The 57,671-nt window shown below is 44.9% G+C and carries 36 protein-coding genes and 1 tRNA gene (1 of these 37 running past the window's edge); 23 read left to right on the top strand and 14 right to left on the bottom strand.

Features of this window, described 5'->3' with window-relative positions; translation table 11 throughout:
* From IR173_RS08235 to IR173_RS08225, 3 genes are all read right to left on the bottom strand, one after another.
* Window positions 1-2,022 carry the 5' portion of a TonB-dependent receptor gene (locus IR173_RS08235; protein ID WP_237039175.1) on the bottom strand. The gene continues 1,209 nt to the left of window position 1, outside the view, so the window shows 2,022 of its 3,231 coding nt (coding positions 1-2,022); it begins with the start codon at window positions 2,020-2,022; the stop codon falls past the left edge of the window.
* Between the two features lie 235 nt (window positions 2,023-2,257).
* On the bottom strand, window positions 2,258-3,265 hold the full coding sequence (locus IR173_RS08230) for a FecR family protein (RefSeq protein ID WP_394800653.1): 1,008 nt from the start codon (window positions 3,263-3,265) through the stop codon (window positions 2,258-2,260).
* Window positions 3,266-3,340: 75 nt separating this feature from the next.
* Complete coding sequence (locus tag IR173_RS08225) at window positions 3,341-3,934, bottom strand: RNA polymerase sigma-70 factor (RefSeq protein WP_394800651.1); 594 nt, start codon at window positions 3,932-3,934, stop codon at window positions 3,341-3,343.
* A 1,072-nt stretch (window positions 3,935-5,006) separates the two neighbouring features.
* On the opposite strand from IR173_RS08225, the gene IR173_RS08220 reads away from it, so the two are divergent.
* Entirely contained in the window at window positions 5,007-6,224 is a 1,218-nt protein-coding gene (locus IR173_RS08220) for an S-adenosylmethionine:tRNA ribosyltransferase-isomerase (protein ID WP_237039172.1), read from the top strand.
* Between the two features lie 335 nt (window positions 6,225-6,559).
* Here the strand turns inward: IR173_RS08220 and IR173_RS08215 are convergent, their stop codons facing one another.
* Both IR173_RS08215 and IR173_RS08210 read right to left on the bottom strand, forming a co-directional pair.
* The gene (locus tag IR173_RS08215) at window positions 6,560-8,515 is read right to left on the bottom strand and encodes a RagB/SusD family nutrient uptake outer membrane protein (RefSeq protein WP_237039171.1); all 1,956 of its coding nucleotides are present in this window, start codon (window positions 8,513-8,515) and stop codon (window positions 6,560-6,562) included.
* 30 nt (window positions 8,516-8,545) lie between these two features.
* On the bottom strand, window positions 8,546-11,887 hold the full coding sequence (locus tag IR173_RS08210; protein ID WP_237039170.1) for a SusC/RagA family TonB-linked outer membrane protein: 3,342 nt from the start codon (window positions 11,885-11,887) through the stop codon (window positions 8,546-8,548).
* Between the two features lie 336 nt (window positions 11,888-12,223).
* Between IR173_RS08210 and IR173_RS08205 the strand changes: the two genes are divergently transcribed.
* The 12 genes from IR173_RS08205 (at window position 12,224) to nrfA (ending at window position 30,923) form a co-directional block, all read left to right on the top strand.
* Entirely contained in the window at window positions 12,224-12,481 is a 258-nt protein-coding gene (locus tag IR173_RS08205) for a WCX domain-containing protein (protein WP_237039169.1), read from the top strand.
* Between the two features lie 145 nt (window positions 12,482-12,626).
* Window positions 12,627-14,633 (top strand): urocanate hydratase, encoded by a 2,007-nt coding sequence (locus tag IR173_RS08200; RefSeq protein ID WP_237039168.1) that lies wholly within the window; start codon window positions 12,627-12,629, stop codon window positions 14,631-14,633.
* 11 nt (window positions 14,634-14,644) lie between these two features.
* The gene (gene ftcD / locus IR173_RS08195) at window positions 14,645-15,547 is read left to right on the top strand and encodes a glutamate formimidoyltransferase (protein ID WP_237039167.1); all 903 of its coding nucleotides are present in this window, start codon (window positions 14,645-14,647) and stop codon (window positions 15,545-15,547) included.
* Between the two features lie 16 nt (window positions 15,548-15,563).
* A complete protein-coding gene (gene hutI / locus IR173_RS08190; RefSeq protein ID WP_237039166.1) occupies window positions 15,564-16,808 on the top strand; it encodes an imidazolonepropionase in 1,245 nt (414 codons plus the stop codon).
* 29 nt (window positions 16,809-16,837) lie between these two features.
* On the top strand, window positions 16,838-17,461 hold the full coding sequence (locus IR173_RS08185; protein ID WP_237039165.1) for a cyclodeaminase/cyclohydrolase family protein: 624 nt from the start codon (window positions 16,838-16,840) through the stop codon (window positions 17,459-17,461).
* Window positions 17,462-17,472: 11 nt separating this feature from the next.
* Window positions 17,473-18,969: a histidine ammonia-lyase gene (gene hutH / locus IR173_RS08180; RefSeq protein ID WP_237039164.1), complete on the top strand. Its 1,497-nt coding sequence runs from the start codon at window positions 17,473-17,475 to the stop codon at window positions 18,967-18,969.
* A 42-nt stretch (window positions 18,970-19,011) separates the two neighbouring features.
* The gene (locus tag IR173_RS08175) at window positions 19,012-19,512 is read left to right on the top strand and encodes an NUDIX hydrolase (RefSeq protein WP_237039163.1); all 501 of its coding nucleotides are present in this window, start codon (window positions 19,012-19,014) and stop codon (window positions 19,510-19,512) included.
* Window positions 19,513-20,418: 906 nt separating this feature from the next.
* Window positions 20,419-23,421, top strand: coding sequence for a SusC/RagA family TonB-linked outer membrane protein (locus tag IR173_RS08170; protein WP_237039259.1), 3,003 nt, complete (start codon window positions 20,419-20,421; stop codon window positions 23,419-23,421).
* Window positions 23,422-23,435: 14 nt separating this feature from the next.
* Window positions 23,436-25,187 carry a RagB/SusD family nutrient uptake outer membrane protein gene (locus IR173_RS08165; RefSeq protein ID WP_237039162.1) on the top strand — a complete coding sequence of 584 codons (1,752 nt, stop codon included), beginning with the start codon at window positions 23,436-23,438 and terminating at the stop codon, window positions 25,185-25,187.
* A 225-nt stretch (window positions 25,188-25,412) separates the two neighbouring features.
* Window positions 25,413-26,831: a Gfo/Idh/MocA family protein gene (locus tag IR173_RS08160; RefSeq protein ID WP_237039161.1), complete on the top strand. Its 1,419-nt coding sequence runs from the start codon at window positions 25,413-25,415 to the stop codon at window positions 26,829-26,831.
* Window positions 26,832-27,047: 216 nt separating this feature from the next.
* Window positions 27,048-29,426 (top strand): sensor histidine kinase, encoded by a 2,379-nt coding sequence (locus IR173_RS08155; RefSeq protein WP_237039160.1) that lies wholly within the window; start codon window positions 27,048-27,050, stop codon window positions 29,424-29,426.
* 6 nt (window positions 29,427-29,432) lie between these two features.
* A complete protein-coding gene (nrfA, locus tag IR173_RS08150) occupies window positions 29,433-30,923 on the top strand; it encodes an ammonia-forming cytochrome c nitrite reductase (RefSeq protein WP_237039159.1) in 1,491 nt (496 codons plus the stop codon).
* Here nrfA and IR173_RS08145 read toward each other — a convergent pair.
* From IR173_RS08145 to IR173_RS08135, 3 genes are all read right to left on the bottom strand, one after another.
* Window positions 30,904-31,452, bottom strand: coding sequence for a beta-class carbonic anhydrase (locus tag IR173_RS08145; RefSeq protein ID WP_237039158.1), 549 nt, complete (start codon window positions 31,450-31,452; stop codon window positions 30,904-30,906). The genes nrfA and IR173_RS08145 overlap by 20 nt on opposite strands.
* A 591-nt stretch (window positions 31,453-32,043) precedes the next feature.
* Window positions 32,044-32,625 (bottom strand): Crp/Fnr family transcriptional regulator, encoded by a 582-nt coding sequence (locus IR173_RS08140; RefSeq protein ID WP_237039157.1) that lies wholly within the window; start codon window positions 32,623-32,625, stop codon window positions 32,044-32,046.
* Window positions 32,626-32,661: 36 nt separating this feature from the next.
* Window positions 32,662-34,014, bottom strand: coding sequence for an MATE family efflux transporter (locus IR173_RS08135; RefSeq protein WP_237039156.1), 1,353 nt, complete (start codon window positions 34,012-34,014; stop codon window positions 32,662-32,664).
* Window positions 34,015-34,440: 426 nt separating this feature from the next.
* On the opposite strand from IR173_RS08135, the gene IR173_RS08130 reads away from it, so the two are divergent.
* A tRNA-Thr gene (locus IR173_RS08130) sits at window positions 34,441-34,514 on the top strand.
* Window positions 34,515-34,734: 220 nt separating this feature from the next.
* Here IR173_RS08130 and IR173_RS08125 read toward each other — a convergent pair.
* The 3 genes from IR173_RS08125 to IR173_RS08115 form a co-directional block, all read right to left on the bottom strand.
* Window positions 34,735-35,151, bottom strand: coding sequence for a hypothetical protein (locus tag IR173_RS08125; protein ID WP_237039155.1), 417 nt, complete (start codon window positions 35,149-35,151; stop codon window positions 34,735-34,737).
* A gap of 106 nt (window positions 35,152-35,257) precedes the next feature.
* Window positions 35,258-36,895, bottom strand: coding sequence for a chaperonin GroEL (groL, locus tag IR173_RS08120; RefSeq protein ID WP_237039154.1), 1,638 nt, complete (start codon window positions 36,893-36,895; stop codon window positions 35,258-35,260).
* Between the two features lie 139 nt (window positions 36,896-37,034).
* Complete coding sequence (locus tag IR173_RS08115; RefSeq protein WP_005941150.1) at window positions 37,035-37,307, bottom strand: co-chaperone GroES; 273 nt, start codon at window positions 37,305-37,307, stop codon at window positions 37,035-37,037.
* A 258-nt stretch (window positions 37,308-37,565) separates the two neighbouring features.
* Here IR173_RS08115 and IR173_RS08110 point away from each other — a divergent pair, with 258 nt between their 5' ends.
* The 5 genes from IR173_RS08110 to IR173_RS08090 are packed head-to-tail and all read left to right on the top strand — an operon-like array spanning window position 37,566 to window position 45,292.
* Window positions 37,566-39,044, top strand: coding sequence for a 4Fe-4S dicluster domain-containing protein (locus tag IR173_RS08110; RefSeq protein ID WP_237039153.1), 1,479 nt, complete (start codon window positions 37,566-37,568; stop codon window positions 39,042-39,044).
* Window positions 39,028-40,089, top strand: coding sequence for a [FeFe] hydrogenase H-cluster radical SAM maturase HydE (gene hydE, locus IR173_RS08105; RefSeq protein ID WP_237039152.1), 1,062 nt, complete (start codon window positions 39,028-39,030; stop codon window positions 40,087-40,089). The genes IR173_RS08110 and hydE overlap by 17 nt, the downstream gene beginning before the upstream one ends.
* A 16-nt stretch (window positions 40,090-40,105) precedes the next feature.
* The gene (hydG, locus tag IR173_RS08100) at window positions 40,106-41,524 is read left to right on the top strand and encodes a [FeFe] hydrogenase H-cluster radical SAM maturase HydG (protein ID WP_237039151.1); all 1,419 of its coding nucleotides are present in this window, start codon (window positions 40,106-40,108) and stop codon (window positions 41,522-41,524) included.
* Window positions 41,525-41,534: 10 nt separating this feature from the next.
* Entirely contained in the window at window positions 41,535-42,725 is a 1,191-nt protein-coding gene (gene hydF / locus IR173_RS08095) for a [FeFe] hydrogenase H-cluster maturation GTPase HydF (protein ID WP_237039150.1), read from the top strand.
* Between the two features lie 23 nt (window positions 42,726-42,748).
* Complete coding sequence (locus tag IR173_RS08090; RefSeq protein WP_237039149.1) at window positions 42,749-45,292, top strand: S9 family peptidase; 2,544 nt, start codon at window positions 42,749-42,751, stop codon at window positions 45,290-45,292.
* A 68-nt stretch (window positions 45,293-45,360) separates the two neighbouring features.
* Here IR173_RS08090 and hisS read toward each other — a convergent pair whose 3' ends face one another.
* Window positions 45,361-46,725 (bottom strand): histidine--tRNA ligase, encoded by a 1,365-nt coding sequence (gene hisS / locus IR173_RS08085; RefSeq protein ID WP_237039148.1) that lies wholly within the window; start codon window positions 46,723-46,725, stop codon window positions 45,361-45,363.
* Window positions 46,726-47,027: 302 nt separating this feature from the next.
* Window positions 47,028-47,708: a zinc metallopeptidase gene (locus IR173_RS08080; protein ID WP_237039147.1), complete on the bottom strand. Its 681-nt coding sequence runs from the start codon at window positions 47,706-47,708 to the stop codon at window positions 47,028-47,030.
* A gap of 218 nt (window positions 47,709-47,926) precedes the next feature.
* On the opposite strand from IR173_RS08080, the gene IR173_RS08075 reads away from it, so the two are divergent.
* The 4 genes from IR173_RS08075 (at window position 47,927) to IR173_RS08060 (ending at window position 57,112) form a co-directional block, all read left to right on the top strand.
* Window positions 47,927-48,826 (top strand): helix-turn-helix domain-containing protein, encoded by a 900-nt coding sequence (locus IR173_RS08075; RefSeq protein ID WP_237039146.1) that lies wholly within the window; start codon window positions 47,927-47,929, stop codon window positions 48,824-48,826.
* A gap of 113 nt (window positions 48,827-48,939) precedes the next feature.
* Complete coding sequence (locus tag IR173_RS08070; protein WP_237039145.1) at window positions 48,940-53,595, top strand: translocation/assembly module TamB domain-containing protein; 4,656 nt, start codon at window positions 48,940-48,942, stop codon at window positions 53,593-53,595.
* 5 nt (window positions 53,596-53,600) lie between these two features.
* A complete protein-coding gene (tamL, locus tag IR173_RS08065) occupies window positions 53,601-55,940 on the top strand; it encodes a translocation and assembly module lipoprotein TamL (RefSeq protein WP_237039144.1) in 2,340 nt (779 codons plus the stop codon).
* 260 nt (window positions 55,941-56,200) lie between these two features.
* On the top strand, window positions 56,201-57,112 hold the full coding sequence (locus IR173_RS08060) for a glycosyltransferase family protein (protein ID WP_237039143.1): 912 nt from the start codon (window positions 56,201-56,203) through the stop codon (window positions 57,110-57,112).
* Window positions 57,113-57,185: 73 nt separating this feature from the next.
* Here IR173_RS08060 and IR173_RS08055 read toward each other — a convergent pair.
* The coding region (locus tag IR173_RS08055) for a lipocalin-like domain-containing protein (RefSeq protein WP_317207933.1) at window positions 57,186-57,671 on the bottom strand (486 nt) is incomplete at its 5' end.

Genomic DNA, 57,671 nt, shown 5'->3' with positions numbered 1-57,671 from the left:
AAAACGAGAAGAGCCATCCGCCCTTAAACTTGCCTCAAATAAGTAACGTCCTTGATAGTCATAATTAACACGTCCAAACCAAGATTGTATAGCCACATCACGAGTTGTCGAACTTCCATTCTGCTTATTATCACTACCTACCCCCAATACATCAATATCATCAAACGGCATATTATCTCTGGAGGCCCAAAATCCTTCCTGCTTGAAATATTCTTGTGAATAACCAGCCAAAAATTTGAAATGATGCGAGTCAGCCAACGTAAGCGCATAATCAGAAGTAAACTGCAATTGTGTGCGGTATTGATAAGCATTAGAGTCTTTCAAAGAAGAAACAAGATTTTCCGTCTTTGCCACATTTCCCTTGGCATCATATAAATAATAAGTCTTGACCCGGTCTTTTGTCGTCTGGTCATGCGTATAGGCAGATATGTTTGCTTTTATATTCCAATCTTTCAAAGGAGTATAAGTAGCACTAAATATAGCAAGCATCTCTTTGTGACGCTCTTTTGAATAACCAGCCTCATTGACACCGGCAATAGGGTTTCCTCCCATCGAAGAACCAACCCCATATAGTCCGTTAGCCTCATAAATAGGGGTAACAGGTGATATTCTCGCTGCCTGAGTTTGCCAAATTGTTGTTCCTCCCTGCGGATTCTTTATATTTGTCTGTGTATATTGCAAATTAACTTGTGCAGACAAGTTCTTTAACAGCTGGAAGTGCAAATCAGGTTTGAATATCAAACGGTTATAATCATTGTTAGGTAAAGTACCCTCCTGATAGTCATTCGAAAGAGAAAAACGGTAAGTAATAGATTTCTCTTTACCCGAAACAGCCACATGAATATTATTAATCAATGTATTTTTACGGTATATTTCTTTATACCACTTATTATCTGCATATTTCCCGTTCTTCAAATCCTGTATGCCTTGTTCACCAAAAAAGGCAGCTTTACCGTCATTAACCATTGCCTCATCATACAAACGCATATAATCTTCGGCACCGACAAAATCCAATTTGAACTGTGGATTCTGAATTCCTATATTGGTAGAAAAATCAACAACCGGCCGTTCTGAGGTTTGCCCCTTCTTTGTTGTTACCAACATAACCCCATTTGCTGCACGTGACCCATAAATAGAAGCGGAAGCAGCATCCTTCAAAATAGAGATACTTTCTATGTCATTAGGATTCAATGTATAAAGATTACCGGGGACACCATCTATCAGAATAAGAACACCGGAACTTCCCCCAATCGTGGAAGTACCGTGGATATTTATAGTAGCTCCGGAGCCAACCGCACCACTACCTTTGGTTACTGTCATACCGGGAACCGCACCTGCCAACAACTCCTGAACATTGGTAACAGAACGCGCTTTCAATGCCTGATCTGCTTTAATAGTTCCGATAGAACCTGTCAAATTAACCTTTCTTTGTGTACCATATCCTACTACAACAACCTCCTCCAATGCTTGTGTATCCTCCTTTAAGGTCACAACCAGCATCTTGCCGTTTTGTGGCTTCAACTGCTGGGTCTCATAACCAATATAAGAGATTTCCAAAACAGCATTATTCATTGCATTTAGAGTAAAATTACCATCAAAATCAGTTATTGTACCATTGGAAGTACCTTGTACTATAACTGTTGCGCCAATTATCGGCTCACCATTTACATCAATCACCCTTCCTGTCACCTCACCTTGCTGCTCACGCTTCAGCGGTTGCTGTGCTCTTTTAATAATTACTTTTTTATCTTGAATTTCATAACTCAAGCCGGGGTGTCCTTTTAAAAGTTGTTTTACAACTTCTTCTATTATCGCATCTTTTACAGAAATGGAGACACGCTTTTTCGTATCCAAATCAAGGGATGAAAAGACAAATGAATATCCTGATGATTTCTTTATTTGTTCGATAGCTTCCTTAACTGTTATATTATTGGCTTTCAATGTAATATCCTGCGAAAAAGCCGATAAATTAAAGCAAAGTGCTACTGAGGCTACTAAAATAGCCTTATCAAAACATCTCATAATTCTTCTGATTTTTAAAATAAATAAATTAGAATAGGGTTATAAGAATTAAAGATTTACTATATTTGCTACTTCTTTAACTCAACAAGTGTTTTTAAAAAGAATACTTGATTTGATTTAATGGGGAGGGTGTGGCCGCATCCTCCTTTTTTATATCAAGCATCTCCTACTTTACACATCAACCGGTAGAAATTATTTGCTTCATAAATTTAGATTTTTAAGGTTCTACAATATATTAATAAAGTATATACTTTCCATTTTCGTATCGGTAATTCATCCTGCTGGTAGAAGCTATGGTTGTAAGCACCTCTTCGATGGTATTTTTATTTATCATAAAATCACCATAAAAACGTCTATCCCGCAGTGAATCCGCAACTTCTATACACACATCATAACTTCGCATCAGTTTTTTTGCAATATCCTCTAACAACTCTTCATCAAAAAACAATTTATTATCTCTCCAAATATTCGCATACTCTACATTCGCTTTCGACTTAACCATTTCACCAGTCAATTTATTCAGTACCATTCGTTCATTCGGTTCCAAATAAAGTTCTGCCATCGCTTTAATCTCATTCTGTAGTGCCACCTTCCCTTCTACCAAACTAATCATCACCTCCTCGTCATTAGAATAGTTCTTAAAATTGAATTTTGTACCCAATACACGGAGATTCACCTCTTTAGTACAAACCTCAAAGGGCACTTTCTCATTGTGGGCTACTTCAAAATAACCTTCTCCTTCTAATGTCAACTTACGATCATCTACACCAAACCCCTGAGAATAAGTAACTTTAGAACCAGCGTTTAACCAAACCAAACTTCCATCAGGCAAATTTAATTTTGTATGTGTACCTAATGAAGCTTCCACCACTATATCCGAAAAATTCTGTTTTACTGTATGTTTTCCCTGGTAATAAGTAGCAAAAGGGACTAATAAAACCAAAAGCACAGCAGCTACACGATATAACATTTTCCAAGAGAAAGAACGGCTTGCCGGTTTTTCTTTTTTCGAGAGTATAGCTACCCGCTGCTGAAACAAAGTAAAAGCCTTATCTTCATCAAATGGCGCAACACTTCCCGATACTCCCGAAGAAAACCAAAGTTCTAACTTATTCCGAACATAAATACGGTTGGCTTCCGATTCCATACTCCATTTCTGCAACTCGGAAAAAGATGCTTTATCCAAATTCCCTGATAAATAAGATGTAATCAATCTGTCTATATCGTTATATTCTTCTTTCATCTGCATATATTAAGTGCTGTTATTATATAAGGCAAAAAATAAGTTTTAAAGGGTAGTCTAAATGAAGTTTTTTTTTCAATTTCCTAAGAAAATATAGAGAACAAGTAGTTTCAGGTACTTTTCCATCCGTTGCTGAAGACAGGATAATGCGTTCTTCATGTGATATTTAACCGTGTTTATTGAAATATTAAGTTCTATTGCTATTTCTTCGTATTTTTTCTGTTCAAAACGATTCTTTTTAAACACCGTACGACATTCTAAAGGAAGTTCTTCAATATTCCGAATCAGTTCACTTTCCAATTCCTGCTCCAATAAATAACCTAAAGGATGCTCATCTTCAACAAAAATCCGGTCTAGAAACTCCATATTCTCCGGAAAGAAAAATGAAGAGACCAAAAGTTCCTCCCGCCTCCTTAGCGAATTCAGCTCATTTAAACAATGATTACGGACAGCACGCATAAGGTATGCACGAATTGAATATTCAATTTCAATATCACCTCGGTGTTCCCACAAATAAAAAATCGCATCATCCACTATTTCCTCAGCCAAAGCAGCATCGGCCAACATTTGGTTCGCAAAACGGCAAAGCAATACATAATGCTGTTTATATATGTATTTAAAAGCATCTTCATTTCCTTGCTTCAACTGCTCTATAATAAGTTTTTCCATAGCCATCATTAAAGTTATAACAACAAAAAATCAGTAACTCTAATACGGTGTTCCATCGTAGTAGATTATAGCATTTAACCTAAAAATCCGTATTGAACTTGTGAAGTTCATTCCATGGGGATGGGAAAATTTATGCTACAATACATAATCCATTAAATGAAATGGTAACATCATCCGATAACATGATAAATGACATGTCAAACGATGTGTACGCATAATGACACAGCCAAAATTCCTATCTACAAGTACTCTTTTTGTTGCCATATCAGGCGCAAAGATACATTTTTAGACGAAAAAAGAATAGGATTTTATGACTTTTCCCATTTTGTACCATCTAACAAACAACAGTTCGTTAAATATCATCAGTACCAATTACCTCCACTACTCTTGTTTCCATAATGTATAGCGACTAAAGCCTGTATAATTACCTCCGATTTCATAACCTTCGAATGAATATCCCGCCCACCAACCGAAACAGGGTTACCCCAGTAAATCTTCTTTTCTCATATATATAAAGATTTAAGAGGGATTGAAAAGGAGAAAAGAAGGGTCACATTGTTCTCTTGGGGATTTAACATGTCATATCACCAACAAAGGGAAGAGTAAGCCGTTTCTTAGGGTCAGCCAAGTCTTCTTAAACGGAAGATTATTACAGTCTCCGACAGCGGACCGTACAGTCCGTTACGGTGGACTGTACGGTCTACAGTAACGGACTATACAGTCCATTGCCGAAGACTGTAGTAATTCGACTGACAGACAGGCTTAATCGAAAGGACGAAAACGCTTATTCCGCCTAATGAAACGACTTAGGGAGTTCAAAACGTATGCAGAGGTTGAAAACCGGAGAAGACAACATCCGGAGACAGGTGTTTGATATGTTAAATCCCCCCAATAATAACTGACCCAGAAAAAATGAAAAGAGGATGAATCAGATAAAAAATAATTGTTACCTTTGTCAGGTTCAATAAGAAACATACACGTACGAGTTTGGTTACATTTAAATATAAAAAACTTATATTCAATGTACAGAGCAAATATCGGTACTTTTGCGCAAATTATGAAACGAAATCAAATGGAAGATACAAAACATATCAAAATAAGCGAGTACAACTACCCGCTGCCCGACGAACGGATTGCAAAGTTTCCGCTGACGGTGCGTGACCAATCCAAACTGTTGGTATACCGCCACGGTGAAGTGAGCGAAGATACATTCACTTCGCTGCCGGAATATCTGGAACAGGGCGAACTGATGGTCTTCAACAATACAAAGGTGATTCAGGCACGTCTGCACTTCCGCAAGGAAACAGGGGCGCTGATTGAAGTGTTCTGTCTGGAGCCTATACAGCCGAACGATTATGTACTGTCTTTCCAGCAAACGCAAAAATGCAGCTGGCTCTGCATGATTGGCAATCTGAAGAAGTGGAAAGAAGGAGCACTGAGTCGCGTGGTAGACGTGAAAGGGAAACAAGTGACACTGACTGCCACACGCGGTGAATGTCGCGGCACAAGCCATTGGATTGATTTTGAATGGAATGATGACAGCATTACTTTTGCCGACCTGCTGGAAGTGGTAGGCGAACTGCCTATTCCTCCCTACCTCAACCGTGATACACAGGAAAGCGATAAAGAAACTTATCAAACGGTCTATTCCAAGATAAAGGGATCGGTAGCCGCGCCCACTGCCGGGTTACACTTTACCGAACGTGTATTGAAAGCATTGGACGCCCACGGCATCGACCGTGAAGAACTGACCTTGCACGTAGGGGCAGGTACCTTCAAGCCTGTCAAAAGTGAAGAAATAGAAGGACATGAAATGCACACAGAGTACATCTCTGTCAACAAACAGACTATTGAGAAACTGATTGCACACGAAGGATGTGCCATTGCCGTAGGAACCACTTCGGTGAGAACATTGGAGAGCCTATATTATATAGGTGTAGTTATCAGCCGCAATCCTGATGCCAATCAGGAAGAACTGCACGTGCAACAATGGATGCCTTACGAAGAGAACAATGGTATCAGCACTATACAGGCTTTACAATATATACTTGACTATCTGAATCGTCACCACATAGAAGCATTGCACACTAGTACGCAAATCATCATTGCTCCGGGCTACGAATACAAAATTGTGAAGAAGATGGTTACCAATTTCCACCAACCGCAAAGCACATTACTGTTGTTGGTTTCCGCCTTCGTGAAAGGAGACTGGCGGAAGATTTACAATTATGCCTTGAGACATGATTTCAGGTTCCTGAGCTACGGAGACAGTTCGTTGCTGATACCCTGAGAACCTGTCACAGGCATGACATCTTCCTTCCGCACCACTAAGCGTTTTCTTCCCTACCATTAAGGCTTTTTTTACAGACGGTTACTACGTCCCGCTACGGCAGGACGTAGTAGTATTCAGTATGGAAAGGCTTAATCATCCGTATGAAAAGGGGCTCGCCATTGTTTAACGGTGGTGCAAGTTCCGGCCGGAACGATATCCGCAAGCACATGCTTGAAAATCCGAACAGGTATATGACCCCACTTGCCCAATAAAAAAGAGGCCTACCCAAACTCAAGAAAGAGTTTGACAGGCCCCTTTTTTACATTAAAACACCTATACGGTCATGAAATCTTTTAGTACACCCAACCCGGAGTTTTTGTCAGATTCGGGTTCTTTTCTACTTCCGACCGAGGTACAGGGAAGATGCTATAGTCATTTGTTGTAGACCAGCTTACACCACCGTTACCACTGCTCTGGAATCCGGGACAAGTCTTAGAACCGGGCTGATAGTTCATGAAAGGCTCGAACTTGGTTTGGCGAAGAGTACCCCAACGGAATTCTTCGAGGAAGTTGACTCCTTCCATACAGAACTCACGACGGGACTCGTTGCGGATTTTGTTCAGCGCATCTTCCTTGTTGCTAAATGTATATGGCCACATTTCTACCGATGGACGCTGACGAACCATGTTGACCTTTTCGGCCGCACCTGTCAAGTCATCCAACTGGGCTAATGCCTCAGCCCACATCAGCAAGACATAAGCATAGCGGTACACAGGTTCGTCGATAGGGCTGTCCTGCGCATATTCACATTCATAGCCTTCCATGACGAACTTACGGTAACGGTAGGCAAATTCCGCTTCACTGTTACCGTCCTGCATCAGGTCATACGGAGCATCCACACCCCAGGAAGGGTCTTTTTGCATATCCACATAATGACGCGATTGCTTCACCGGCCAGCGGAACACGTAGGGCACCGGATTGAGGTCGCCTGCATTCAGGCGCTTGGCATCGCCTCCCATGTAAGGTTCATCATAGGGCAGAATCACGTTGTAGCGCAGACGAGGGTCACGGTTCTCCCAAGCTTTCTTCAGACGGGCTTCGTTTCCGTCGCCCAAGTACAAACCGCGGTTTTTCTCCGATACAGTATTGATCTTCGTTACAATCATTTTTCTCAATTCAGGACCACCCAGCACGTCTCCGTTTTCCAAGGAGTCGCGGAGAAAATAAATCAGACGGTCTCTCTCGGAAATATCGAAATAACCGGGGATAATGTCATTCCAGTCGAAATCCCTCTGCTCGTCTTTATACTCATACAAATCCACCAAGGCATTGGATGGCGCGAAGTAAGACCAACCTTCCACTCCGTCGTGTCCCACCATAGAACGAGTTCCGCAATAACGTTGAGTGGAGTTTCCGTATCCCTTCAGCTTATCCGTATTGGAAACGGCAAAAATCATCTCCTCACATCCTTCGTTCGCTTCAGTGAAGATTTGCTTGTATCCGCCCTTGAACAAGCTGAAACCGCATTGTCCCACCTTCTCGAAATCGGCCACGGCCTTGCGGAGCAGACTTTCGTCTATCTTGGTACCCGTCACGGTGCCTACTTTATTGTCGTAATTATACTTTGCTCCCATCATCAGGTAGACACGTCCGCGCAAAGTGTAGGCAGCGCCCTTGCAGGCACGTCCTGTTTCGGCATAATGGTCGGGGAAATTCGGCTCATCTATACAGTCGGTCAAGTCCTGGATGACCTGTGCCCAGACTTCGTCTTCAGGAGATTGTCCCTTGGTACATTCGTCCACAGACCCCAACGGCTCCAGATAGAGAGGCACCCCCAGACCATAACGGCCGAAGAGCTCGTTCAGCCTGGTGTAGTAGAAAGCGCGGAGAAACTTGCTCTCGCACAACAGGCGCAAGCGGGTTTCGTCGTCCACGCCGCCGCTGCCCGGCTCCGACAGAACATCGATGGCAGAGTTGGCACGATGGACACCTTCGTATAAATACTTCCAGGCGTTTGAAAACAGTCCGTCGCCGGAACCTGAAGTGCCCTTCAGATAAGGAGGTGTACGGTAAGCATCAGTAGACATGCTCAATGCTTCGAAAGCAGGAGTCGCATTGGTATAGTCCTGATTGTAGATGCCCCATCCGCGCAAGTTCTGATAGATGGCAGCCACACCTGCGTTGGTCAATGTGGAGTTTGTCCACATGTTTCCGGAAGCAATCTGGTTGTGGGGAGCCATGTTCAGGTCCACACAGCTTTGCAACCCACAAAAAGCTAATCCTATGAGAGGAAGAATTATTTTTTTCATATTCATTGTTTCAGTTGTTAGTCAGTAGATTTAGAAAGTAATATTTAAACCACCGGAAATCATACGGGGAATAGGATAGGACTGGAATCCGGAGCCGCCCATTTCAGGATCCACACCTGGGAAATTCGTGATGGTAAGCAAGTTCTCGAATGAAGCGAAGACACGCAACTTGTTGATATAAGCCTTCTTCATCAATGCCTGTGGAAAGGTGTAACCAATCTGCAATGTTTTCAGCTTGATGTATGAAGCATTGTACAATTCGCCGGTATTCGCACGATGCGCACTGTTGGTGTTGCCTATACGCATGTAGGACGCGTAGATGTTTGCGTTCGGGTCGTTGGCAGGGTCGTAATTCGGATCGGTAACAGACAGCTCCGGGTCACAATAATAGTAGATGTGGCGCGCGTTTCTTGCCACGATGGTTCCTTCCTGCCAGCCTGCGTCGCTCATGTCATTGAAGCCGCGTTCGTAGATGCGGCGATACATGCCCGCATTTCCTGCCCAGGTCATGTTCAGGTCTATTCCTTTCCATGCAGCAGAGAAGTTGATGCCGTATGTGTATTTGGGAGTGGTGGATTTGCCTGTGAATACACGGTCATCGTCGTTTGTGCCGTACATACCGTCACCGTTGACATCCGCGTAAACCATTTCACCGTACCACAGACCCTTGCCTTGCCCTACACTCTGGTTGTTGATGTTGTACACACGGTTGCCGTCCGCATCGCGGTAGTCTATCATGGCGCGTACCCAGTCAAGGTCTTGCTTGGTACGTATCATGCCGTCACGCGGACCTCCATGGGGGTCAGGAGTCACGCCGTCTGCCAAGTAGACGTTTCCGTTACCCTTGTGACGTTCGTAAAGGAAATGTTCGTTGTATATGTGGTCTTCTACTACTATAGTGTTGCCATAGTCTGCCACATCACCACGGTTGGTCACGTAGACACGGTTCCCATTTTCATCCACTTCCCATCCTTGTTTCAGTTTGCCTTTATATTTCGTTACTTTATTATTGTTGTAAGCGAAATTGATACCTACACTATACTCAAAGTCCTTGATTTTGTCGGACCAACGCAAGTTCATTTCAATACCACGGTTACGCATATTCGATGTATTGGTAACAGGAGCACTCACACTACCCATGGTCATAAAGATGGAAGGTGTAGCCAAGATACCTTTTGTAGTACGTTGATACCAGTCAGCCTCCACTGACAAACGGTTATTCAAGAAAGCCATTTCCAGACCAACGTTAGTAGATTCACCTGTTTCCCAATGCAAATACGGATTGGCGATCTTGCTCAATTTCAATCCCTTAACAGTTTCGCCACCAAATGAGTAGTTGTTCGAGCTGTAAGTAGCCTGCCAGTCATAGTATCCGGAAGTGGTGTTACCCAAACGTCCCCATGATGCACGCAGCTTCAAATTAGAAAAGACATTCTTGACAGGTTCCATGAAAGGCTCTTCCAAGACACGCCATGCCAGAGATACGGAAGGGAATGTACCCCAACGATGGTCGGGACCGAAACGTGAAGAACCATCGCGACGGAAATTGGCTTCCACCAAGTAACGGTCCTTATAAGAGTAGTTCACACGGCCGAAATAAGATATCACGCCATATTCCTGCATAGGTGTACCGCCAACGGTTGGAATCATCTTGTCCGTAGCGGCTGTAAAATCGGGCAACGACATGTCAAGCAAGCCTGTACGGGTAGCGTTGAAGCCCTTCACCGTCCAGTAGTATTGTTCCGTACCTACCATGATGTTAAAGTCATGGTCGCCAATCTTGTTGGCGTAGCTGACAGTACCCACCTGTGTACGGTTCTGGTAGCGAGTAGTGGCACGGTAAGTGGTTGCCTGGTCGCTGCTGGTGCCTGCATAGAAGTCGCCGGTACGGAAGTTCTCCTTGTCAATGGTTCTGCTATAAGTTTCCGATTCATTGAATGTGGTCTGATAGTTGAAACGTCCCTCGATGGTCAGACCTTTGAAGGGCTTCAAGCGTGCATACCAAGTGGTATTGAGACGCGTATCGTTATAGGAACCTCCTCGAGCCAGCACGTCTGCAAGCAGGTTGGAAGTGGAAGATCCGTCCACTGCAACGCCGTAACGACCGTTGTATTCCGGAGTCATGGCCGGAGTATTCTGGAACATGTATGTAAAGCTGGTATTACCCGGTTCGCTGTTTTCGAACGTGGCATACGTCTGTGTGCCGAACGACAGGAATTTGTTGATTTCGGTTTCCACGTTCACACGTCCTTCATATCTCTTCAGACCTGTGTTCTGAAGCATACCGGGATTGTCCATATATCCGAACGAAAGCAGATAAGTGGTTTTGTCGCTACCTCCGGTGATGGACACATTGTGCTTATGCATGGTGTAAGGACGGAACAACTCTTCTACCCACTGTGTGCTGGGGTATGCCAGGAAGTTTGGTACGCCGTATGGATTGTCTATGCCATTAGGATTGGATGCCGCCTTCTTCAAGCCTTCGCGCCATTCGTCTATAGCCGCCTGGGTATATTTGGTGCCGGCCTTATAGTCGCGGTTGGTACTCCAGCGGTTGGCCATTTCCATATATTCAGCATAGTTGTCCTCGAAATGGAAAGCCTTGCCGCTCATCTTTGAATTGGTCACAATACCTGTATAGGTGATTTTGGGTGCCTGTCCCTTCTTTCCTTTCTTGGTGGTAATGAGGATTACACCGTTGGCACCGCGCGAACCGTAAATAGCGGCACTGGCAGCGTCCTTCAAGAAAGAGATGCTTTCCACGTCATCGCTGTTTACAGATGCCATAGAGGCTTCTGACCCGTCCACGATGACCATGGGAGAAGAGCTGTTGAAACTGCCGAGACCGCGCATCTGGATGCTGGCTCCATCGCTGCCGGGCTTTCCCGATCCCTGGTTGACCTGTACACCTGCGGCCAGACCGGACAATGAACTGGACAGGCTTGTTGTAGCACGGCTCTCCAGCTTTTCGGCCGAAACGGTAGACACAGCTCCGGTAAGATTTACTTTCTTCTGCACACCGTAACCTACAACCACGACTTCATCCAGCAGACCACTGTCTTCTTTTAATGTGATTTTAAATTCAGTCTTGCCTTTAACAGGGATTGTCTGGTCCTTGTAACCAATAAAGCTGACCACCAAAACAGCATCGTTTTTTACCTTAAGGGTAAAATTTCCATCCATGTCGGTGATTGTTCCGTTGGTAGTTCCCTTTTCCAACACGTTTGCACCGATGACAGACGAGCCTGTTTCATCAAGCACTGTCCCTTTGACGGTTTTCTGTGCGAAAGCCATTGTAAAGGAACATAAGAACATGCACAGTAGCATGAGAAGTTTGGGCAGTTTACCCTTAATTCTGCATTTTTGTTCCATAAAAGTTTTTTTAGGATTAATAAATATTATTTCTTTAAATATTTGCAAATGTATTAAATCGGCATAGCAGCCATCTATAAAAATCGTCCGAATAATAATATAAAATTGTCCATATCCGCCTTAGTAATACATATATTGCGATATTGTCTTGAATAACGATAAAGTATTTCATAAGAAAGAAGCCTTCCGACAGTGTGTAAGTTTCTATATCAGCATAAGACATTTTGCTACAAAAAACCGCGAATATTATCGAAGGCAACCGGTCAAGATACGTCCTGGCGAGGATGAGGAGGACGAGCGCTCTATTACCTATCGTCCTGCCGAACAGGTGCACCCGTGGAAAATGTCATTTTGCATGTTACCGACAAGGCGTGGAATTATATTACAACAAAGCCACTGCATGAGTCTCAATCTGTGCTAAACAGCAAACAGACCGACGGTAAATGGGAGGTTCGACTGAAGGTACAAGACAACTATAAATTACGTTCGCTTCTACGCTCCTTTGGCGATAGTGTTGAGGTAATAGCTCCAGCCACTTTACGCCAAGAAATGAGAGAAATGGCACAGCGTGTCTTCCAAATGTATAATGACTAAATCTATATACTATAAAAGATAGAATTGGACTTCTTAACCTGCCATAATACATAGGAGTTTCTATTACTTTATGTCACTAAACATATTCATTAATTCATAGTATCTCAGTTGTTTTACTATCTTTGTGACAAAACACCTGAATGCTATGACTATCACCTTATCTAAAGAACTTCCCGCCTATCCTACTTTTGTAGAAGGCATCCGCCGTGCGCCCGACAGAGGTTATCGTCTGACACCGGCACAAACAGAAACCGCACTGAGGAATGCGCTACGCTACATTCCCGAAGAACTTCACGCCCAACTCGCCCCGGAATTTATGGACGAACTGCTCACCCGGGGGAAAATCTACGGCTACCGCTTCCGACCGCAAGGTGACTTGAAGGCAAAGCCTATTGACCAATACAAAGGGAACTGCATAGAAGGGAAAGCTTTTCAGGTAATGATAGACAATAACCTGAGTTTCGACATCGCCCTCTATCCTTACGAACTCGTCACTTACGGCGAAACGGGACAAGTATGCCAGAACTGGATGCAATACCGCCTCATCAAGCAATACCTGGAAATAATGACTGACAGACAGACTTTGGTAGTGGAAAGCGGACACCCTCTTGGTCTGTTCAAGTCAAAGCCCGAAGCACCGCGTGTCATTATCACCAATTCGATGATGGTAGGCATGTTCGACAACCAGCGTGACTGGGAAATCGCCGCACAGATGGGCGTTGCCAATTACGGTCAGATGACAGCAGGCGGATGGATGTACATCGGTCCGCAAGGAATTGTACACGGCACATTCAATACCTTATTAAATGCCGGGCGCATGAAACTCGGTGTGCCGCAGGACGGAAATCTGAACGGTCATCTCTTTGTATCTTCTGGCTTGGGAGGAATGAGCGGAGCCCAACCCAAAGCCGCCGAAATAGCAGGAGCCGCTGCCATCATTGCCGAAGTGGATGTGTCACGCATCGAAACACGGTATCGCCAAGGATGGGTGCAACATGTCACTTCCGACTTGAAAGAAGCCTATACCCTTGCCGCCGAAGCCATGAGGTTACGCAAACCTTGTTCCATTGCCTATCACGGAAATGTAGTGGAGCTGTTGGAATATGCCTTGAATAATCATATAGCCATTGAACTGCTGAGCGACCAAACTTCGTGCCATGCCGTGTACGAAGGAGGATATTGTCCGGCAGGCATCACCTTTGACGAGCGCACACGCCTGTTGAAAGAAGACCGCACACGATTTGAAAAGCTGGTAGATGTTTCACTACGGCGTCATTTCAATGTCATTAAAGCATTGGTAGAACACGGTACTTATTTTTTCGATTACGGCAATTCGTTTATGAAAGCCATTTATGATGCAGGAGTAAAGGAAATCTCACGCAACGGAATCGACGAAAAAGACGGTTTCATCTGGCCTTCTTATGTGGAAGATATCATGGGACCGCAGCTTTTCGATTATGGTTATGGCCCTTTCCGTTGGGTTTGCCTCAGCGGTAAACACGAAGATTTGATAAAGACCGACCATGCCGCCATGGAGTGTATCCCCAAAGAACGACGCGGACAGGACATGGACAATTGGATATGGATACGCGATGCCGAAAAAAACAATCTGGTAGTCGGCACTCAGGCACGCATCCTCTATCAGGACGCACTCGGGCGCATGAATATCGCCCTGCGTTTTAACGAAATGGTACGCCGAGGCGAAGTAGGCCCCATCATGTTGGGACGAGACCACCATGACGTGAGTGGAACCGACTCCCCTTTTCGCGAGACATCGAATATCAAGGACGGCAGCAATGTGATGGCAGATATGGCAGTCCAGTGCTTTGCTGGTAACTGTGCACGCGGCATGAGTCTGGTCGCCCTGCACAATGGCGGAGGCGTGGGTATCGGTAAGGCTGTCAACGGCGGATTCGGAATGGTGTGCGACGGCAGCGAGCGGGTAGATGCCATTTTGCGTTCGTCTATGCTATGGGATGTCATGGGCGGCGTGGCACGACGCGCATGGGCACGCAATCCGCACGCCATGGAAACATCCGAAGAATTTAACCGCACCCACCAAGAACAAGGTTATCACATCACCATGCCGCATCTGGCAGAAGATGTATTAATCGACAGAGTATTAAAAGAAAAAGGTATAAAACAACAATAACGTTACGAATTATGAGCTGGACAAGAATCATGGAATGCGTTCCCAACTTTAGCGAAGGGCGCGATTTGCAGAAAATAGATCAGATAGTGTCTCCCTTCCGTGCACGTGCCGGAGTGAAACTGCTCGACTACAGCAATGACGAAGACCATAACCGTCTTGTGGTCACTGTTGTGGGAGAACCCGACGCTTTAAAAGAGGCTGTGATAGAGGCCATTGGCGTAGCAGTGAAGCTGATTGACCTCAACCATCATCAAGGGCAGCATCCGCGAATGGGAGCAGCAGACGTAGTCCCCTTTATCCCCATCAAAGGATGTACCATGGACGAAGCCATTGCCATCTCTAAAGAAGTAGGGCAAAAGGTGGCGGATACCTATCGGCTTCCTGTCTTCCTGTATGAAAAATCAGCAAGCGCTCCTCATCGCGAGAATCTTGCCACTATCCGAAAAGGAGAATTCGAAGGCATGGCCGAGAAAATCCATCAACCCGAATGGCATCCTGATTTCGGTCCCGAAGAACGACATCCCACTGCCGGAACCGTTGCCATCGGAGCACGTATGCCTTTAGTAGCTTATAATATTAACCTGAACACACCCAGTCTGGAGATTGCACATGACATTGCCAAGAAAATCCGTTTTATCGGAGGCGGACTGCGCTTCTGCAAGGCTATGGGCGTAGAACTGAAAGACCGAGGCATCACACAAGTTTCCATGAATCTGACAGACTACAGCAAAACTGCCCTCTATCGGGCTTTTGAGATGGTGCGTTTCGAAGCCCGCCGCTACGGAGTAAGCATTATCGGCAGCGAAATTGTGGGCCTGGTTCCCATGGAAGCCCTGATTGACACAGCCTCCTATTATTTGGGGCTGGAAAACTTCTCGATGCAGCAAGTGCTGGAAGCACAGATTATGGAATAACAAGGAACCTATCGCCATGAACAACAATCTTATCATCAAGAATGCCCGCATCATCACCCCTCTCGGCACCTCTGCCCTGAAAGGTAAAGAGATGAACCGACTGCTGGATCTCACCGGAGGAACCGTAGTAGTAACCGACGGAGTGATTACCTACGCAGGCCCGTCACATCCTTCGTATGCAGAGCCGAAAGAAGATTACGAAATTCTCGACGCCGGGGGCCGGGTATTGCTTCCCGGATTCATTGATTCACATACCCATCTGGTTTTCGGCGGTTATCGCCCCGAAGAGTTCGTTTGGCGCATGAATGGGGAAAGTTATATGAGTATCATGCAACGCGGAGGCGGCATTATCAACACGGTACATGCCACTCGTGAAGCGACACCGGAGGAATTGAAATGCAAAGCCGAATGGTTTATTGATGTCATGAGCCGTATGGGGGTCACTACTGTGGAAGGGAAGAGCGGTTACGGACTCGACTGCGATACCGAGCTCAAACAACTGGAAGTGATGCGTTCCATCAATCTCTCCCCGCAACGCAAAGTAGATATCGCCGCCACTTTCCTCGGTGCACATGCACTGCCTCCCGAATATCAGGGCAGAGCCGACGAATACATTGACTTTCTCATCCATGAGATGCTTCCTCTGGTCCGTGAAAAGCACCTTGCAGAGAATTGCGACATTTTTTGTGAACAAGGCGTCTTCACCGTAACACAATCCCGACGACTCCTGCAAGCGGCACAGAAACAAGGATTCGGTGCAAAGATACATGCCGATGAAATTGTAAGTTTCGGCGGTGCCGAACTTGCCGGTGAAATAAGAGCACTCAGCGCCGACCATCTGCTGCACGCTTCGGATAGCGGCATTCGTGCAATGGCAGAAAATAAGGTTGTCGCCACGCTCCTGCCCCTGACCGCCTTTACACTCCGTGAACCTTATGCACGCGGACGTGACATGATAGACAGCGGTTGTGCCGTAGCTCTCGCCACCGACCTCAATCCGGGCAGCTGTTGTTCCGGTTCCATCCCACTGACATTTGCACTGGCTTGCCTATATATGCATCTCACATTGGAAGAAGCTATCACCGCTATGACATTAAATGGAGCAGCCGCACTGGGTTATGCCCACCGGACAGGCAGTATCGAAGTCGGCAAACAGGGAGACCTTGTCTTGCTGGACACCGATACCCCGGCCGTACTCGTTTACTATACCGGCATGAATTCCGTGCAACACACCATCAAAGCAGGACGTATCCTATTTTAAATATTCACCCAACTTAAAAACATAATACCATGTTAACAGAACTCACTATCAAAGAATTTATTAATAAAGTCATCAGCAACGATCCCGTTCCCGGTGGCGGAAGCATATCCGCCCTCAATGGTGCCCTGGCGACTTCCCTTGCCGCAATGGTTGCCAACCTGACCATCGGACGAAAGAAATATGCCGAAGTAAACGAGGTTATGGAAGACCTTTCCGCCCGTTTTAAAGAATTGGCACGTCAACTCATTATCGATGTAGACCGTGACTCGGATGCATACAACCGCGTATTTGCCGCCTTCAAACTTCCTAAAGAAACAGAAGAAGAAAAAAACATCCGCAACGAAGCGATTCAAAAAGAGACCAAATATGCAGCCGAAGTACCGATGGAAGTAGCACGTACTGTCCATTCCATCCTGCCGATGATTGATGTAGTGGCACGAAAAGGAAACAGCAATGCCGTGACCGATGCTTGTGTGGCAATGATGTGTGCACGAACCGCCATACTGGGTGCTTTGCTAAATGTCCGCATCAACCTCACCTCTATCAAAGACGAGAAATTTGTGAAAGAAATGACTGAAGAAGCGGATATGATAGAAAAGACAACGATTGCCGAAGAACAAAAAATATTGGACTATGTGAAAACCGTTCTCTAAAAAAGAAGAGTATGAAAAACGTATATCAAATAGGTTCCGGCGAACTCACATTCGATATTATCGAACGTATCATCAATGAGAACCTGAAACTGGAACTGGCCCCCGAAGCTCGGGAACGCATTCAGAAGTGCAGGGACTATCTGGATAAAAAGATAGCCAATTCCGACACACCGCTTTATGGTATTACCACTGGGTTCGGCTCGCTGTGCAACCGTAATATCTCGCCTGATGAACTGAGCACCTTACAAGAGAATCTGGTAAAAAGCCATGCTTGCAGTGTGGGCGAAGAAATGCCACACGTCATTGTAAAACTGATGTTTCTGCTCAAGGCACATGCCCTCTCGTTGGGACACAGCGGCGTACAAGTCATTACCGTGCAGCGCATTATCGACTTCTTCAACAATGACGTAATGCCCATTGTATATGACCGTGGTTCGCTGGGTGCATCCGGCGATCTTGCCCCGCTTGCCAACCTCTTCCTGCCACTTATCGGTGTGGGAGACGTATATTATAAAGGTAAGCGGTGCGAAGCCATCAGTGTGCTCGACGAATTCGGCTGGGAGCCTGTGAAACTAAAAAGCAAAGAAGGATTGGCTTTGCTGAACGGCACACAATTCATGAGCGCCAACGGTGTTTATGCCATCTTGAAAGCGTTCCGACTGAGTAAAAAAGCCGACCTCATTGCCGCTGTTTCCCTTGAAGCCTTCGACGGACGCCTCGACCCGTTCATGGATTGTATCCAACAGATACGACCGCACCAAGGCCAGATAGAAACAGGGACAGCATTCCGCCGTATACTGGAAGGAAGTGAAATCATAACTCAGCCCAAGACACATGTGCAAGACCCCTATTCATTCCGCTGTATCCCCCAAGTACACGGTGCCACCAAGGATGCCATCCGCCATGCCGCGTCCGTTCTGCTGACCGAGATTAACTCCGTCACCGACAATCCCACCATCTTCCCCGATGAAGACCTGATTATATCGGGCGGGAATTTCCACGGACAACCTTTGGCACTCGTCTATGATTATCTCGCCATCGCTTTGGCCGAGTTGGGAAATATATCCGAGCGTCGCGTAGCCCAACTCATTATGGGACTTCGCGGACTTCCCGAATTCCTTGTTGCCAATCCCGGACTGAATTCAGGCTTTATGATTCCCCAATATGCAGCCGCTTCCATGGTCAGCCAAAATAAAATGTATTGCTACTCCGCCAGCAGTGATTCCATTGTCTCCAGCAACGGCCAAGAAGACCATGTGAGTATGGGTGCCAATGCCGCCACAAAACTATTTAAGGTGATGGACAATCTGGAGCATATCCTTGCCATCGAACTGATGAATGCAGCTCAAGGTATCGACTTCCGGCGTCCGCTCAAAAGCTCTCCATACATTGAGAAATTCCTCTCGGTTTATCGCAAGGAAGTGCCTTTCATCCGCGAAGACATTGTGATGTACAAAGAAATACATAAGACTGTGGCTTTTTTGAAACGCCACCAAGTGGATTATTAAGCTATTATTTCACTATCTTTGCAGGCAAAAAGAAGACAACGTATGAATAGCGACAATAAAGAAGAAATGTTTCCCATTGTAGATGAACAGGGAAATATTGTGGGAGCTGCCACACGAGGCGAGTGTCATGACGGCAGTAAAAAACTTCATCCAGTAGTGCACCTTCATGTGTTCAATAGTAAAGGGGAACTTTACCTGCAAAAACGACCGGAATGGAAAGATATCCAACCCGGCAAATGGGACACTTCAGTAGGCGGTCATGTCGACTTGGGCGAAAGTGTAGAAATAGCACTCCACCGTGAAGTGAAAGAAGAACTCGGAATCACCGACTTCACTCCCGAACTGCTGATTAATTATGTTTTTGAGTCTGCCCGCGAAAAAGAACTGGTATTCTCACACAAAACCATTTATGACGGCCCTATCACCCCCAGTGACGAATTAGCCGGAGGCCGTTTTTGGACATTAGACGAAATAAAAGCCAATATGGGGAAGGATATCTTTACACCAAACTTTGAGAACGAGTTCTGCAAATTAGGCTTCTGAAACATCTTTTTCATGGAAAGGGGCAAATTCTTGACTTGCATCAAGAATTTGTCCCTTTAGCGTATATTTTGGACTCATAAGCATACAACAGAAAACAAAAGCGCGTAATTTTGTGTTGTAAAACATAGAAAGAAAGGATAACAAGATTATGAAAAAGGTAAAAAGTATTGTAATGAAAGTCCTGGCTATGATGGGTGAAAACGAAGTAAGAGCTTGGGGCGTAGGCATTAAGTAATATAAATGCCGGTATTTAAATCAACTAAAAAGGATAACATTATGAAAAAGTTAAAAGAAATCATTAAGACAGGTCTTATTGATATGGGAAATGGTGCCCTACGTGCTTGGGGATACGAAATCAAGTAACCACCATACTTGATTAGAGAACTTTATTTAAAACTCAATAGAATAAAAGAGAGCAGTCCAATGGATTACTCTCTTTTTTATTTATCAGGTATCTTATTTACTGCAATCAGTTAGAAAAACGATAAGTATTTTAAGAACTTATCCTATCTGTATAAAGTGCCTGTAGATGGTATTTACAGTGAAAAAAGTTTTTTTCTGACTGTCTTATTTCTACCTATTATATACTGTAATGATGCTTGTCTGTGTGAGAATAAAGTGCCCCCAAATGGATAAACTGCATGAAATTATTAAGATAAAGAAACAGAAATGAGATAAATTTATATTTTCTGCTTTAATGATAGTGAAGAAATTAATAATATTATTATCTTTGCCGCTGTTAGTGGATAAAGGCGATAGGATAAGTTCTTAAAATACTTAGCAAATATTCCCTTATTCATTAGCCTTCCAAATCTATTATAGTATTATTAACTCTATGAAACACTTATGAAAATTAAGACTTTAACCCAAAGAGGTAAGTACACATTACTGGCAAGTGTACTTGGAATGATTTCAATTCCTTCGTCTGCCATCCCTACCGGTATGGTTGATGTTTCACTCCCAACCGTAGCACAACAGACGGCCAAAATCAAAGGAAAGGTTTTGGATGCCAAAACCGGAGAACCAGTTATCGGTGCTAATGTCGTTGTAAAAGGAACCACAAACGGCAGTATCACCAATTTCGATGGCGAATACGAACTGACAGCACCGGTTGGTTCTACTCTCAGTATCTCTTTTATTGGTTATAAATCAATAGAGGTAAAAGCCACCGGCGGTTTGCAAACAATCAAACTAGATGAAGACTCTGAAGCACTGGACGAAGTCATAGTAGTAGGCTACACGACTCAGCGTAAAGAAAGTTTAACCGGATCTATGAATAACATCAAAAGTGAAAAGTTGAAGGACATAACCACGCCATCGGTAGAAAATTTATTAAATGGTAAAGTTCCGGGAGTATATGTAGCCCCGGGGTCTGGTCAACCCGGTTCCAGTGGTGCAGTTGTTATCCGCGGACAAGCCACACTTAACGGTACAACTTCTCCACTGTGGGTTATCGACGGGGTTATAGTAGGCTCGGATGCCGGACAACTAAATCCTGCGGATATTGAAAGCATGACTATTTTAAAAGATGCTGCCTCTACCGCCATTTACGGTTCGCAAGGTGCAAATGGTGTTATTGTGGTTACAACCAAAAGCGGACGAGCTGAAAAAATGACTATCGAAGCATCTGTAAAACTAGGTATCAGCTCACTAAACAATGGAAACTTGGAAGTGATGAATGGCGCAGAACTTTATGACTACTATGCCTCCTTCCAAAATGCCAATGAAATTTCTTTTCCACGATGGAACAAGGATTTGCGCGACAGCAATTTCAGTTGGTGGGATTTAGCTACCCAAAACGGACTCACACAGGAGTACAATGTATCTTTACGCGGAGGTAACGAAAAAATGCAATCTTATCTATCTGTAGGATATTATGATGAAGAAGGTGCCGTGAAAGGATATGATTACAGTCGGTATAACTTCCGCTTGAAGACTACATACAAGCCATTTGACTGGTTGACAATCAAACCCGCGCTCAGTGGTTCACTTCGGAATATTGATGACCGCCAATACTCTGTCACAGCTATGTATTCTATGCTCCCATGGGATAGTCCCTATGACAAAGACGGCAACTTGGTTCCTCACCGCTACAGTGGTTGGGTAAACACTCAGCAGACCAACTACCTATACGATTTACAATGGAACCATTCAGAATCCAAATATTACGAATTCATGGGAAGTTTAGATTTTGACATTAAAATAACAGACTGGCTGACCTTCTCATCTGTCAACAACTACAAATACATCAATTCTACTTCTCACGGTTATAGTGATCCGCGCTCAAGCAGTGGCGAAAATGTAAACGGACGTCTCACAGAATGGAGAGCAGAAGTGACCCGCCGTTATACCAACCAAAAATTATTAATAAACAAAGACTTTGGCAAGCACTCTATCAGCGGATTGATAGCTTACGAATTTAATGATTATTATTATAAGAATCTAGATGTCTATGGTACCGGATTTGTACCCGGATTCGAAGTCCTGGATGTAGTATCCAAACCCGAACGTACGAAAGGCGGTATCAGCGAATGGGCTACTCAGTCTTATTTCACCCAATGGAAATATGTATATGATGGTAAGTATATTGCCGAAGCCTCTATCCGCCGGGACGGTGCATCCAACTTAGGTACGAACGCCAAATACGGCAATCTTCTGTCCGGTAGTGTAGGATGGATTATCAGCCGTGAAGACTGGTTTGATATAGATTGGATTAATAACCTTAAAATACGTGGAGGTTATGGTACTGTAGGTAATCGTCCCTCTTCACTTTACCCACAATACGACCTGTATTCGGTTTCTTCCAGCTATAATGAAAGTTCCGGTGCATTGATCAGTGTCATCGGTAACAAAGACTTGACATGGGAAAAGACCTATACCACAAGTATCGGACTTGACGCTGCATTGTTCAATAACCGTCTGCGCTTTACTTTTGATTTCTATTCAAAAGATACAGATAATATTCTTTATAACGTACCCGTTACAGGACTTACCGGTGTGACTAGTGTTTATAGAAATATCGGTAAAATGAAAAACACCGGATATGAAATCTCACTGGGTGGTGATATCATCAGTACAAAAGACTGGTTCTGGAACGTAGAATTAAATATTGGTCACAACAGTAATAAATTGAAAGACCTCTATAAACAAAAAGATACAGACGGAAACTATGTAGTAAAACCCGTTATCATCAGTGATGGAAGCAGTATTGCCGGTACAGCGCAGCGCATCCTCGAAATCGGTTATCCGGTAGATACTTATTATTTAAAGGAGTGGGCAGGTGTAAATCCAGAAAACGGTGCTCCAATGTGGTACAAAGACACTAAAGACAGCGAAGGCAATGTCACAGGAAGAGAAACAACCTCTAACTACGCAGAGGCAGGATATTATAAGTGCGGTTCAGCAGCTCCCGATTTGTTCGGAGGTTTCTCTACAACTTTAACATGGAAAGGCTTTGACTTAAATGCCGTATTCGGTTACTCTATCGGTGGAAAGATTTACAACTATTCACGTCAGGAGTATGACTCCGACGGTACTTATACCGACCGCAACCAAATGAAACTGAAAGACGGTTGGAACCGTTGGGAAAAACCGGGAGATATCGCCACTCACCCCGTTGCAAAATATAATAATCAGGATAAAGGCAACTCTGCATCTTCCCGCTATTTGGAAGACAGTGATTATCTGAAACTACGCTCTCTGACCCTGGGCTACAACTTTAAGTTACCGCAATGGGGCATCCAGAACTTACGCGTATTCATGAACGCAGAAAACCTGTTTACCATTACAGATTATTCAGGCGTAGACCCTGAAATTCCGGCTAGTAACGGTTCTGTGATGGGTACTGCCGGTCCTGCCGTTTATCCGTCTGTACGTAAATTTATGTTCGGTTTAAATCTTACCTTTTAATCAGTAGAAACAATATGAAAAAGATATTGACCTTATTATTGGCAGCGGCATCATTGACCGCTTGCGACATAGACCGTTTACCATATAGTTCTATGGCTGCAGAACAAATCACAAACGATCCTTCCGCATCGTTGGAATCTCTAATGAACGGTATGTATGCTCAGCTAAAGACATGGTCGGACCCCATGCACCGTTGTGGTGAGTATGCCGGCGACAATATGATGATTCGCGGTTCATCAACAGATGCCTTCTATGAATTCATCTCTTTCTCCCGCACTCCGGTAAACTACCGTTTACAGAACTTCTGGGATTATGGTTACAAGGCTGTTGCCCAGGCCTCAAATATCATCAAAATGATAGAAGAAGGGCAGAGTGCCGAGATAGACAACCAATTGGGAGAGTGTTATTATGTACGTGGTATGATGTATTTTTACTTATGCCGTGCTTATGGACGTCCTTACTATCAGGCTCCTGATAAGAACTTAGGCGTACCTATTGTTAATGGTACTCCCGATGATATTATGGGAGACCTGCTACTACCCGACCGTTCTACTGTAAAAGAAACCTATGAACAGGCCATCAGTGACTTGAAAAAGGCAGAAGAAATGATGACTATCAACAAAGGTGCTGCTTATGCCTCAAAAGAAGCAGCTCAGGCAATGCTCTCACGCGTATATCTGTATATGAGTGGAACGTATGAAAATCCCAATCGGGAATATGCCCAGTTAGCTGTTGACTATGCAGACAAAGTAATCAATTCGGGCACCTACTCATTATTGCCGCGCGAAGAGTTCATGAAATATAACACGCTTACTCCCGAGAACAACGACGAATCCATCTTTGTGGTAAAACGTGTTGCTTCTGAATTTTCCGGTTATGACCACTACTATGGCATTGGCGGTATGTATGCCAATATCGGCGGTATGGGTTGGGGAGAAATGTATGCCAGTGCCAAATATATTGATTTGTTGAATGAGACAGGACGGAATGACTGGCGTCCGGATCATTATAAAATCGTAGACGCACGTGCTGCATTTATCGAACCGACATACACTGATAATCATAAAGAAGTATTCCGTTTTATCAAACAAGATTCAGAAACGGTTTTAAATTACGAACAGTTGACTGTAACACAAAAAGGAGCGGCAGTGGTTTGCCAAAAGACCAAAGAAGTAGACGGAAAAGATGTTCCGGACGGTCCGGAATACACACTGACTCCTGTAGATGCCGAACAGGATATTTATTCTATCACTTACCAAGACGGCAAAACTTATATAGGTATGCTGGACTATTACATCTCTCTCAACCGTGTATATCCACAATTCTATATCACCAAATGTTCTCGCGAAGGAGAAGATTCGCATTTACATTCACCGATTATCAGTCGTTTGGGTGAAATATATCTGAATCGTGCAGAAGCCTATGCTAAATTAGGCAATTATTCGGCCGCTTTAGCCGACCTTAATACCATTCGCGAACGCTCTATCATCGGTGGTGGATACGCTTCATTGAACGCAACAAACGCCAGCGAAAGAATTGACAAAGAACGCCAATTGGAATTAGCCTATCAAGCAGAACGCAGCTATGACGTGTTCCGCAACGGTAAGCCTTTGACACGTCGCTATCCGGGACCTCACAAACAATTTGAAGACATTCCCGCATCAGACTATCGTGTTGTTTATTACATTCCACAGAATGCAATAAATGCTTATCCGGGCACTTTGACTCAAAACCCGACTAATAGTAGCGGAGTTATCCTGAATTAAGGCTCTCTTTTCAATAACATATTAGTTTTTTATGAGATGGTTCGTAAGTGACAGCACTTAAAGAACCATCTCTTTTTATGAACAAACCTATTCAGAGAAACAAAAACATTTCATTCATAAGACATCCGGCAGCATTTACTTCTTTTTTATTCGTCCGTTCCGGAGATTTTCTATAATTTTGCATCAAACAACTATTAATCCAATAAAACTTTATCAGAAAAAACCATGATTAAAAAACCATCTACCTTGGTAGCCGGTTTAGCATTGATATGTTTGGCCGGATGCACTTTACCTCAAAAGGAAGTTGCACAAAACAATTCATTTGCCCCTATTGAAGTAGCAGTACCCGAACGACCCGCAGGACAGCAAGATGTAATCCAGCTGACCACTCCTAAGCTCGACACTGTTCGTGTCGGATTTATCGGACTTGGAATGAGAGGTCCCGGAGCTGTGGAACGCTGGACACATATCCCCGGAACAAAAATTGTCGCACTCTGCGATTTACTCCCCGAAAATGCAGAAAAAGCACAAAAAATCGTAACCAATGCAGGAATGGAAGCACCGGTGCTCTACTCCGGTTCGGAAGATGCATGGAAACAACTGTGCGAACGTAATGATATCGACCTTGTTTATATTGCCACCGACTGGAAGCATCATGCCGAAATGGGTATTTACGCTATGGAACACGGCAAGCATGCCGCCATTGAAGTTCCCTCTGCTATGACACTGGACGAAATCTGGGCGTTAATCAATACTTCGGAAAAGACCCGCAAGCACTGTATGCAATTGGAAAACTGTGTATACGACTTCTTCGAACTGACAACATTGAACATGGCTCAACAGGGATTGTTCGGTGAAGTGCTACACGTAGAAGGTTCTTATATCCACAACCTTGAAGAATTCTGGCCCTACTATTGGAACAACTGGCGTTTGGACTACAATAACGAAAACCGTGGAGACGTTTATGCCACTCACGGCCTTGGCCCGGCCTGCCAATTGCTGAATATTCACCGTGGCGACCGCATGAAGACTTTGGTAGCGATGGATACCAAGGCTGCAACTGGTCCTGAACTGGGTAAGAGATATGGCTTGGCAAACGATTCTATCGAGTTCCAGAACGGTGACCATACCATGACTTTCATCCGCACTGAGAACGGCAAAACTATTCTTATCCAGCACGATGTGGTGAATCCTCGTCCTTACAGCCGTATGTATCAGCTGACAGGTACAGATGGTTTCGCCAACAAATACCCTATCGAAGAATATTGCTTGCGCCCCGACCAGGTTGACGCTAAAGAAGTGCCTAACCACGAAAACCTGAATATGCACGCTGCTGTTCCCGAAAACGTGAAAGAAGCCTTGATGCAGAAATACAAACACCCGATTCACCGGGAACTGGAAGAAACTGCCAAGAAGGTAGGTGGTCACGGTGGTATGGACTACATCATGGACTATCGTCTGGTTTACTGTCTGCGCAACGGTTTGCCTTTGGATATGGATGTATACGACTTGGCTGAATGGTGCTGCATGGCAGACCTTACCCGCCTTTCTATCGAAAACGGTAATGCTCCGGTAGCTGTACCCGACTTCACCCGCGGTAGCTGGAACAAGGTGAAAGGTTATCGCCACGCATTTGCCAAATAAAAACAGCACGCTTTAAAACAACAATAACTTATGATTGGGGCAATCAGTGTATATTGGCAGCTCCAGTCATAAGTTATTTTTTTACGCCCTTATAAAACAAAAAAAGCAAGTTCAAACCCTGTCAAACGGAAATCTTACGACATAAGAGAAACATTTCCGAATAAACAGTTCTCTTCTACAAAAATTATACTATTTTTGCTAGAATAAAATAAGACCATGTTCAAAGGTTACCCAAAGTGTAGATATACAACCATTTTTATCATTTTTTCAATTGCTTTTATATGTGGGCTAAATTACAAAAAATGGTATGCCACTAATCATTTAGTGACAAAACGTGTCTTCCTTGCATACTCCCTCGCCAAAGACGAAATAGGTAACGGGAATCTCGAAAAACACCTCTTGCAGGAATTCAGAAGACAGGGGGTTGAAGCTATATTCGATCGCTTCTATTTAGATTGTACCAAATTAAATGAGCAAGAAGAAATAGAACATTGCCAAAACTATCTCGAATTAGTTAAGAGTAAATCCACAGACCTCATCCTCACCATAGGAGACCAAGCTACATATTCCATCTTATCCACCCGCCACCAACTGTTGGGTTCTGTTCCCATATTGGCATGTAATGTACATTTTCCAAATGAAAAACTGATAGAAGAATATAATGAAAAGAAAGTTTATGTCCTCAGCGATATCCCCGACCTGCAGCGCAACATAGAATTTATAAAGACACTGCATCCCCACACCAACATGGACATTATCTATAATATAGATTTTAGTTATCTGGGACATAAATCTTTTGATATGCTTACCCGTACTGTAGACAGAAAGAGTGTAAGAATGTTGGGATATGCTAAAGGATTTGCCCAAGAGGATGAATACAACAGACTGACGGAAATGATTAAATACTTTAATCTGATGCCCGGCATGACCAATGAAAATCCGAATAAAAATCAATTGTCCGTCAGCCTCTGCCCTTTCCGATATATAAAAGGGTCTTCTTTGCTCATTATGTTGGAACGTTCCAGACGAGATCAGGAAGACCAAGTATTCTTATTGGACAAATTTGACATGATGTCCATCCCAATTACCAACGCATTGAATATTCCCTCATTCAGTTGCATCCGTGAAGGGTTTAACGAAAATGCCAAGATTGTGGGCGGATACATGGCAACAGAAGAGATTTCAGCCAAAGCAGCAGCCGACTTAGCCGTCCGACTGATGAAAAATGAAAAGATAGGCATGCCTAAAATAAGGGCTTTGGACAAAGAATATATATTAGATTGGACTTATCTCTCCGAACATGCCAAACATATACATCAGATTCCCGCTCATATACGCATCATCAATTATCCCTTTTATGACCGTTACCACAAGGAACTTTATATACTGGGAGCATTGTTCGTTATTGCCTTTATCTTGATTTCCGTCAGTCTGCTGCGGGCCCACCGCCGTTCTTTGAAAGAGCGTACCAACCTCCGGATTCTGGAAGAGGCTCAGAAACGGTTAAGCCTTTCTGTCAACGGAGGTCATATTTCGCTTTGGAATGTTCAGGACGACATCATCGAGTTCGATGCCAATTATACGAACCCGTCAGGACTGAAACAACAGAAATTTACAAGAGATGAAATCAGGAAGTATACCCATCCGGACGACGCTCCATTATTGAAAACTTTTTATGAAACCATGCACCAATCACCCGGCATGCAAATGCAGCGGATACGGTTTTCTTTCGGCAACGAAGAGGGAAACTACCAATGGTATGAGCTGAGGTGCAGCAGTATGAAAGACACCCGGGGCAAAATGATGATGGCGGGAGTCATTCAAAACATCCAAGCACAGGTGGAGCGTGAAGAACAGCTCATACTGGCAAAACAAATTGCCGAGAATGCTGAGTTGAAACAATCATTCCTCAACAATATGAGCCATGAAATCCGTACTCCTCTGAATGCTATTGTGGGATTCACCAATATATTGGTAGGTGAAGGTTCAGACAAAATAGACCCGGAAGAAAAAGCAATGATGCTCGAGCTGGTCAATCACAACAATGACTTGCTTCTAAAATTAGTCAATGATGTATTGGAAATATCCCGCCTTGATTCCGGAGGACTGACCTTCGAAATGGAAGAATGTGACTTGAAAGATATTGTAAAGGAGATTTTTATGACCTACGAAGGGCTAATCCAACCGACACTGCAGTTTCACCTTGAAATGGACGAAAGTATTCCGTTGCCTGTACATATCGACCGGTTCCGTTTTACTCAGGTTATCTCCAATCTGCTGAACAACGCTAACAAATTTACCAAAGAAGGAAGAATCACACTGGGATGCAAGTTTGACAAAGAACATAACAAGGTATGTATCTACGTACAAGACACCGGAAAAGGCATTGACGAACAAGAACTGATTATGATTTTCGACCGTTTCTATAAGACCAATGAATTTGAACAAGGTAGTGGTTTGGGACTTTCCATCTGTAAAGTGATTATTGAACGGCTGGGCGGGCGTATAGAGGTACAGTCGGAAGTGGGAAAAGGAAGTTGTTTTACAGTGATTTTATCCTTGGCAAAAACAAATAAAAGTGATGGAAAGGAATAACAAATAATGGAAAATACACTGAGGCCTTGGCAGAGGTGGCTATTGTTCTGTGCAGCTATGGCACTCGTTTTTGTATCGGGTGTTGCGATATCCACTTTGTTGGAACATCAAACGGAAACAACAAATACAGTTACCGGTAAGAAGAAAATAAAGATAACCGGCATAGAAGCCCGCAGTTCTGTTTTCTCCGAAAATTACCCGCGCGAGTATCAGACCTGGGCAGATACACTCACCGTAGGATACCAAGGCAACTGCACAGAAGGAACAGCCGTCGATGTTTTGGCACAACGCCCCGAACTGGTTATACTATGGGCCGGTTATGCTTTTTCCAAAGACTACCGCACCCCGCAAGGACACATGTTTGCACTAAACGATATCACCCATTCGCTCCGCACCGGCGCACCTATGAGTGACACCGAAGGACCTCAATCTGCATCCTGCTGGGTATGCAAAAGCCCGGACGCCCCCCGATTGATAGAGAGCATCGGGGTGGATTCTTTCTACCATAACAAATGGGCAGCACTGGGTAGCGAAATAGTAAACCCCATCGGATGTGCAGACTGCCACGAACCGGAAAATATGAATCTGCACATCAGCCGTCCCGCCCTTATCGAAGCATTCAGCCGCCAGGGAAAAGATATAACAAAAGTATCTTCTCAGGAAATGCGTTCATTGGTATGCGCTCAATGTCATTCTGAATACTACTTCAAGGGGAACGACAAGTACGTAACTTTCCCCTGGGATAAAGGCTTTACGATGGAAAACATCGAGAAGTACTATGATGAAACGGATTTCACTGATTATATTCATACCCTGAGTCGTGCCCGCATTATAAAAGCACAGCACCCCGACTATGAAATTTTTCAAATGGGTATTCATGGCCAGCGCGGTGTATCCTGTGCCGACTGCCACATGCCCTATAATAATGAAGGAGGCATAAAGTATAGCGACCACCACATCCAGAATCCATTGACTGTGGCGCAACGCACTTGCCTCACCTGTCACCGTGGAAATCAAGAAACACTTTGCAATAATGTGTACGAACGCCAACAAAAAGCAAATGAACTGCGCATACTCTTGGAAAAAGAACTGGCAAAAGCACACATCGAGGCAAAGTTTGCATGGCAACAGGGAGCCACTGACGAGGAAATGAAAAAAGCTTTGCAGTTTATCCGCCAGGCACAATGGAGATGGGATTTCGGAGTATCTTCACATGGCGCTTCTTTCCATGCGCCGCAAGAAACGATGCGTATACTGGGACACGGACTGGATAAAGCATATCAGGCACGAATGGCCATTGCCAAAGTGCTGACAAGGCACGGATATACGGAAGAGGTAGCATTACCAGACCTCTCTACCAAAGAAAAGGCACAGCAATACATCGGCCTGAATATCCCGGCAGAGAAAGCCGCCAAAGAAAAGTTCTTGGAAAAGGTCGTTCCACAATGGCTGAAGAAAGCCAGGGAAAACGGCCGCATCACTCCACATTCACTTTAGTCAGCTTCCCTGTCACCGAATCAATGATGAATCCATAGACCTTGATATCAGAAGGTATCAACGGATGATTGACAATGGCATGCACAGTGCCGCGCACGGATTTCTCCGTATCTTCAAATCCGTCCAGCCATGCCGCAAAGTCCACACCACAATAGTGAATCATATCGATTGTTTCCTGCTTGATACCGCGCGCCTTCATGTGCTCTATCATTTCAGTGCTGTTCATGTGGCAAGCACCACAATCGGAATGGGCTATGACCATGACTTCTTTTACACCCAACTCATATATAGCCACCATCAGACTGCGAATTACACTCCCGAAAGGATGCGAGATGACACCTCCTGCATTTTTTATCATTTTCACATCACCATTCTTGATGCCCAAAGCGGCCGGCAACAACTCGGTCAGTCGGGTATCCATGCATGAAAGAATAGCGATTTTCTTATCGGGATATTTATTGGTAATATATTTTTCATACCCCTTGTTTGCTACAAATTGTTTGTTGAATTCTAGAATTTCATCTAACATGGTTCTGCGTTTTTTATGTCTCTCGCAAACATACGAAAAAAACAAATGAAGCGGTACATTCCCGCCTGAGAATTTTAATGGACGCCCGACTTTTTACATGCGGACCATCCCCCCTGCCCTCTTGAATGGGGTTGTGTCAAAACGTGGATAATGCTGTCGTTTCGTTCGTAGGGGCAAGGTTCGCTCGCCCGAAAACAGTTTACTTTGTGCCTTCGGGCAGGCAAACCCTGCCCCTACAGCTGACGATTGGATAGACTGGTTTAGTTTTGACACACTCCCAATCCGAAAATCCTGTGGGTGATAAGCGTGAACTATGGGTTACAATACCGGTACCCAATCAAGCGGTCATCTGATATACTTCATTTATAATGCCTTAAAAGAATCTGTATTCTTACATTGTCATATTGGAATCTTCTCAAAATATGATGCCCACACACTTTTTGACTTGACCCGGTATATCGGTATACGTTGCGCGAACTCACAGCCCAACGTTCCCCGAGTTCTTCCAAAATATTACGGTCTGTATCAGCACACATCATCAGGCGAAGCTGACGCTCAAACCTATGTAGTTCCACACAATCGAATGAGCCGCTACTCTTTTTTCTTCTTGCCCAACCCTGCACGGATGCGGCTCAATGACTGCGGGGTAATCCACAAATAAGAAGCAATATGCTTCAACGGAACATATTGCAAAAGCTCAGGGTTTTCTTCCAGCAAAGTAAGATAACGCTCTTTGGCACGAGGACTTCCTCCGCTGATAATCCAATTCTCCAAACCGAGAAACTGTTGTTCGAAAAGCCGTCGTCCGAAGTTGGCCAATTCTGCTGATGAAGCATAAAAAGACTCCAGTTTTGCCTTAGAAATACCATAAAGTTCACTGTCACACATAGCCTCTATGGAGACCAATGAAGGAGTATTTTCTATGTAGCCCCAAGACGAAAAAATAGCCTCTCCTTCAGAAGCAAACCAGACGGAGACATCCACCCCGTCATTCAGGTAATGTCCCCGCCAGATTCCCTTGCTTATAATATAGAAGTTCGAATTCCGTTCACCCTCCTGCACCAGAAAATCTCCTTTGCGGAAGTGGAGCTTTTCCATTTTCGCCAATAACTGCAAACTCGCTGTTATCGGCAAACTGTACTTCTCGCAAAACTTCTGAACAAACGCATCCATACTTTCCACTTGATTTAGTACCGCAAAGGTAAGAAATCATCCGTGAACCAACCGACGTTTGCGCCAATAAATTGTGGTGATTACTAAAAAAGTAAGTACTTCAGCCAACGGAACAGCCAGCCAGATACCGGGCACTTTAAGCAGCAACGGCAATCCGAAAAGGCAGATAACCATGAATACGAATCCGCGCAACACCGTAACCACCATTGCCGGGCGCGCACGCTCCACACTCTGAAAATAACCAATAGATACAATATTCACAGCAAAGAAGACAAATCCCGAAGCAAACAAAGGCAATCCTGCCACTGCAATATCGTATGCCGGATAAGAACGGTCAATAAACATGGCCACTATCTGATGATTGAATATCGCTGTAAGCATAAAAAACACAAGCCCGCAAATCACAGCAGTCATTAATGCCAGACGAAAAGCCGAACGCACACGTGCTTCATCACCGGCTCCGAAATTATAGCTCAGGATGGGTTGCACCGACTGTCCAATGGCATTATACACCATAAATATAATAGGGAAAAAATAGCAGGCAATGCTGAAAGCCGCCACCCCGTCTTCTCCCAAATAAGAGATAAACACATAGTTACCGGCAAACATCATACAGGCTATTGCCCCCTCACACAAAAACGTTGATGCTCCCAAACGGCACATATATTTCACATTACGCCAAGTGAGCTGCATGCTCTTCTTGCTGAACTTCACACGGCAGAAACGGATTACATTTTTCTTACGGCTCAAATATATGATTATCATGGCAGCCCCAATCACATAACCCAAGCTGGTGGCAAGTGCCGCACCCCTCATTCCCCAACCGAAAATGAAGATGAACACATAATCGAGCACAATATTAATCACTGCCGGAATAGCATTGCACAACATGGCATAGTTAGGAGAACCATCCAATCGCACAAAAAACATTCCCGAACTGAGCAGTGCACTGAACACTAAAAACGGAAGGAACCAATACATATACTCTACCGCCAAAGGCAACAATCGTTCCGAACTTCCCAACAATCGTGCCACTTGAGGTGCAAACATACACACCGCCCCCCATAGCAATGCCAGGAACAAAGAAGAAACCACCACCGCCTGTGTCACATTAATCCGCGCCGACTTCTGTTTATCCTGTGACAAATGAATGGAGGCAACCACGGACGCCCCCACTCCAAACATCAGCCCGATGCCTGTACTTATCAAAAACAGTGGAGCCGTAATATTTACCGCAGCCAATGCATCACTACCAATTCCCTTACCTACAAATATTCCGTCTGTTATGACAAACACAGCCGAAAAGACCATCCCCAACACAGTAGGTATCAGTAACTTCCGAAACAATTTCGGAATTTCCATACTACCAAAATCAATACTATCTTTCATACCTATATCAATTTATTTTTCCGGTTGCAAAGATAAGGCCTTATTTTAGGGTAAAAATTACCATTTGGTAATTTCAGTCACTTTTTCATTAGCCAGACTAAGCGTTTTCATCCTTTCGATTATGCCTGTCTGTCAGTCGGATTACTACAGTCTTCGGCAGTGGACTGTACAGTCTGCTACAGTGGACCGTACAGTCTGCTACGGTGGACTGTACAGTCTGTTGCCGGAGACTGTAATATTCTTCCGTTTAAAAAGCCTTAGCCGACCCTAAGAAACGGCTTACTCTTCCCTTTGTAGGTGATATGATATAAGGAGATAAAACAAGGATTTAAATTCCCAAGAAAACAATGTGTCCCACTTTTTACAACGAAAAGTTTGTGAGTTAAAAAGAAATCACTACCTTTGCACCCGCAAAACAAAAGAATTGCCTCTTTAGCTCAGTTGGCCAGAGCACGTGATTTGTAATCTCGGGGTCGTTGGTTCGAATCCGACAAGAGGCTCACCAAAAGAAGGGAGTGTGTCAAAACTAAACCGACCTATCCCATCGCCAGCTGTAGGGGCAGGGTTTGCCTGTCCGAAGACACAAAGCAAACTGTTTTCGGGCGAGCAAACCTTGCCCCTACGAACGAAACGACAGCATTATCCAGGTTTTAACACACCCCACCTCTTTCTAATTGTATCTTTTTCCCAAGAAACAAGGGGTATTGTTTGCGAAAGTTGTTATGATGGCATCCGAACCGAGGTATCACGTACCATCATCAGAATCGACATCACCAGCGAACCTCCCACTATCATCCCTCCTCCCAATAATAATGCTATTGCATTTGGCTCTGTCATCTTTGAGAATTCACGAAGCTCCGAAAAGAGAGCGATTGAAAAGAAAAGGGAGCACATCAGAAAGAAAATACCCATAAAGACACTTATCGCCCCATTCCTTCGGATAAGCTGCTTGATTAAAAGACCTGTAACCAGCAAAAGAAATACACCCAGTATAATCTCTACGGTATGCCATGTGCCTAGCAACACAGCACTCATGAGTTCTCCCCAGCCCAACAACAAAATAGCTAGAAACCACACATCCGGAAGACAGTTGAAAAACTTCTTTTTATCCCAGTGAACTAAAAATGTATCCATCATATTAAAATGTTAGTTTTCACAAATATAGGGAATACTATCAAATAAAAAAATTCCTTGCCGACTTTTTATCGCCAGCAAGGAATTTCAATCATTTATAGGGCAAAAATTACATCATGCCGCCCATGCCACCCATTCCGGGAGCACCCATCGGCATTTCGGGTTTATCTTCTTTCTTTTCCACAATCACACATTCTGTAGTCAGGAACATACCTGCGATAGAAGCTGCATTTTCAAGAGCGACACGAGTTACCTTGGCAGGGTCTACCACACCGGCAGCGTGCAAGTTTTCGTAAACGTCAGTACGGGCATTGTAACCGAAGTCACCTTTACCTTCACGTACTTTCTGTACAACTACTGCACCTTCCTTACCTGCATTGGCCACAATCTGACGAAGCGGTTCTTCGATGGCACGCTTGATGATTTCAATACCGGTTGTTTCATCTTCGTTATCGCCCTTCAAGCCTTCCAAAGATTCTGAAGCACGGATGTAAGCTACACCACCGCCCGGAACGATACCTTCTTCGATAGCTGCACGAGTGGCACACAATGCATCATCCACACGGTCTTTCTTTTCCTTCATTTCTACTTCAGAAGCAGCACCTACATAAAGAACAGCTACACCACCTGACAACTTAGCCAGACGTTCCTGCAATTTTTCCTTATCATAGTCTGAAGTGGTATTCTTGATTTCAGCTTTGATTTGGTTGATGCGTTCCTGAATGTTTTCTTTTGCACCGGCACCGTTTACGATAGTAGTATTGTCCTTAGAAACAGTTACCTTATCGCAAGTACCCAACATTTCAAGAGTAGCTTGTTCCAGTTTCAAACCTTTTTCTTCGCTGATAACGATACCACCGGTCAATACGGCAATATCTTCCAACATAGCCTTACGACGGTCGCCGAAGCCCGGAGCCTTCACAGCACAAATCTTCAACTGAGAACGCAGACGGTTCACCACCAAAGTAGTCAATGCTTCACTGTCCACATCTTCTGCAATCACCAACAAAGGACGTCCGCTCTGTACAGCCGGTTCCAGGATAGGCAAGAAATCTTTCAAGTTAGAAATCTTCTTATCATAGATTAAGATGTACGGATGTTCCATCACACATTCCATCTTTTCAGTATCAGTCACGAAGTAAGCTGACAGGTAACCGCGGTCGAACTGCATACCTTCTACCACACCGATAGTAGTGTCAGTACCTTTGGCTTCCTCGATAGTGATAACACCATCTTTAGAAACCTTGCGCATAGCGTCTGCAATCAACTTACCGATAGTAGGATCGTTGTTGGCAGAAACAGCAGCTACTTGTTCAATCTTGTCATAGTTATCACCTACCATTTCGGCCTGAGACTTGATAGATTCAACTACTTTTGCAACAGCTTTGTCTATACCGCGTTTCAAATCCATCGGGTTTGCTCCGGCAGTAACATTCTTCAAACCAACACCCACGATTGATTGAGCCAATACTGTAGCGGTAGTAGTACCGTCACCTGCATCGTCACCAGTCTTTGAAGCAACCGATTTCACCAATTGTGCACCTGTGTTCTGGAATGGGTCAGCCAATTCCACTTCTTTAGCAACTGTCACACCATCTTTAGTAATGTGAGGAGCACCGAATTTCTTTTCGATAATCACATTACGACCTTTCGGACCAAGAGTTACTTTCACCGCGTTAGCCAATTCGTCCACACCCTTTTTCAGTTCTTCACGGGCGTCAATGTTGAATTTAATATCTTTAGCCATAATCTTTATTCTTTTTTTAATCTGTCATTCTAAACGAAGTGAAGAATCAAAATAGCTCCAAGTAGTTTACCGATTCTTCGTTTTCATTCAGGATAACAAATGATTCTGTTCTATTGTTAATCTAATTATTTAAAATGAATTATCCCAAAACAGCGAGAACGTCGCTCTGACGCATGATAAGGTATTTCTTACCGTCATGTTCCAGTTCAGTGCCCGAGTATTTACCATACAATACCTGGTCGCCTACATGCAACACCATTTCTTCGTCTTTTGTTCCGTTACCTACGGCAACAACTTCACCTTGCAATGGTTTTTCTTTTGCTGTATCAGGAATGATGATACCACCGATTGTTTTCTCTTCTGCAGGAGCAGGAAGAATCAGTACTCTGTCTGCTAATGGTTTAATGTTCATAGTGCTTAATATTTTATTTGTTATACATTATATCGAGTTTATTGATGTCTTTTTAAAAGACGACGGAAAACCTTCAACTAAAAGCATGCCAAAGCCGAAAGTCGATGAATTGGCAGATATAAACTGTCAAATTGACATTATGACAAACGTTCGTTTCTGCCAAAATCCTTTTTTATTCATTTTCTTTAACGATTATAGGGATGAAACGCAAACATATCACTATCTTTGCAAAACCTAACAACTAACCTTTTGAACTATATGGCTTTTACGAACAACATTATGATTGTCCGCCACAAGTTACTGACCGAACTTGTGAGACTGTGGAAAAATGGAGAACTGACAACAGACAAGATAGACCGTCTGCCTCTGGAATTGAGTCCTCGACGTTCAAAACATGCCGGACGTTGCTGCGTGCATAAAGAACGCGCCGTGTGGAAGTATAAATCACTCCCTTTGCTGGGCCTGGATATGGACGATGAAATAGACGAACTCACTTCATTATCCGAATATGCCGCCAAAGCACTCGACCGTGCAGAAAATGGGATGCCCAAGGACAATATAATGTGCGTGATAGACGAAGCCTGCTCCGCCTGCGTACAGATTAACTACGAAATTACCGACCTGTGTCGCGGATGTACTGCCCGCAGTTGTCAATACAACTGCCCCAAAGGGGCTGTTCATGTACATGCAGACACCGGTAAAGCATGGATTGACCACGATACTTGCATCAGTTGCGGCATCTGCCACAAAAGTTGCCCTTATCATGCTATCGTTTACATCCCGGTTCCTTGCGAGGAATCCTGTCCTGTCAAGGCTATCAGCAAAGACGAGCATGGCATAGAACACATTGACGAAGACAAATGTATCTATTGCGGAAAATGTATGAATGCTTGTCCTTTCGGAGCTATTTTCGAAATATCACAAACGTTCGATGTGTTACAGCGTATCCGTAAAGGAGAAAAGGTAGTGGCTATTGTAGCACCTTCCATTCTAGGACAGTTCAGCACCACTATCGAACAAGTATACGGAGCATTCAGACAAATCGGTTTCGCAGATGTGATTGAAGTCGCACAAGGTGCAATGGAAACAGTAGAAAATGAAGCACATGAACTGATTGAGAAACTGGAAGAAGGCCAAAAGTTCATGACCACTTCCTGTTGTCCTTCTTATATTGAGTTGGTGAACAAGTATATTCCTGACATGAAGAAATATGTTTCGACTACGGGTTCTCCAATGTACTATGCCGCACGTATCGCCAAGAAAAAGCATCCCGATGCAAAAATAGTATTTGTGGGGCCATGTGTAGCCAAGCGTAAAGAAGCACAACGTGACGAAGCTGTGGATTTTGTGATGACATTCGAGGAAATTTCTTCTATCTTCGATGCGATGGAAGTCAATTTAGAAATAGTACAACCATACGCCATGGAGTTCTCTTCTGTGCGCGAAGCGCATGGATTTGCTCAGGCAGGCGGTGTAATGGGTGCTGTGAAAGCATTCCTCAAGATGGAAGCAGACAAGATAAATGCTATTCAGGTTTCAGACTTGAATAAAAAAAATATTGCAGCATTACGTGCATACGCCAAAACAGGCAAGACTCCGGGACAGTTTATCGAAGTAATGGCTTGCGAAGGAGGTTGCATCACCGGCCCCAGCACGCACAGTGGAAGCAAGTCGGGTAAGTGGCAACTATCGCAAGAATTGACCAAACAAACCAAAACCTATGAAAATATGGAATGAAATACTCTTGATAGACAAACTGAGGAAGGGACATAAACTGACGGCGGAAGAATATAAAATTCTGCTCGAATGTCAGGACAGTAACTGCTTATCTTATCTACAAAAGCAAGCTCAAGAGGAAACCCTTTCTCGGTTCGGCAATAGAGTATTCATCCGCGGACTCATAGAAATCAGTAACCGATGCCGTAATAATTGCTATTATTGCGGCATTCGGAAAGGTAATCCGTCGGTCACCCGCTACGGACTGACGCGGGAAACAATCTTAACATGCTGCCGTGAAGGATACGAAGCCGGGTTCCGTACGTTTGTAATGCAGGGAGGAGAAGATTCCGCCATGACGGACGAATGGATAGAGCAAACGGTATCATCTGTCCGTCAGCTTTTTCCTGATTGCGCCATTACCTTGTCACTGGGCGAGAAAACACGAGAGGCTTACGAGCGTTTTTTCCGTGCCGGTGCAAACCGCTATTTACTTCGCCACGAAACATACAATCAGGCACATTACCGGCAACTCCATCCCCCCACCATGTCATCCGAACACAGGTTGCAATGCCTGCAATGGTTAAAGGAAATCGGCTATCAGACCGGTACGGGAATCATGGTAGGCAGTCCCGGACAAACAATCGGGCATCTGGTGGAAGACCTATTGTTTATCGAGCATTTTCAACCGGAGATGATTGGCATCGGTCCTTTCATTCCCCATCACGACACTCCATTTGCCGGTAAAGCCGCCGGAAGCGTGAGAATGACACTCAAATTGCTTTCCATCTTCAGGTTAATGCATCCATACGCCCTTATCCCATCCACAACAGCATTGGCAACTCTTGCAACGGATGGACGCGAACAAGGGATATTGGCAGGAGCCAATGTAGTGATGCCCAATCTGTCACCACCGGAACAACGCGCGAAATATGCCTTGTATGACCATAAGGCCGCTTTCGGTGCCGAAGCTGCGGAAGGATTAAAAAAGCTGTCCGAACGGTTAGGCGCCATTGGGTACCGGATTTCGGCAGAAAGAGGAGATTATGACGGAAACAGAACATAAAAACAATTAGAATATAATGTATAAAGCAGATTCAAAAATAGCGGAAGAGTTTATTGACCATCAGGAAATTCTGGATACAATGAGTGATGCAGAAACCCATAAGAGTAACCGTGCACTGATTGAGTCATTGATAGACAAAGCTGCCCAATGTAAAGGTCTGACCCACCGGGAAGCAGCTCTCCTGCTGGAATGTGGCCAACCGGACTTGATAGAACGGATTTTTCGCTTGGCCGAAGAAATCAAACATAAATTTTATGGCAACCGCATTGTCATGTTCGCTCCGTTATATCTTTCCAATTATTGTGTCAATGGTTGTGTATATTGTCCTTACCACCTGAAGAATAAGACGATAGCCCGCAAGAAGTTGACACAGGAGGAAATCAGGAAAGAAGTTATCGCTCTGCAGGATATGGGCCACAAACGTCTGGCACTCGAAGCCGGCGAAGATTCTTTGCACAATCCCATCGAATATATCCTGGAATCCATTGACACCATTTACAGCATCAAACATAAAAATGGAGCCATCCGCCGGGTGAATGTCAACATTGCCGCAACCACAGTAGAAAACTACCGCCGGTTAAAGGATGCCGGCATCGGTACCTATATCCTGTTTCAGGAAACTTATCACAAAGAAAACTACGAAGCCTTGCATCCCACCGGTCCTAAAAGCAGATATGCCTACCACACCGAGGCCATGGACCGTGCCATGGAAGGTGGCATAGACGACGTGGGACTGGGAGTATTGTTCGGACTCAACACTTATAAATATGACTTTATCGGACTGTTGATGCATGCGGAACATTTGGAAGCCACCTTCGGAGTCGGTCCGCACACCATCAGCGTGCCTCGCATCTGTCCGGCTGACGATATTTCCACAAACGACTTTCCCAATGCCGTTTCCGATGATATATTCTGCCGCATCGTAGCCATTATCCGCATTGCCGTACCTTATACGGGAATGATTATTTCCACACGCGAATCGGTTGCCACACGCAGCAAGGTACTGCATTTGGGTATATCCCAAATCAGTGGCGGGTCACGCACCAGCGTAGGCGGTTACGCCACGCCTGAACCGAAGGAAGAAAATTCCGCCCAATTCGATATCAGCGATACACGGACATTGGATGAGGTAGTCAACTGGCTGCTCGACATGGGACACATTCCCAGTTTCTGCACCGCCTGCTACCGGGCAGGCAGAACAGGCGACCGTTTCATGTCATTAGTCAAATCGGGACAAATAGCGAATTGCTGTGCTCCCAACGCTCTCATGACTTTAAAAGAATATCTGGAAGATTATGCATCCGCCGGCACACGCGCCAAAGGAGAAGTCTTAATCCAAAAAGAATTGGAACATATCCCCAATCCCAAAATAAAAGAGATAGCCGCACATAATCTGAAAGAGATAATAGAAGGAAAACGTGACTTTAGATTTTAATATAGAATTCATGAATATGAACAATACCCCTAACGCCAACCGTCTGCATATTGCTATTTTCGGACGTCGTAACAGTGGTAAGTCATCGCTTATCAACGCTTTGACGGGACAGGACACGGCTCTTGTTTCCGATGTTCCGGGCACCACTACCGACCTTGTGAATAAAGCCATGGAAATACACGGCATCGGGCCTTGTATTTTTATAGATACCCCGGGATTTGATGACGAAGGAGTATTGGGGGAAATGCGCATTGCCCGCACCCTGAAAGCCATCGAACGCACAGACATTGCATTATTGCTTTGCGAAGACGGAAATATGGAAGAGGAGCGGCAATGGATACAGCAATTGAACGACCGAAACATTCCGGTCATCCTTATTCTTAATAAGTCAGACCATCGCGAATGTGCTGCCGACACCGCTGTCCGAATTGAAAAGACTTGCGGAGAAACGCCTCTCATTGTCAGCGCCAAGGAACGTACAGGCATAGAAGCCGTGTATCAAACCATTCTCCGAAAGCTGCCGACCGATTTCGGTCAACAAACCATTACCGGTGACTTGGTACAAGAAGGAGACTTGGTATTGCTGGTCATGCCGCAAGATATACAGGCACCCAAAGGAAGACTCATCCTTCCTCAGGTGCAAACCATGCGCGAACTGCTCGACAAAAAATGCCTTGTCATGAGCTGCACAACCGACCGACTCACCCACACACTGGAAGCCCTTTCACGCGCTCCCCGTCTGATTATCACAGACTCACAAGTGTTCCACGAGGTATATCGCCTGAAACCCGAATCCAGTCTGCTCACCTCCTTTTCTGTGTTGATGGCAGGATATAAAGGAGATATACATTATTATATAGAAAGTGCCGCTGCCATTGATAGCCTCACCCCACAATCACGGGTACTGATAGCCGAAGCCTGCACGCATGCTCCTCTTTCGGAAGACATCGGCAGAGTGAAACTCCCTCGGCTGCTCAAAAAGAAAACCGGTGAAAGTCTACATATAGATATAGTATCAGGCACCGACTTCCCCACCGACCTTAGTTCTTATGAGCTGATTATTCATTGCGGAGGTTGTATGTTCAACCGTAAATATGTATTAAGCCGTATCGACCAGGCACGCCGCCAGCACATACCGATGACCAATTACGGAGTGGCTATTGCCTGTCTCAACGGCATTTTAGATAAAATAGTTTATTAACCATTTAATCAAAAAATAAAAGCATGAAGAAACGAACCACAATGCTTGCCTTGTTATTGGCAACCGGAGCCGGTACCTGCCTGCAAGCCCAAGAGAAACTAACCCAATTCAAGGTGCGCGATGCCATTACAGTACGCACCCCGATTATGAATGACAGCATCAACCCGAAAGGTGAAAAACACACAGCCAAGGATTTGCTTAAAACTCCAGTTGTGCTTGACCTTGCCGGAGCTCCTTTTCAAGTGCTGAATGCCGATACTGCCGGAATCCTATCATTCCCCAAAGCAGAGAAAGACAACAGTATCTACTTATTGGAGACCGCCTTGCGTGCCGAACGCTTCATGACGGGGAAATTAAAAATCACTTCACCGGCCCGTTGGGAAATCTTTATCAACGGAGAATCAAAGATGTCGAAAGAAAGTGCTGAAGACAGCATATCCGGCGCCTCTACCCGTGAAGTCAACCTCCGTCTGGAACCTGAAGCCGATTACGAAATCACCATCAAGCTACTTTCCAGTTCTGAGGATAAAGCAGAGCCTACTTTAAAGTGTGAACTCATCAAAGATGATAAATTTAAAGAAATAACCTGTTTTGTTTCTCCCGAACAGAAGAAACGCTTTGCCCTCCCGAACACGGTTTACGGCAATCGTGTCATCGGCGTATCCATCTCACCCGACGGCAAGTACCTGCTTACACGCTATTGGAACAACCACTCTTTAAAACGTTCTTATACCTATACCACGCTGTCCGAGCTGAAGACAGGTAAAGTTCTGTTGTCCAATGCCAAAGAAGGTATGCGCTGGATGCCCAAAAGTAATAAATTGTATTATACCGTACAGGCGGCAAAAGGCAATGATGTAATCACCCTCGACCCGCTGACTTTAAAAGAAGAGACTATTCTGAGAGGTATTCCGGAAGAAAGTTTTACTTGGTCACCAAATGAAGACTATCTGATTTATCATCCTTCGGAAGAGGGAGTAAAAGAGGAAGGGCCGCTAAAACGCATCGTAAGTCCGGCCGACCGCATTCCCGGTTCACGCCGCCGCAGCTTTTTGGCAAAATATAATCCGGCAACGGGTATATCCGAACGTCTCACCTTCGGTAACCACAGTACCTACCTGAATGACATCTCGCCCGATGGCAAGTATATCCTTTATAGCACTTCAAAAGAGAATATCACAGAACGTCCTTTCTCATTAAGTTCTCTTTACCAAGTCAATTTGGAAACATTGGCTGTCGATACACTCTTTATCAACGACCGCTTTATGGGAGGAGCAAGTTATTCACCCGACGATAAACAATTGCTGTTGACCGGAAGTCCCGAAGCATTCGGAGGCATAGGCAAGAATTGCGGAAACCACCCTATTGCCAATGACTTCGACTCACAGGCTTATATCATGGATTTGGCTACCCGCCACATTGAGCCGATAACAAAAGATTTTGCCCCGACTGTCTATCCTCTGCAATGGAATAAAGGTGACGGCTGCATCTATTTCAATACCAATGATGAAGATTGCAGAAATATCTATCGTTACTCTCCCCAAACAAAGAAGTTTGAGAAACTCAATCTGGAAACGGATGTCACCAGTGCCTTTGCTCTTTCAGAGAACAACCCTTCCATCGCCGCCTATATCGGACAAAGCAATCATAATGCGGGGGTTGCCTACCTTTATGATATGAAAAAGAAGACTTCACGTCTGCTTGCCGACCCCATGAAGCCGATATTGGACGAGATTGAATTGGGTAAGACGGAACCTTGGAACTTCACCGCCTCAGACGGAACCACTATTCAGGGCATGATGTGTCTGCCTCCAAATTTCGACCCCAATAAGAAGTATCCGCTTATCGTATATTATTATGGTGGAACGACTCCTACCGAACGTGGCATCAGCAATCCCTATTGTGCACAACTGTTTGCTTCACGAGACTATGTAGTATATGTCATCAATCCGAGCGGAACTATCGGTTACGGACAAGAGTTCTCGGCACGCCACGTCAACGCGTGGGGTAAACGCACAGCCGACGATATCATCGAAGGCACCAAGCAGTTCTGCAAAGAACATCCATTTGTCAATGACAAGAAAATCGGCTGTCTGGGTGCATCCTACGGCGGATTCATGACACAATACCTGCAAACACAAACCGACATTTTCGCTGCAGCAGTTTCACATGCCGGTATCAGTAATGTGACAAGCTATTGGGGAGAAGGATATTGGGGCTATTCATATAATGCAATAGCTGCTGCCGACAGCTATCCTTGGAAGAATCCGGAACTGTTTACCAAGCAAGGTTCACTGTTCAATGCCGACAAAATCAACACCCCCTTGTTATTGTTACACGGAACGGTGGATACCAATGTACCCATCGGAGAAAGTATTCAACTGTTCAATGCGCTGAAGATTCTGGGCAAGACTGTCGAATTTGTAACCGTAGACGGCGAGAACCACTTCATTGCCGATTATCCGAAACGAATATTATGGCACAACTCTATCATGGCATGGTTTGCACGTTGGTTGCAGGACAGCCCTGAATGGTGGAACGATTTGTATCCCGAACGCCATCTATAAAAAATATCACCGTAGCAGCCCATGATAAAGCTGCTACGGTGATAAATAAAATATAAAATCTCTTCTTATTATCCTCTTACTGCTTCCAACAATTCATCGGGAGTCAGCAACGATTGTTCACCTGTAGTCATATTCTTCAGCGTCAGTTTACCTTCAGCCATCTCATTTTCACCTACAATGGCAACAAACGGAATCTGCTTGTCATTCGCATACCCCATCTGCTTCTTCATCTTGGCTGAATCAGGATAAATCTCGGCACGTACACCGGCATCACGCATTTTGGCCAAAACAGGCAGACAGTAGGCAGCTTCCTTCTCTCCGAAGTTCACAAACAACAGTTCTGTACCATTCACAGCCTCTTTCGGATACAAATCCAATTGGTTCAGCACATCAAAGATACGGTCTGCTCCGAACGAAATACCGACTCCAGACATTCCATCCATTCCAAACACGCCTGTCAAGTTGTCATAACGGCCTCCACCACTGATGCTGCCAATCTGCACATCCAATGCCTTCACCTCAAAAATAGCACCGGTATAGTAATTCAATCCGCGAGCCAACGTCAAGTCCAGCTCTACTTCGCTCTTTACTCCGAGAGAGGCAACAGTCTTCAGGATAAACTCACTTTCTTCCACCCCTTTCATACCAGTCTCGCTGGCAGCCAGAACCGTTTTCAGTGTTTCAAGTTTTTCCTCATTGGAACCGCTCAATAAGATAATAGGCTGAAGTTTATCAATCGCTTCTTGTGGAATACCTTTCGAAGCCAATTCCGCATTCACATTATCCAAACCTATCTTATCCAGTTTATCGATAGCAACGGTAATATCCACTATTTTATCGGCCTCACCGATTATTTCGGCAATACCCGTTAATATCTTACGATTATTAATCTTAATGGAAACACGCACGCCAAACTTGTTGAACACACGATCAATCATTTGTACAAGTTCCACTTCGTTCAGCAGCGAATTGCTGCCCACCACATCGGCATCACACTGATAGAACTCGCGGTAACGTCCCTTCTGAGGACGGTCTGCACGCCATACCGGTTGAATTTGATAACGTTTGAAAGGAAAACTTATCTCATCGCGGTGCATCACCACATAGCGGGCAAAGGGTACGGTAAGATCATAGCGCAGCCCCTTCTCACAAAACTTACCGGCCAATTTCACAGCATTGCGACTCAATAGTTCCTCATCGGTAATTCCCGAAAAGTAATCGCCTGAATTCTGTATCTTGAACAATAGTTTATCACCTTCATCTCCATATTTTCCCATCAAAGTAGACAGGTTCTCCATAGAAGGAGTTTCAATCTGCTGATAGCCGAAAAGATGGAACACTTCACGAATAGTATTAAATATATAATTGCGTTTCGCCATTTCTACGGGCGAAAAATCTCTGGTTCCTTTAGGAATACCCGGTTTTGCTGCCATAATGATTCTCTGATTTGATTTTGAGGCACAAAATTACGAAAAAATCTCTGTAATAAACGAATAAAAAGAAAGAAAACTCTGATTATGGTTAGCCTCTATTAATCTTAATGCCATTCTTCCGAAAATGAGGCTGTCATATAAAGGATAATGCTATCATTTAGTTCGTAGGGGCGAGGTTCGCTCGCCCGAAAACAGTTTGCTTTGTGTCTTCGGGCAGGCGAACCCTGCCCCTACATATAACGATGGGATAGGCCGGCTTAGTTTTGACACACTCCCATTATTCAATACAATCGGATAAATATTTACTCCCGGCGTCCCATATAAATCATAATATAATAAACCAATGTAGCCAGTGAGCCAAGCGCAGCTACTACATAAGTATAAGCAGCCGAACGCAATGCATCTTCCGCCGCATGGTGATTATAGGAATTGGTAATGCCTGCCTTACTCAACCATACCAATGCACGCTGACTTGCATTTATTTCTACCGGTAAGGTGATAAAACTGAATAGGGTAGTCATGGCAAACAAACAGATACCTGCGAGCAATAACTGCGGGAAAGTATTTACCATCAGGATTCCACCCAACAACACCCAAGTCATGATAGATGACGAGAACTGAACCACCGGAACAAGAGCAGAACGCATTTTCAACGGAGCATAGGCACGGGCGTGCTGTACGGCATGTCCGCACTCATGGGCAGCTACAGCGGCGGCAGCCACACTATTGCTTCCATATACCCCCTCACTCAGGTTCACCGTTTTGTTAGCCGGATTATAGTGGTCGGTCAACATTCCCGGAGTACTTGTCACCCTGACATCATAAATACCATTGTCATGCAACATTTTCTCTGCCACTTCTTTCCCGGTCATGCCGTTTGACAGTGGCATCTTAGAGTATTTCTTAAACTTACTCTGCAAGCTGGCTTGCACGATATAACTAATAATCGCAATTCCAATAAATAATATCCAATACATTGACATAGTTTTGTTCTTTATAATTTTGTTGTTAAATATACAGGTTATTACATACAAATAGTTTGCCATCCTTACCCTTTTAGAAAGAATTAAGAATATTAGCGGGTTATTGACAGTCACTTGGCAGATGCTTCCGCCAAATTCAATTAAAAAAACATATAAAGGAGACAAAAAGGATTGCTATATGATTATTGATTTATATTTTTGAAGCAAAATTAAGAGATATGGAACAAGAAATTGGAAATATATCCATTGCCCTCATCCGCAAACTGAACGCTGCCATGAAGGGTATAGGCAATGATTTTATAATGGACAATACAGAATATTATATTCCGGATGTCAATTCTATATTCAGATATCCTCTCCGCCTCGACGGTATCATCATCGCAGTGCGGAAACAAGGAAGTGCAACCATCAACATCAACTTGCGTGAATACAACACGACTAAAAACGACTTGGTGATTTGCGCTCCCGGCGACATCCTTCAATCAATACCCCAACCGGGCATGCATCAAACCCAGATGTTCCTCATTTCATCCGATTTCTTAAAAGAAATGTATATCAACCTGAACAGTTTCATGCCTTTCTTTATTTCATTGAAAGAACAACCTATTTTCAGCCTGACGGATGAAGAGGTAAAAGAGCTGGAGGCTTTCTACACATTAATAGAAGAAACGATTGACCGGAACGATAATTTCCGCACAGAGATTGTACGGCGGCTGATGGGTGCCTATCTTTATAAATTAGGTTCCATCCTGCATCGCAGGCAACCGGAGTTTTTGGCAGCCAACCCCAAATCCATGAAACGGGAAGAAATACTATTCAACCAATTCATTAATTTACTGACCGAACACCATCGCAAGGAAAGACGGGTGGACTTCTATGCCGAACAGTTGTTTTTAAGTCCGAAACACTTCTCTACCGTGGTAAAGAAAGTTAGTGGAAAAACAGCCGGTGAGTGGATTGACGAATATGTAATTCTGGAAGCAAAAGCATTACTTAAATATTCGGTCATGTCCATTCAGGAAGTAGCCTATTACATGAATTTCCCCAACCCTTCCTTTTTTGGGAAATATTTTAAACATCACACCGGAATGTCGCCAAGTGAGTATAAAGTGCAATAGCACATGAACGAAAAGATAAAATTATCAAGAATAAAAGATAAAAGGCAGATACATTCAACTAATATGCCGATAAATTTGTTTAAGTTTGCAGAAACGTTTGTACAAAACACACGATGAAAAAGAAATATATCCGTTGGACAATGTGGACGGTAGCCTCTCCTTTCATATTGTTCATTCTTTTATGTATACTGATTTATTTGCCCCCCATACAGAATTTCCTGGTGGACAAAGCGGCTTCGTATGCCTCTGAATCAACCGGAATGAATATAAGGGTGGGAAGAATCTCTTTATCTTTTCCGCTCAACTTGGTGGTGAATGATGTGGAAGCGTCTTCCCAGCACAACGATACGCTGCTCAGCGTAAAGCGCCTTCAGGTAAATGTCCAGTTGTTGCCATTGCTGAAAAAGCAAGTGGAAGTAGATGGTATCTCCCTCAAAGGGGCCACCGTCAATTCCAATGACCTGATTAATGGGATGCAGTTGCGGGGAACTCTTGGTGAATTGTTTATATCCAGCCACGGTGTGGCACTCGACCCCGAAACAGCCATAGTGAACAAAGTACTGCTCAAAGACACCGACTTGTCTCTTTGCCTGAATGACACCACAGCTGCCGACACCACCAAAACCGATACCACCTACTGGAAAATAATCCTGCAGGACATCGACTTGCAAAATGTGTCTTTCGCTTTGCAGATGCCGCTTGACAGTCTCGCGCTCAGCACATCGCTGGCAAAAGCATCTTTGCGTAACGGATTGATAGACCTGCATAAATCCGCCTATTCCCTTCAAAGTTTTAAAATAGAAAACGGACAGGTGAACTATGATTCGGGAGCACCGTCTCTTCTCCCGCCCGACAGCATTGCCCTGAGAGGATTGGATCCTTCTCATATCGCACTGACCGGCATCGGTGTGCAACTCGACTCTCTTCATTATGAGGGCCGTGACATGAAAGCCATTATCAACCGGTTTGTGCTAAAGGAGCGTTCGGGACTGGAACTTCTATCCACCCAAGGACGATTGCTCTCCAACCAGAAATCGCTCCGTATCCCTTCTTTGCGTCTCACCACCTCCGATTCGGACTTCGAGTTGAATGCATCCATCGATTGGGACGTATTCGAAATGAAAAGTAAAGGACGGTTATCCGCCCGGTTAATGGCTGATATAGGCAAACAGGACATCATACGTTTGGTAGGCGGTATGGACGAACATTTCGTACAGAAATACCCGGCCGAACCCTTACGCATCCGTACAGGAGTGGACGGTGACCTCAACCAACTCAAATTGACCACTCTGAGTGCCGAACTTCCCGGCGCATTGGAGCTTTTTGCCAAAGGCGAATTAACCCATCTGACCGATACGCTGAAACGCGGAGGAGACATCACACTCGAAACGGAAGTGGGGAACATGGATTTTCTGAGTGCCCTTGCCGAAGGTATTGCCATCCCTAACGGCACACGCCTGGAAGGTAAATTCAGCATGTCGGGCTCCAAAATGGGTACAGACCTTTTGTTGAAAGAACCGGACGCACGCATATTGGCAGTCATCGACACCATCCCCATCACCGTGTATAATGACAGCATCTCCATTACAGATGATTTCAAAATGGAACATGCCGCCCGGCTCTATGCCAAGTACGACCTTTCACGCGAAGCCTATGAAGCCGATGTTGCCGTCAATAATCTGAACCTGCACCGATTCTTGCCGCAAGACTCACTCTTTGCAGTATCCGCACGCCTTGGTGTCAAAGGAGAAGGACTGGACTTCATGTCTCCCCGAACCACCTTCAGTGCCTCGGGCAGTATCGACCGTTTCCATTACGGCAATTATATCCTGTCGGGCATCCAACTTTCTGCCGGACTCGAAAAACATATCATCAACACTGCTTTATTAATCAATAATAAAGTAATGGATATACGGGCACACCTCGATGGCAGCCTGAAGCCGCATAATGCGGCAGCCACGCTGAAGCTGGATATCGACCGCATGGACTGGCAGGCATTGCACTTGATGAATGAGCGCATGCAGACCTCGCAAAATATTACCGTCCACCTCGCAACGGATATGGCTAACAAATATTCCGTGGATGCATCCATGGCCAATATCACCGTCATCACGCCCAAACGCACATCTCATCCCAAAGACCTTTTACTGGGATTTGCCACAGCAAGCGATTCTACCCGGATGTATTTGCGTGCCGGTGATTTCGACCTTTCTTTGGAAGGAGCCGGGCACATCACACGCTTATCCCGCCAGGCAGAGATATTGATGAAGAAACTCTCCGAACAGTGGGAGCATAAACATATCGACCAGGAAGAGTTGAAACAATATCTGCCCGGCTTGTGTTTACGCGTCACTTCAGGACAGGATAATCCGGTCTGCAATTACCTTTCCATGATGGGCATCTCCTACCGGAAACTTTTTATGGATATGGATTCCTCTCCGACAGAAGGGCTGAACGGAGAAGCATTCCTTTATAGTCTGAGCACAGACAGCATTGTCTTGGATACAATTTATCTTGACGTACAGCAAGACATGGAAGGCATCAAATTCCTAAGTGGAGTTGTCAACGGACCGAAGCTTAACCAAGAAGCTTACGATGTCAGCCTGGAAGGAAACATCGGTACCAATCAGGCACAACTGCTCATTCAGTACCTCAACGCCCGCAAGGAGCAAGGCGTCTATATGGGAGTGCAGGCCGATTTACGACGTCGGGGAATCCGTCTACGTCTTTTCCCCGAACATCCGACATTGGTTTACCGTCCTTTCACGGTCAACAGGGATAATTATATCTTCCTGACAGACCGCGGACGCATCCATGCCAATCTCCATCTGCACGACGATGCAGGTACGGGCCTCAGCTTCTATACCAATCGCGAAGATACCATTGCCAGTCAGGACATGACAGTCGAGCTCTCCCGAATCAATCTGAAAGAGTTCCGCCGTATCCTGCCTTATATGCCTGATATGGAAGGATGGATTGGAGCAGAAACGCACTATATCGAATCCGGCCCCTACATGATGGTGAGCAGTGACTTGAAAGTCGATGAATTCAAATATGAAGGCAACCCACTCGGTAATTGGGAATTTAGTGGCGTATATCTGCCCGGCGACGAGAAAGACCACCACGTAGACGGATACATCCGCCACAATAACAAAGAGATAGCCCACCTCGGCGGTATCTATCTGCCCACAGCCGACGGCAAAGGCAGCCTGAGTGCAGATGTTGCGCTCGAACACTTCCCGCTGAATGTCATTAATCCGTTCATCCCCGACAATATGGTGGAACTGAACGGCGACATTGACGGAACACTGGCCATGAAGGGAGACCCCTCCAAGCCTCTGCTCAATGGCGAACTGTCACTCGACTCCGTATCAATGTTCATGCCCGAACTGTCTGCACTCTTCCGCTTCGACAACGAGCCGGTACAGATGGTCAACAGCAAAATGATGTTTAAGGACTTCGATATCTTCACCAAAGGAAAAAATCCTTTCACCATCAACGGTCATGTGGACTTCTCCAATCTGGAGCGTATGACTACCGACTTGAAGATGAAGGCCCGGAACTACGAACTACTGAATGCTCCCCGCACCAAACGGGCCATGGTATACGGCAAGATGTATGTAGACTTCGACGCCACTCTCCGCGGCCCCGTAGACGCCCTCATGATGCGGGGCAATATGAATATATTGGGAAAGACAGATTTCACTTATGTGATGAAAGACTCCCCGCTGACCGTAAACGACCGTTTGGGAGACATGGTGACTTTCGTCAACTTCAATGACACCACTGAAGTGGCGAACGAAACCATCCAGCCGGTGTCCATCAATGGCATGGATATCGCCATGACAATGCATATCGACCAAGCCGTTCAAGCACATGTCGATATCACACCGGATGGTTCCAACTATATGCTGCTCGAAGGAGGCGGAGACCTTTCTTTCCAATACACCCCGCAAGGCGAGATGCTGCTGAACGGACGCTACTCGCTCATCAGCGGTGAAATGAAATATGAAATCCCGGTCATTCCGCTCAAGACGTTCAATATCCAGAACGGCAGCTATGTGGAATGGACAGGCAACGTGATGAACCCCCAACTCAGTATCACCGCCACAGAGCGAGTGCGCGCCACTGTGGGCGAGGACGGACAAAGCCCCCGCATGGTCAGCTTCGATGTAGGTATCGCCCTGAGCCAACGACTGGAAAACCTGGGACTGGCCTTTACCCTTTCAGCCCCCGAAGACGCCTCCGTGCAAGACCAGCTTACCGCCATGAGTCCAGAAGAACGGGGCAAACTGGCCGTAACCATGCTTGTCACCGGTATGTATATGGCAGAAGGCAACTCTACCGGAGGATTCAATATGAACAATGCCCTCAACTCCTTCCTGCAAAGCGAAATTTCGAATATTGCAGGAAAAGCCCTCGACATCAGCCTAGGCATGGAAACCGTCGACAATGCCGAAGACGGCGGAAAGCGTACAGATTACAACTTCCAGTTTGCCAAACGTTTCTGGAATAACCGTTTCCGCATCGTTATCGGCGGAAAAGTGTCTACCGGCAATACCGCCCAGCAAGATGAAACATTTATCGACAACGTCTCCGTCGAATATCGTCTGGACAATAGCGGTACCCGATATATCAAGGTGTTCCACGATAAAAACTACGAGAGTGTGCTCGAAGGTGAAATCATCGAAACAGGTGTCGGTATCGTTCTGCGAAAGAAGATGAGCCATCTGGGTGAGTTATTTATATTCAGGAAAAAGAAAGATTGATAAAAATGACAAGGATAAGAAAGAGAAAACTTCACGTTAACCAGCTGTTGCTGACAGCTTTTCTATGCCTGCTGGCGGGTTGCTCCACCACAAAGAACCTGCCCGAAGGCGAAACTCTTTACGTAGGCGTAAAGAACATGAACGTTATCAACGAAGACAAAACTCCCGCCGGAGTGCAAACTCTGGAAGAAGTAGAGGCAGCCCTGTCCTACCCTCCCAATAACGCCATATTGGGAAGCAACTCCCTGCGCTTTCCCATTCCGTTCGGTTTGTGGATATATAATGACTTTGTGAAATACCAGGAAAAGAAGGGACTGGGCCGCTGGATATTCAACAAGCTGGGTTCCACCCCGGTTTATATCTCCACCGTCAATCCCGAAACCCGTGTAAAGGTAGCGACCAACTTGTTGCGTGATTATGGCTTCTTCAATGGCTCTGTCTCCTATTCGGTCGACACCCTGAAGAACCCCCGAAAAGCAAAGCTCAACTATGAAATCAATATGGCCAATCCTTACTATCTGGACTCTATTGCCTACCTCAAATATCCGGCACGGGCCGACAGCCTGATTCGTGCCACCTACAACCAGCGCATATTACGCAAAGGAGACAACTTCAGCGTGTTGAAACTGGAAGAAGAACGCCAGCGGCTAAGTACTCTTTTCAGAAATAACGGATACTATTATTTCCGCCCCGAGTTTACCACCTTCCGCGCAGACACATTGCGCAATCCCGGTTTTGTAAGTTTGCAGGTAGTGCCGCAAAAAGGAGTGCCGGCAGAAGCACGCCGCCCTTATTATATAGGAAAGACCTCTGTTTACCTGACAGGATATAAGGGAGAGCAACCGACAGACTCACTGACCTTTGCAGATATGACCATCCATTATCATGGCAAGAAACCCGGTATCCGCGAACAGGTCTTGCGCAGACGTTTCCTATATAAAGAAGGACAACTATACTCCCAGATACGCCAAACCTATACCCAAGAAGCACTGGCACGCTTGGGAATCTTTAAATATGCAGAATTCCGCTACACACCCAAAGACACCCTGCCCGACTGTGACACCCTGAACATCAAAGTAAATGCCATGTTCGACCTTCCCTACGACGGAGAGCTGGAATTCAATGTCACAACCAAGAGCACCGACCAGACAGGCCCGGGAGCCATCTTCAGTTTGTCGCGACGCAACTTTATGCGCACAGCCGCCAAACTATCTTTCCAACTGAAAGGGTCCTACGAATGGCAAACCGCATCCAACAGTGTCGCTGGAGACAAGTCAAAAATGAATTCGTATGAACTGGGAGCATCCTTCTCACTGGATTATCCACGCCTGTTACTGCCATGGAAGAACAAGTCGAACCGCTTACTGTTTCCCTCGCATACCTCTTTCAAGCTCTATGTGGACCAGCTGAACCGTGCCCGCTTCTTCAAGATGTTATCTTTTGGCGGAACCGTCAGTTATGATTTCCAGCCATCGCGCACCTGGAAACACACAGTAACCCCTTTCAGGCTTACGTTCAATACCCTGCAACATACCACCAGTGAATTCGATTCCATTATCAATGTAAACAAGTCACTGGCACTCAGTTTGGGAAATCAGTTTATCCCTGCCATGAGCTATACCTTTACTTATGACAACGCCCCCCTGAAAAAACGGCATAACTTATGGTGGGAAACCTCCTTCACCTCTGCCGGCAATGTGACTTCACTTGTTTATGCCGCCTTCGGCAAAGGAATGAAGGAAAAAGGGAAAGAACTGCTGGGAAGCCCCTTCGCACAATTCCTTAAAATGACCTCGGAAGTCCGCTGCCTGTTCAAAGTAGGAGAAAAGCAACACATAGCCACCCGCCTGATGGGAGGAATACTCTATGCATACGGCAACCAGACCGTCGCCCCCTATAGCGAACAGTTCTATATCGGAGGCGCCAACAGTATACGTGCATTCACAGTCCGCTCCATCGGTCCGGGTACTTTCCACCCCAACGCAGACAACCGTTACGGATATATTGACGAAACAGGCGACGTGAAACTGGAAGCCAACATAGAATACCGTTTCCCGATATTGGGCGACCTATATGGCGCCACTTTCCTTGACGCGGGCAATGTATGGCTGATGAAAAAAGACGAAGCGCGTCCCGGTGGAGAACTCACCATGCGGAACTTTGCAAAAAGTGTGGCGCTCGGCACCGGCGTAGGATTACGTTATGACCTGACCTTCCTGGTTATCCGCCTCGATTTGGGTATTGCCCTGCATGCCCCCTACGACACCGGAAAAAGCGGCTATTACAATATACCGAAGTTCAAAGACGGGCTTGGCCTTCACTTCGCTATCGGCTACCCCTTCTAATAGAGGAAGGGGCAAAAAAAATGAGGACACCCCGATATCACATCGTAATGTCCTCCACAATCATTGAGGGATATATATTTTAATACTTTAGTATTCAAACTGATGGCGCAAAGATAGGAATATTATTCGGAAAAATACATTTTATCGATATTAAAATTCAAAAAAAGAACGTTTTTTTCTTTTTCCTCTCACAAATACATTTTCCTTCATATATTTTTGTAGCTTTGTAGTCAGAATATCAATTTTTAAATAAATAGACTATGAAACCTACATTATTCTTATTGGCAGCCGGTATGGGTAGCCGTTATGGTGGCCTCAAACAATTGGACGGACTGGGTCCTAACGGCGAAACTATTATGGATTATTCCATCTATGATGCCATTAACGCCGGCTTCGGCAAACTCGTTTTTGTTATCCGCAAAGATTTCGAACAAGATTTCCGCGATAAAATCATTTCCAAGTACGAAGGACACATCCCTTGCGAAATGGTATTCCAAGCTTTGGACGCACTGCCCGAAGGTTTCACTTGTCCTGCCGACCGCACCAAGCCATGGGGTACCAACCATGCAGTCATGATGGGTGCCGATGTTATTAAAGAACCGTTTGCAGTAATCAACTGTGACGACTTCTATGGCCGTGACTCATTCCAGGTAATGGGCAAATTCCTTGCAAATCTTCCTGAAGGATCTAAAAACACCTATTCAATGGTAGGTTTCCGCGTAGGTAACACCCTGAGCGAAAGCGGTACCGTTTCTCGTGGTATCTGTGAAACAAACGACAAGAATCTGTTGACTTCCGTAGTAGAACGTACCAAGATTCAGCGCATCGACGGAGAAGTGAAATACATCGACGACAATGGCGAATGGACAGCAACAGCCGACACAACTCCGGTTAGTATGAATTTCTGGGGCTTCACTCCCGATTACTTTGCATACAGCCAGGAATTCTTCAAGACCTTCTTGAGTGATCCCAAGAACATGGAAAACCTGAAGAGCGAATTCTTTATTCCATTGATGGTAGACAAACTGATTAGTGACGGAACAGCTACCGTAGAAGTTCTGGATACTGCCAGCAAGTGGTTCGGTGTAACTTATCCCGAAGACCGCCAGAGTGTAGTAGACAAGATTCAGGCATTGGTAGATGCCGGAGAATATCCTGCCAAACTGTTTTAATCATATATCATAAAAAAGAGAGGACACATCCCAATCGATATGTCCTCTCTTCTTTTCACCTTCTATATCCGTGCTAAAACCTTTTCAGCATCAGTGTAGCATAATCGGATTTCAAAATCAACTCCTTTCCGTTGGCCTTCACCACTTCAAACTCTGTATCCAAAGCATTGATGCCATAGGGAAGAAGCTCCTCCACCGTGACATCCTTTTTATCATCGCTTGTGGCTTTTCTTCCTTTGAAGTCCCTCATCCGCACATTTCCATTCTCCTCATGCTCAAACCGTCCGATGACCGGCCTGTGCGGTGTGCCGCTCTGCTTGGCTGCTATTTCCACCACCCACAACTGGATACTGTAATAAATCCGATTACACACATGCACCTTACCGTCAGCTGCCGTTGTATATTCCAACAACTCCCAGTGCCCTTCCATATCACTGTCGATAGCCTCCTTCTGGCATCCTCCCATGACGAGGCACAGCAGGACAGCCGCCACCACTCCCGACAAAAACTTTAATCCGCATCTATTTCTCATATTCCGAATCCTCCTGTCTTTCTTACC

The organism is Phocaeicola faecalis (assembly GCF_021730445.1).
Taxonomy (GTDB): Bacteria; Bacteroidota; Bacteroidia; order Bacteroidales; family Bacteroidaceae; genus Phocaeicola; species Phocaeicola faecalis.
The sequence above is the reverse complement of the archived record's forward strand: the minus strand, read 5'-3'. Positions and strand labels throughout refer to the sequence as shown.

Coding starts and splice junctions, on each gene's coding strand:
- IR173_RS08230 (WP_394800653.1), bottom strand. CDS start 3,265: ATGAAAGAAGAATATAACGATATAGACAGATTGATTACATCTTATTTA.
- IR173_RS08225 (WP_394800651.1), bottom strand. CDS start 3,934: ATGGAAAAACTTATTATAGAGCAGTTGAAGCAAGGAAATGAAGATGCT.
- IR173_RS08220 (WP_237039172.1), top strand. CDS start 5,007: ATGGAAGATACAAAACATATCAAAATAAGCGAGTACAACTACCCGCTG.
- IR173_RS08215 (WP_237039171.1), bottom strand. CDS start 8,515: ATGAAAAAAATAATTCTTCCTCTCATAGGATTAGCTTTTTGTGGGTTG.
- IR173_RS08210 (WP_237039170.1), bottom strand. CDS start 11,887: ATGGAACAAAAATGCAGAATTAAGGGTAAACTGCCCAAACTTCTCATG.
- IR173_RS08200 (WP_237039168.1), top strand. CDS start 12,627: ATGACTATCACCTTATCTAAAGAACTTCCCGCCTATCCTACTTTTGTA.
- ftcD (WP_237039167.1), top strand. CDS start 14,645: ATGAGCTGGACAAGAATCATGGAATGCGTTCCCAACTTTAGCGAAGGG.
- hutI (WP_237039166.1), top strand. CDS start 15,564: ATGAACAACAATCTTATCATCAAGAATGCCCGCATCATCACCCCTCTC.
- IR173_RS08185 (WP_237039165.1), top strand. CDS start 16,838: ATGTTAACAGAACTCACTATCAAAGAATTTATTAATAAAGTCATCAGC.
- hutH (WP_237039164.1), top strand. CDS start 17,473: ATGAAAAACGTATATCAAATAGGTTCCGGCGAACTCACATTCGATATT.
- IR173_RS08175 (WP_237039163.1), top strand. CDS start 19,012: ATGAATAGCGACAATAAAGAAGAAATGTTTCCCATTGTAGATGAACAG.
- IR173_RS08170 (WP_237039259.1), top strand. CDS start 20,419: ATGATTTCAATTCCTTCGTCTGCCATCCCTACCGGTATGGTTGATGTT.
- IR173_RS08165 (WP_237039162.1), top strand. CDS start 23,436: ATGAAAAAGATATTGACCTTATTATTGGCAGCGGCATCATTGACCGCT.
- IR173_RS08160 (WP_237039161.1), top strand. CDS start 25,413: ATGATTAAAAAACCATCTACCTTGGTAGCCGGTTTAGCATTGATATGT.
- IR173_RS08155 (WP_237039160.1), top strand. CDS start 27,048: ATGTTCAAAGGTTACCCAAAGTGTAGATATACAACCATTTTTATCATT.
- nrfA (WP_237039159.1), top strand. CDS start 29,433: ATGGAAAATACACTGAGGCCTTGGCAGAGGTGGCTATTGTTCTGTGCA.
- IR173_RS08145 (WP_237039158.1), bottom strand. CDS start 31,452: ATGTTAGATGAAATTCTAGAATTCAACAAACAATTTGTAGCAAACAAG.
- IR173_RS08140 (WP_237039157.1), bottom strand. CDS start 32,625: ATGGATGCGTTTGTTCAGAAGTTTTGCGAGAAGTACAGTTTGCCGATA.
- IR173_RS08135 (WP_237039156.1), bottom strand. CDS start 34,014: ATGAAAGATAGTATTGATTTTGGTAGTATGGAAATTCCGAAATTGTTT.
- IR173_RS08125 (WP_237039155.1), bottom strand. CDS start 35,151: ATGATGGATACATTTTTAGTTCACTGGGATAAAAAGAAGTTTTTCAAC.
- groL (WP_237039154.1), bottom strand. CDS start 36,895: ATGGCTAAAGATATTAAATTCAACATTGACGCCCGTGAAGAACTGAAA.
- IR173_RS08115 (WP_005941150.1), bottom strand. CDS start 37,307: ATGAACATTAAACCATTAGCAGACAGAGTACTGATTCTTCCTGCTCCT.
- IR173_RS08110 (WP_237039153.1), top strand. CDS start 37,566: ATGGCTTTTACGAACAACATTATGATTGTCCGCCACAAGTTACTGACC.
- hydE (WP_237039152.1), top strand. CDS start 39,028: ATGAAAATATGGAATGAAATACTCTTGATAGACAAACTGAGGAAGGGA.
- hydG (WP_237039151.1), top strand. CDS start 40,106: ATGTATAAAGCAGATTCAAAAATAGCGGAAGAGTTTATTGACCATCAG.
- hydF (WP_237039150.1), top strand. CDS start 41,535: ATGAATATGAACAATACCCCTAACGCCAACCGTCTGCATATTGCTATT.
- IR173_RS08090 (WP_237039149.1), top strand. CDS start 42,749: ATGAAGAAACGAACCACAATGCTTGCCTTGTTATTGGCAACCGGAGCC.
- hisS (WP_237039148.1), bottom strand. CDS start 46,725: ATGGCAGCAAAACCGGGTATTCCTAAAGGAACCAGAGATTTTTCGCCC.
- IR173_RS08080 (WP_237039147.1), bottom strand. CDS start 47,708: ATGTCAATGTATTGGATATTATTTATTGGAATTGCGATTATTAGTTAT.
- IR173_RS08075 (WP_237039146.1), top strand. CDS start 47,927: ATGGAACAAGAAATTGGAAATATATCCATTGCCCTCATCCGCAAACTG.
- IR173_RS08070 (WP_237039145.1), top strand. CDS start 48,940: ATGAAAAAGAAATATATCCGTTGGACAATGTGGACGGTAGCCTCTCCT.
- tamL (WP_237039144.1), top strand. CDS start 53,601: ATGACAAGGATAAGAAAGAGAAAACTTCACGTTAACCAGCTGTTGCTG.
- IR173_RS08060 (WP_237039143.1), top strand. CDS start 56,201: ATGAAACCTACATTATTCTTATTGGCAGCCGGTATGGGTAGCCGTTAT.